Origin of the sequence: Pseudomonas sp. HY2-MNA-CIBAN-0224 (assembly GCF_040310285.1) — a bacterium.
Taxonomy (GTDB): domain Bacteria; phylum Pseudomonadota; class Gammaproteobacteria; order Pseudomonadales; family Pseudomonadaceae; genus Aquipseudomonas; species Aquipseudomonas helleri.
Genome location: NZ_JBEOPQ010000009.1, coordinates 1 through 57,671, shown reverse-complemented (window position 1 = coordinate 57,671; position 57,671 = coordinate 1). Strand labels below are relative to the sequence as shown.

The window sequence follows — 57,671 nt, the reverse complement described above, 5'->3', positions numbered from 1 at the left end:
TTCACGCTGGTCATGGGTGACGTACACCACGGTCATGCCCAGGCGCTCGTGCAGACGGCGCAACTCCAGTTGCATGGTTTCGCGCAGGCGTTTGTCCAGGGCCGACAGTGGCTCGTCCATCAGCAGGATTTTTGGCTCGAAGACAATCGCCCGGGCCAGCGCGATGCGTTGGCGCTGGCCGCCCGACATTTCGGTAATGCCGCGCTCGATCAAGTGATCCAGCTCCACAGTGGCCAACGCCTGCTCGACCCGCTGACGGATGTCGGCACGTTTGTAACCGCGCAACTTCAGCGGGTAGGCGACGTTTTGGAACACGTTCATGTGCGGGAACAACGCGTAGCTCTGGAACATCATGCCCACATCACGCTTGTGCGGTGGCTCGAAGATCATCTCGCGCCCGCCAAAACGGATACTGCCTGCATCCGGGCGAACGAACCCGGCCAAGGCCATCAGCAGCGTGGTCTTGCCAGAGCCGGAGGAGCCCAGCAACGACAGAAACTCCCCGCTTTTGATCGATAGCGAAACATCATCCAGCGCGGCAAAACTGTCATAGGTCTTGGTCAGCTTTTCGATATCGATCGACATCGAAAGTTTGTGTTCTTCGGACATATTCACACTCGGCACATACGGACGTCAGGCGCCCTTGTTTCGTAGACGGAGCGCCTGCGGCGCCCCACCCCACTGCTTAGTTGGCGAGGAACAGGGCGAACCGCTGGCGAACCGCCGCCTGGTTCTTGACCCACCATTCGGGCGACACGGTGACCACTTTGTCGATGTTCTGAGGCGAGGTCGGCAACCGCGCGGCCAGTTCGTCAGTAATGATCGGCAAGTCATACGCCTTGCTGTTGACCGGGGAGTACGGAATCAATGTGGCCAGCGTGGCCTGGCTTTCGGGCTGCATGATGTGGGCGATGAGTTTCATGGCCTGCGCCTTGTTCGCCGCTCCTTTGGGGATGATCAGGCAGTCATGGCTCAACAGCGCGCCATCGAAGCTGTAGTTGACCTTCTCACCGCTGGCCTTGACCTCGTTGACCCGGCCATTCCAGATCGCCAGAAAATCGACTTCACGGCTGCGCAATAACTGCGCCGAGTCCGCGCCCGCGCTCCACCAGTTGACCACTTGCGGCTTGATCCGATTGAGCACCTTGATCGCCCGTTCTACGTCCAGCGGGTACAAGTCTTTAGGCGCAACCCCGTCGCCCAACAAGGCCGCTTCCATGGTCAGCCACGGCTGGCGGTACAAGGCGCGGGCACCTTTGAACTGCGGGTCGAAGAACTGTTGCCAGTTTTTCGCCACCGGCGCGCCGGTGTCTTCGGCCCAGGCCACCACGGTGGCGTAGGCATGGCTGGCAATCCAGTGACTGCTGACCACGGACTTATCGACATGGGTGGCATCAATCACGCTGTAATCCAGCGGCTCGGCCAGCCCCTCCAACTGCGCCTGGGCGCACTCGGTGCTGCCCAGTTCCACCACGTCCCATTTGGGTTTGCCTGACATCACCTGGGCACGCACCGCCGCGAGGCCGTCCATGTTGTCTTCGCGGATAGTCACGCCCAGGGCCTTGGCGGCGGGTTCGAGGTAGGCTTTGCGCTCGGCGTCCTGCAAGGCTCCGCCCCAACCGGCAAAGGTCAGGGTGTCAGCCAGGGCGGCAAAGCTGGCGCCCCAGCCCAAAGAAGCGATGACCGCCCCGCACAACAGGCTTTTCTTGAAACTGATCATGGTCACGGCCTTCTCAATTCTGGATGAACAGGTCGTAGCGACGTTGAACCTCAGCTTGGTGGGCTTGCCACCAGACCGGATCGAAGAACACCACCTTGTCGATATTGGCCGGAGCCGTCGGCAACGTGGCCGCCATGTCCGCAGGAATGATGCCGGTGTCGTAGGCCTTGACGTTGATCGGCGGGTTGGGGATCACGGTCACCAGGGTTGCCTGGCTTTCGGGCTTCATGATTTCGGCGATCAGTTTCATCGCCAAGGCTTTATTCGGTGCACCTTTTGGCACCACGACGCAGTCGTAATCCAGCAACGCATGGTCATAGGTGTAGTCCACGTTCTCGCCGGACTTTTTCAACTCATCAACCCGCGACGCCCAGATGGACAGCGCGTCCACTTCGCGGCTGCGCAACAGTTGTGCAGAGTCGGTGCCGCTGCGCCACCAATTGACCACTTGTGGCTTGATGCGCTCCAGCACCTTGAACGCCCGGTCGATATCCAGCGGGTAGAGTTGCTTGGGTGAAACCCCATCGGCGATCAACGCCAGTTCCAGCGTGGTGTAAGGCTGGCGGTACAAGGAACGCGAAGCTTTGATTGACGGGTCAAAGAACTCTTGCCAGTTTTTCGGGGTCGGGCCGGCCGCATCTTTTGCCCAGGCCAGTACGGTGGAATAGGCGTTGCTGGCGATCCAGTTTTTGCCGTAGAAATTCGAGGCCAAGCCGTCGGTACTGATCACCGAGTAGTCCAGTGGTTCGGTCAGCCCCTGCTCTTGGGCCAGCACGCAATCATTGGACGCCAGTTCGACAACATCCCATTTGGGCTTGCCCGACATCACCTGGGCGCGCACCGCTGCAAGGCCGTCCATGTTGTCTTCTTTGATGGTGATACCCAGTGCTTTTTCCGCGGGCTTCAGATACGCCGTTCGCTCGGCATCCTGTAGCGCCCCTCCCCAACCCGCAAAGGTGACGGTATCTGCCGCCTGTGCGTGCACGCTTGCACCGAAGGTAATGGCCAGCGCAAGACTGGCCATGGGTGTGTTGATTAATCGCATTTTCAACTCCTGAGTTTGTTGTAATTAGACAGTTGAATAAAACGCCGGCCGTGTTGGCCCGAATCACTCTTTTTATAATGAGCACAGGCAATGTCACACCTGCACGGGTTGCTTCTTTTTCGCTGAAACCGTGGTCGTTATGAAGCGTCTTTGAATCGATACCAGGCATAGGCCATACGCTGGCCCATGCGCAAAAACGGTTGGAACGGGAAGCGCTTGGGGCATTGATGAAGAAAGTCCACCTCGGTGGGATGAGGATCGCCGGTGACCATCTGTGCAAGACGCTTGCCCACCTGCAGTGAAAATGAAACACCGCTGCCGGCATAGCCGCCGCCGGCGAACACGTTTTCCAGGTCTGGCACTTTGCAGACAAATGGTAGCGAGCTTTCACTGACGGCGACCCAACCGCCCCAGTTGTAATCGACCTGGATACCTTCGAGCATCGGGAACTTGCGGGACAAGGCGTCCTGCAGGTTTTGCCGGTGCTTCGGGCTTTCGGCTTCGCGCCCGGTAATGGCGCTGCGCCCGCCAAACAAAATGCGGTCGTCAGGCAAACGCCGATAGTAAGACAGCAGATGGCGGGTATCGAACATGCACTCGCTGCCGGGTAGCGTCTGGCGCTTTTCTTCTGCGCTGAGGGGGCGCGTCACGATAATTTGCGAGTGAACCGGTAACACACGCCCCGCGGTTGCACGATTAAGCGCCGTGGAGGTGTAGCCATTGGTGGCGACCACCACCTTGCGCGCCGTCACCACCCCGCCCGGCGTTACCAGCCGGTGGCTGCCATTGGCGCTGGTCCAGTCGACCACCGGCGAACCCACGTGCACGGTGGCCCCTGCCTCACGGGCCAGGCGATGAACGCCCCAGGCCAGTTTCAACGGGTGCATGGAAAAGCCATCAGGCATGTAGAGCGCGCCAAATGACTCAACACCGCGATGCACCGCTTGCACCTGGTCGCCGCTGACCAGTTGCGCGCCATAACCCAGTACATCGTGATACAGCCCCACTTCGCGCTTGAGCGACTCAACATGCTTGGCGTTGCTGGCGACCTTGTACACGCCGTCTGGCTGCGCGTCGCAATCAATCTGGCCTTCACGGATCAGCCCACGCACGGTGTTCAGCCCGGCAGTCATCTCGGCAAAATACTGTTTCGCGGTGTTCTCGCCGTAGCGACTGATCAACTGCGCCAGCGGCACTCGCCCGCCGGAGATACGGGCAAAGCTGCCATTACGCCCACTGCACCCCCAGGCCACCTGATTGGCTTCCAGGACCACGGCGCGAATGCCGTGCTCGCGGGCCAGGTGCAACGCACAACTCAGGCCTGTGTAACCGGCGCCAATAATCGCAACGTCGACCTCAATGTCTCCCTTGAGCGGGCCGTCATCTGGCGGCGCTGTACCTGCCGTATCCACCCAGTAAGAAGACGAATGAGGCACTCCGACACCTGGGTGAGCATTGACCAGCGGATCGTACAATTTAATCTCCGTATCGCTATGCGATATCTATAAATCATTTAATAGCAATGCTCGATCAAATAAATACAACTGTCAATTGCATTAATTGATTTTAAAACCATTAAATAATCGTGAAGACAGCAAAATGGAGCGCTAAAAACCGCTAACTATTTGAAAGATATTCATTATTTAAATTTACAGACGCATAACCCCGCCGATGAGCGGAACGCTACGCAGAGGGAGGAAGGACGGGAAAAACCGATGGTTGAAGTGGTGGCGGGTTGCCCCGCCACCGCGTATCAGAACTCGTAGCTCAAGCGGGTGTAGTAAAACGTGCCTTCGGGTGCCGCCGGTGACAGGTAGCTGTACTTCTGGCTTGGGGTTTGACGCAGGTGGCTGTCAAAGTCATCCGGTTTGCTGTTGAACAGGTTGTTGGCGCCAACCGACACGCGCAGTTGCTTGGTGAAGGCGTAGTTGACGTCCAGGTCTGTGGTCCATTGAGCGCCGAAGGTTTGATCGTATTGCGAGTCGCTGGCCTGTGCGGCGAACTTGCGGTATTCGCCATAACGGGTTTCGTTCAAGGCCACGGTCCATGGGCCGTAGCGGTGAGTCGCGCCCAGCACGAACTTGTCTTTGGGGTAGCCATATTCCAGGTAGCCCCGGCTTTCACGGGTCACGGTTTCAAAACCGTTGGCGTTCTCGTGGACCTTCTCAATGGTGGTTTTAGCACGGGTATAACCCGCGCTCAGAGCCAGCGAACCGTACTGTTGCAGGTCAAAGTTGTACTTGCCGACGATGTCGACGCCGCGGGTACGGGTATCGACCGCGTTGGTCATGAACTGCGCCCAGGTGTACTGGCCGTAGCCTGCCTCCGTCAGAATGCGCTCGGCGTCTGGCCCGGAAATACCGCCGCTGAACAACAGTCGATCACGGATAGAGATCTGATACGCATCGATGGTCACAGAGGCCTGGTCAACAGGACGCAGCACTAGGCCCAGCGAGTAGTTGGTCGACTTCTCAGGCTTCAATTGTTCGGCACCCAAGGCGCGTGCCGCCGGGTTATCGGACGGCAAGATACGTGTCAGTACCGGGTTGCCATTGGCATCGACGTTGGTGGTGGTAGTCCAGGAGGTGCCGATCTGGCCCAGTGTCGGTGCGCGATAAGCGTTGTTGACGGTGGCACGTAACCCGACCTTGGGCGTGAAGTCATACCGCGCCGACAGTTTGCCCGTGGTGGCTGAACCGAAGTCCGAGTAATGCTCGGTCCGCGCCGCCAGGCCCAGTTGCAGCTTCTCAGTGAGCTGGTTTTCCAGGCCGAAATACACCCCGGCAACATCCCGCGAGTAGGTACCGGCATCGTCCGGGGTCAAACCTGAGGCCTGTACGCCCCCCACTTGCACACCGTCGATTCCGCCAAACGAATAGGAGTCGGAATCACCCGACTCCAGGCGATAACGCTCGTTGCGGTAGGCGATCCCGGCCGAGATGTTCAGCGGGTTGGTCAGCCAGTTCACGGGCAAGTCTTTGACGTAGTCGAGGCCCACGTTGGTTTGTTCGTTGATCAGCGTCGCAATCTGGAATTTTGTCGGGCTGGCGATGCCAAAACTGGGGTTGAGGGTGTTGTAGGCCAGTTCGTCATGTTCGTCGCGACCATAGGTGGCGCTCAGATCAAAGCGGCCCAGGGTATCGTCTTCATACCGGGTGCCGACCGTCAGCGCGCCATCTTCATAGCGGTAGCGGTATTTCGGAATGGTCCCGTTGGGGTAGATCTCGGTGACGTTGTTCGGGTTGTTGGCCAACAGCTTTGGCGTGTTGTTGACCGATTTGTCCTGACCGAACGTGGCGAAGCTGTAGAGGCGCCATTGATCGTTGAGGCCGATTTCGGCATTCGCCGCCAGGTTGTATTTGTCACGCCCGGCACCGCCCCAGCGCGGGTCTTGCACTTGACCATCGGCGAAGTACTTATCGCCAATATCGTCTGGTTTGTTGTTCAGCGCGTTAAAGCTGACGGTCAGAAAACCGTCCCCCGGCAGCCCCAGGCCGTACCAGCCATCAGCAGTTTTGCTGAAGCCGTCACCCTGAGAAAACTTGCCCAATTGCGTGTTGATTTGCCCGCCGCTGTCGCGCTCTTTGAGCACGATGTTGATCACCCCGGCAATCGCATCCGAACCGTATTGTGCAGAAGCGCCGTCTCGCAACACTTCGACGTGGTCGATGGCGCTGATCGGGATCATGTCCAGGTCGACAGACTGTGCACCAATAAATGGCACACCGCCCGACAAGTTCACCACTGCCGAGGCATGCCGACGCTTGCCGTTGATCAACACCAGGGTTTCGTCCGGGGACAGGCCGCGCAAAGAAGCGCCTTTAGGGTCCTGGCCACGGGTTGCGCTCTGGTTTTGCGGAAAGTTGAACGAGGGCAGCAACTGGAACAGCGCCTGGTTGAGGGTCACGGCGCCAGTCTGCACCAACTCTTCGCTGTTGATCACATCCACGGGGGCGCTGCTGCTCAAGGCCGTGGCGTTGGCGCGCCGAGTGCCGATGGCGACCACCCGGTCCAGGGCTGTCGTGGGCGCAGCGTCCTGGGCCTGGGTACCGGCCTTGTTAGCGCTGGCCGCGCCCTCTTTGATGATAAACGCCCCGTCCGGGCTGACTTGCAGCTGCAAACCGGTGCCGCGCAGGGCCTCGCCAACGGCCTGCTCCGCCGACAACGAGCCATGGATCGCCGCCGACGAATAGCGGCTCAGTTGCGGGGTGAACGAAATGACTTGTCCGCTCTGGCGGCTGATGTTCAGCAGCACTTCATCCAGCGGGCCGGAAGCAATGTGGTAGACCTGGCGGGCTTCTTCGGCCGCATAGGCGCAGGTCAGGAACAGGCTCGCCAGAGGCCCTATGGCAAAAGCCCGTAGCTGGCGACGTGAAAAGGTGTTGGACGCGCTCAAGGTGACTCTCCCTAAATCTCTGAACAACGCTGCTCCCCGCAGCGCTTACGGGAGAGGTGTGGATTGGCGCAGAGAAAACTTGCAGATCGTTTGGTTATGTCCTTAGAACCGCGATTAAGCGGAGGTGACCGTGACCCAATAATCGCTGCGACGCAGCACCTGGATCGGCAAGGTCCGCGCCAACGTGTCGAGCACCTGTTCGGTTTTATCCAGCCGAAACATGCCGCTGACGCGCAATTCGGCAACCGCAGGGTCGATGCGCAGCACACCGCCGCGATAAGGCCGCAAGGCCTCGATAATCTGCGCCAGCGGAACATCCCGAACTTCGAGCAAGCCATCGACCCACGCAGCGGCACCCAGGCTCATCAGGCGTACAGGACTAAAACCGTAGCGGTCATAAGAGACCTCATGCCCGGTTTGCAGTTGCAGGGTTTCCAGCCCCTGGCGAGCGATCTGCAGGGCACCTTTGAGCGCCACCACCAGCCCCTGCCCTTCGCGTTCACGTACGGTCAGATCGCTGCCCAGCACGTGGATCAACGCCTGCGGCGTCACCAGTTGAAAAGGCGTTGTCGGATTGACGGCGACCTTGACCCGCAGTTCCCCATCGAGCAATCGGACGATCCGGTGAGAGCCGCTGAAATCCAGATCGACCGCGCTTTTGGCGTTCAAAAACAGCTCGCTGCCATCGGGCAAGCTCACCGTACGCCGTTCAGCGGTTCCGGTTGAAACATCTGCGGTCAGCTCCCCCAGCGCGGTGCGCTGGCTGACCAACAAGCTGGCGCCCAATGCCACACCGGTAAAGGCCAGTGCGCCTTGCAATAGTTTACGACGGCTGGTGCCAGGGGTAGTCAGGGCCTGTTGCAGCACCTTGCCGCTGACCCCTTGGGCAATCGGCACCTTTAAAACCCCCAGGCGGGTTTCCAGTTGCGCGCAGAGTTGTTCATGCCGCGGGTCTTGCGCGCGCCACTGCCGGTAAGCCTGCCAATCAGCCTCGCTGGCATGGCCTGAACGCAGCAATACAATCCAGCGAGTCGCGTTGTCGATCACGTCGTCGTGTTGGTTTTCGATGTTCATGTCATTCCAGGCAAGCCCGCAGGCAACGATTGACTGCCTTGGTCATGTAGTCACTGACCGAGCGTTGGGAAATACCCAATTCAGCGGCAATTTCAGGGTACGTCAGGCCATTGACCTGAGACAGCAAAAAGGTGGCCTTGACCTTGGCCGGCAAGCCATCGAGCAACTGGTCAATGCATTGCAGCGCCTCAATCATCTGCGCCAGGTCTTCGGGCGAAGGCGCTTCGTACACGTCATCCAGTTGCAGGGCATCGAGATAAGCCCGCTCCAGATCGCGACGGCGCCACAGCTGGTACATCAAACGCTGGGCAATGGTGGTCAGCAGCGCCCGTGGTTGACGAATGGGTACTACGCCGGGCGAAGTCAGCAACTGGACAAACGTATCGGCGGCAATGTCTTCGGCGTGGGCGCTGGAGTCGAGGTGGCGGCGCAGGCGTGTGCACAGCCATTGGTAATGACTGCGGAATAATCCGCCCACGTATTCACTGTGAGAAGTGTCGGCGCCGGACATGGAGACTCCAATCAGGGTGAGATGCGCTGTGTGTCCGGTGTACCGGCGGGGCAATGCTATCAAAAGCCGTTATTCGCTAATAATACTTAAAACATATTTTTATATGACATTTAGGAATATTAAGTTCAGGCCTTTTGAGACTGTGAGACACGTCACATCCCACCTGAACGACAGATGGGTGTTTCGGCCTCAGTGCTATGTGTGATGAGCGCGCAAATTCTTGCAAATTATTTGATCACCGGCTCAAATTGCCGAGATTTGGCAACTGCACGCACCTTGGACGAGGCTGCCAGCAACACCTGGCGCTCCAGCGTTCCTTCAGCCACTGCGCTGACGATTGCCTCAGCAATGGCATCGAGCCCTGACTCGCTGGACACCAGCAACAGATGCGCGCCCGCCGCCAGCGAAGCCACGGCCGTATCGGTCAAGGTATTGCCCCGCAGGATGGACACTGCGTCCAGGTCATCAGAAATGATCAGCCCGTCGAACCCCAACGTGTCACGCAACAAGGCAATAACCTTGGCCGATGTCGAGGCCGACTGGTCCGGGTAAATGGCCGGGAACACCGCCGGGCCTGGCATCACCGCTTGCACACCGGCCCCAATCACTTGCCGGAACACCTGGAGGTTGTCGTCAAGCAACTCCAGCGGGCCGTGTACGGTGGCCAGGGCAATGGCCGGGTCATGCTCAGTAGCGTAGTGACCCGGAAAATGTTTAGCCGTGGCAATCACTCCGGCTCGCTGAACCCCACGAATAAAGGCACAGGAAATTCGACTGACCTGTGCCGGGTCGTCCCCCAAATGCCGGTTAAGCAACCAAGGATTGATGCCAGTCACCACATCGACAATCGGCGCGAGGAACAGATTGACACCCAGGCAGCGCGCGACTGAGGCCATTTCATAGCAGCGCTGTTCAATCGCCTCGGCACTCAGGTCATTGAGTTGCGCCCTTGAAGGAATGGCCGGAACCAATTCGTGCAAGCGCTCGATACCACCGAGTTCTTGATCCACCGCGATCAACACCGGCCCACCGGCCAATGCCGCGACGTGTTGAGTCAGGCTGGCCAATTTGGCGTGCGTTTCGACGTCGCGACGCGCCTGGGTCATGGCCCTGCCGATGTACTCATCCCGTGTTTCGCCCAGCAACACCGAGACACCACCACGGCTTAAATGGCGACGGACAGGCTCATCCAGATTCAAATCGCCGATGGCGGGCAACAATACCGAATACGCAGCCCGTAGCAGTTCACCTGACATTACGACTCCTTAACCGCTGTTTGACGCGTGACGAGCGGCCACGCATGATACCGATCAACTTCGAGCACAAAACCAATCATCAATGCTCGTTTATGCTCAATTTAAACAGGATTCAAGGGATGTCAATGCTCACTCATGAGAGTTTCCCCGGAGAGCGACAAACCCTGATCGCCCAACGGCTGGCGACTCACGGCCGGGTGGTGGCTGGGGAGCTGGCTCAGCAATTTAATGTTTCCGAGCACTCAATCCGTCGAGATCTTGCGGCGTTGGCGCAAGCAGGGCTGTGTAAACGGGTGTACGGAGGGGCCATTTCATTGGCGCCTGAGCGATCTGTGAAGGACAGGCAAACGCAACACATAGAGCGCAAAAGCTCGCTGGGCCAGGCGGCAGCGACGCTGATCAAAGCGGGCCAGCACGTGTTTATCGATGGCGGCACCACCAATGCCTGCATAACGAGCGCAATCGATCACAATATTGCAGTTTGCGTCACCACCAATTCGCCCGCCATTGCCCTGCAACTGGACACACTGCCGTTGGCCGAAGTCATCTTGCTGGGTGGTCGCCTGGACAAAACCTCAGGCAACATCCACGGCCTGAGCGCGATTCAACAATTGACCCATTTCAATTTTGATCTGTGCTTTTTAGGCGCCTGCGCGATAGATGCCAGCAAGGGCGTGACCGCGTTCAACATGGACGAAGCAGAATTCAAGCGTGCGGTGGTGTCGCGAAGCGGGCAGATTGTGGTGGCCGTAACCAATGAAAAACTGTCCAGCATTGCCCACTACCACGTGGCCGCCTGTGACGAATTGAGTGTGCTGGTGGTGGAACATGACGCCCCGGCAGAACGGCTGGAGCCTATTCAAGCCAAGGTCTCGACAGTGGTGGTCGCGAGTTGAGGTCAAGAGATCGCGCGAGCTGCCACCCCGTCTTCGACGCCGCGCAGCAAACAGGCGACTGTAGTCGCTGACGAGGCACGAAGGCTGCGATCGGTGGGCCCGCCGCGTTCGGCCAGCGTGGTTTAACGGGGCCTCTTAGATCAAGATCACAAGCCAGATCAAGATCAAAAGATCGCGAGACAAGCTCGCTCCTACAAGGTCTTTAGAATCGATAACTTATTCTTTTTTGATAAGAGGGGCCGCAGGCTGCGATCTTTATCAAGCTATCCGCGTACAGAGAAAATCCACCAGCGCCCGCACTTTGGGCGACGGGTGTTTGCTCGCGGGCCAGAGCACATAAAACACCCCGCGGTGCTCCACATAATCTTCCAGAATCAGTTGCAGGCGGCCATCGGCCAAGGGCTCGCGGATGGCGAACTCCGGCAGATAAGTGACGCCCAATCCTTGCAGTGCAAAACACACGCGGGTTTCGACGTTGTTGCAGATCATCGAGGTGGGCAGTTGCAGTTCGGGCTCGCCAGGGGCTTGGCGCAACGCCCATGTTTCGAGCTTGCCGCTGTTGGGCCAGCGATAGTGCATGCAGGTGTGCTGCAACAGATCAGCCGGGACCTGCGGCGTGCCCCGCAGTGCCAAATAATCCGGTGAAGCCACCACCTGCATGGCGAACGACCCCAAACGACGGGCCGACAATCTTGAATCGACGGGGTTGCCAATGCGCACCACGGCATCAAAACCTTCTTCGATGACGTCAACCCTACGGTCAGTAAAATCCAGGTCCAGCTCAATCTCGGGAAAGGCGCGCATAAATTCGCCGAGCACCGGCAGCACCAGCGAGCTGACCATCGGCAGGCTCACCCGCAGGCGCCCGCGCGGTGCAGCAGAGGCTTGCGACAGTTCCTGCTGGGCGGCCTCGATCTCAGCGAGGATGCGCCGGCTGCGCTCCAGAAACAACGCACCTTCCGCGGTCAACGTCACGCTGCGGGTGCTGCGATGAAAAAGCCGCACACCGAGCTTTTCTTCGAGCCGCGCCACGCTTTTACCGACCGCCGAGGCGGACACCCCCAACAGTCGCCCCGCCGCCACGAAGCTGCGGGTTTCAGCGACCTGAACAAAGACAACGAAGCCATTCAGGCTGTCCATTGCATCCCTCGTCGTTTGATTGCGGACATTCAAGTCCGTACATCAAGGAACTGTATCCCGCTTTTTCTTTAATCTCGACCTTTCTATTGTCAGGCCACGACTTATTTAACCAGGAGTGACCATGACCGCCTTCACCTATCCCCTGCCCCAAGGCGTTATCTCGGCGCAGCTATCTGAACGTATCCAGACCGTTGTCCAGCAGGCGCTGGATGACCAACGGCTGTATGCCCGGGCGGGCGTCTCCTGCGGCATGGACGCTTCGAGCATTAGCCTGGAAGAAAACTTGCGCCGCATTGCCAGCGTGCCATTGCTGTTTGAGCCCGGTACTCAGTGGCGCTATTCACTGGCCACCGATGACCTCGGTGCCTTGGTTGCGCGCATTCAAGGGGTGCCGTTGGGCGACGCTATCCAGCAATTGGAGACAGGGCCATTGGCCATGCTCGATACCGGTTTTACCGCACATGATCCACAGCGAGCAGCCTCCGCCTACGTTAGTGGCCTGCCACCGCATCGACTTGGCGAGGGTGAATGTGTGCCAGTGGTTGAAGACACCGCAGGCATTGATTACAGCCCTGAGCTCATCTTCGATGCGGGCGCTTTCCCTTTAGTAGGCGCTGGCATGTCCGGGCGCTTCGTCAGTGATCTGCGCGATGCGGTCTACGGTGGTCTGGCGGTGCGTCCATGAGCCCAAGCGCAGCCCTGACTAAGACCGAACGTCTGCCATTGGCCCCGCTGCTGGCGCTGGCCATGACCGCTTTTATCATCATCCTCACCGAAGCCTTGCCCGCCGGGCTGCTGCCACAAATGGCCGAAGGCTTGGCTGTTTCCGAGGCGTGGGTGGGCCAGACCGTGACGATCTACGCCATCGGTTCACTGCTGGCGGCCATTCCGTTGACGGCCGCCACGCAGGGCATGCGCAGGCGCCCATTGCTGCTGATCGCGATTGCTGGCTTTGTGGTGGCCAACACTGTGACGACGCTGTCTACCAGTTATGCGCTGACGATGCTGGCGCGCTTTCTTGCAGGCATGTCGGCTGGGTTATTGTGGGCACTGCTGGCGGGTTATGCCGCACGCATGGTGCCGCCCCATCAACAAGGTCGGGCGATTGCCGTAGCGATGGTCGGTACACCGCTGGCCCTGTCGCTGGGTGTTCCGGCGGGCACGTTCCTGGGGGTGTTGGTGGGTTGGCGCATCTGCTTTGCGATCATGAGCGTGCTGGCCGTACTGCTGATGTTCTGGGTGCGCTTACAAGTCCCTGATTTTGCCGGGAAAGCTCAGGAAAAACGACTGCCGTTGCGTCTGGTTTTCCAGTTACCCGGTGTCCGCTCGGTGTTGTTTGTGGTGCTGGCTTTTGTCCTGGCGCACAACATTCTCTATACCTATATCGCGCCGTTCCTGGGCGCGGCAGGCATGGCCGAGCGTACGGGCCTGGTGCTGTTGGTGTTTGGCTTGACGTCTCTGCTGGGCATTTGGATTATCGGCATTTTGATCGGCCGTCATCTGCGCATGCTGACGTTAACCAGCATTGCTGTTTTTGCCCTTGCCGCCCTGGCATTGGCCCTTGCGGACAAGGTACCGAGCATTGTTTATCTGGCGGTAGGCGCTTGGGGTTTGGCATTCGGTGGCGCCGCCACCCTGTTTCAAACATCCATGGCCAAGGTCGCTGCCTGCGCGACAGACGTCGCCCAATCCATGCTGGTAACCGCCTGGAATACCGCCATTGCAGGCGGCGGGATTCTCGGCGGCGTATTGCTGGAGCAACTGGGTGTCAGCGCCTTCGCCCCGGTGGTGCTGGTGCTGTTGGTGGCGAGCTTTTGGGTAGTGTTGAGGAGCAGATAACCACCCTGATAACGGTAGGAGCGAGCTTGCCTCGCGATCTTTTGATTTTTTAAAAGATCGCGAGACAAGCTCGCTCCTACAGGGCCTTTAAAATCAATAAGTTACTTATTAGGCAGGGCAATCCACCAGCACTTGCAGGGTCTGTTGCGAGCAGCGCTCGACCCGCGCCTTGACACCGTACACATCGGCAAACAGTTGCGGGGTCAGTACCTCTTCTGCGGCACCAAAGCCCATGATTTGCCCGTCTTGCAACACGGCGATAGTGTCGGCATAACGCGCCGCCAGGCTGATGTCATGCATTACGATTACCGCGATCAATTGGTGCTGGCGAACCATGTCACGCACGCATTCCATCACCCGCAATTGGTAGCTCAGGTCCAGCGCGCTGGTGGGCTCATCCAGCAGCATGACGCTCGGACGACGCGCAATCAGTTGCCCCAGGCTGACCAGTTGCCGCTGCCCCCCCGAGAGCGCATTGAGCATGCGATCAGCCAGGTGTTCGATGCCAATGCGCTGCAAGGCGGCATAGGCCTGTTCCAGGTAATCACCACCGCTACCACCGACACGCAAGGCCGCCATGACGCTTTCGATCACGCTGAGCCCCAGCCCCGGCGGCAGGTGTTGCGGCATGTAGGTGATGAGTCGCGCTCGCTCCGACACCGACATCGTCGTCAGTTGCCGGGCTTGCAAGCTGACCGTGCCCTGCAAGCGTTCAAGCCCCACCAGGCCGCGTAGCAACGTGGATTTTCCGGCACCATTGGGCCCGATCAACGCGGTGAGAGTGCCGGGTTGCAGCTCGGGCAATGACGCATCTGCAATCACTACACGACGGCCATAAGTCACCTGGGCATGGCTGATCACTAAGCCTTGAGCACTCATAGCTGCCGACCCCGCTTGAACACCAGCGCCACAAAAATCGGCACGCCCACCAAAGCGGTGACAATGCCGACCGGCACGATCACCCCCGGCATGATGATTTTGCTGACCACCGAGGACAGTGACAGCAACAGCGCCCCCACCAGCGCGCTGGCCGGGAACAGAAAGCGCTGGTCTTCACCAATCAAAATGCGCGCAATGTGCGGGCCCACCAGACCGATAAAGCCAATGGTGCCGACAAAGGCCACCGCCGTCGCCGACAGCAAGCTGATGCGCAGCAGCGAGAAAAACCGCAGCCGGCGCACGTCAACGCCAAAACTTTGCGCGCGATCCTCACCCATGCGCAACAAAGTCATGCGCGAAGACGCCTGCAGCGAAAACGGCATGATCAGCGCCAGCACCACGGCGAGAATGCTCAACTTGTCCCAATTGGCCCGCGCGACGCTGCCCAAGCTCCAGAACACCAGCTGTTGCAGCACATCTTCGGTGGCCAGCAACTGCAACAGCGCCACCAAAGCGTTACAACTGAACACCAGGGCAATGCCGAACAGCACCAGGGTTTCTACCCCGGCGCCTCTTAATCGCGACATGCCATGCAGTAAAAACATCGAGCCGCAGGCAAACACGAACGCGGACAGCGCCACGATCGAATCGCGGCTCAATAAAGCGCTGCTGACCGGAAAAACAATGATCAGCGAAGCGCCTAACGCAGCCGCCGACGACACCCCGAGGGTAAAGGGGCTGGCCAGCGGGTTATTGAGGATGGCCTGCATTTCTGCACCGGCCAGTGACAGGGCTGCGCCCACCAGCACCGCCATCAGCGCGTAGGGCAAGCGCACATTCCAGATGATCACCCGGTCAGTCACGGCCAGGTTTTGCGGGTGCAACAGGCCGTCAACCAAAGCCCCAAGGGTCATCCCCGAAGAGCCGGTCGACAGATCAAGCAACACCGCCGCGACCAAGGCAATGCCGATGCCCACCAACAAGCCGACCCGTCGCGCCAGCAGACGGCGGTAGCCGTGGCTGGCAGCGGCCACGGCGGGGTTCAAGTGCGCGGTCATTTCTGCTCACTGATCCAGTATTGGCCTGCCAGCGGCATGCCGAGGAACTGCTGGTTGATTTGCTCCAGCGTGTGCTGCGGGTCAAGTGAGGCAAATTTTTCGGGGTGAATCCACTTGGCCATGGCCTCTATCGCCAGGAGGTTGTACGGCGAGTTGTAAAAGTCATGCCACAAGCCATGCACATTGCCTTCGCGAATCGCTCGCAGTTGGGCAAACTCAGGGCGGCTCAGCACCTGTTTGAGCGATGCCTGGGCCGTGGCCTGGTCAATGCCTGCGCCCATCATCACGCCCGGCTTTTGATTGCCGGTGAGGATGTAAATGTCCGGATCAGCCTTGAGCGCGTATTCAACACTGATATCGCCCAGTGCGCCGGGCACTACGCCAGCGGCAATATTGCGTCCGCCCACCAGGTTGATCAGTTCGCCCATACCGCCTTTACCCGTGGTATGCCCAGGGTTGGCCCAGACACCGGCCAGCAGTTCAAGAAACACGCTAGGGCGTTTGCTGTCGTCGATTGCGCCCAAGGTTTCGGTGATGTGGTCAATGTGCTGCTGGTAGAAATCCAGGAAAGCTTGAGCTTGTGCTTCACAGCCAAGAGCCTTGCCCAGTGCAGTCATGCTGTCATGGGTGCCCTGCACCGGGTTGACCCGAAAGTCGACAAACAGCACCGGGATGCCGGCTTTTTCGAGGATATCGGCTACCGGGCTGTGCTCGGTCGGGCCATGGCCGGAGATGCTGAACACCGCCAGGTCCGGCTTCAGCGAGAGGATTTCCTCGGCGCTGACGCTCTGCTCCGAGGCCTGGCCAATCAGCGGAATGTCTTTGACCTCTGGAAACTTCGCCACGTAAGCGGCGTAGGTATTGGGGTCAAGTTTGCGCAGGTCGTTCTGCCAGCCCACGACACGCTTAAAAGGCTGATCGCGGTCAAGAATGGCCAGCGTCGAAATCAATCGACCCTCGCCCAGCACCACCCGCTGCACATGCTCAGGCACGTCGACCACCCGCCCCAGCACGTCGGTGACGTCTTTGGCCCAGGCCGACGACACCATGCCGAACCCGCTAACAATTAACACCACCAGCAATGACCACATGCGTGAAAACGATTTGGACACGATTAATCTCCCACTAAATGAAGGGCTCACACGTCGCTCCAGCGACGCAAGAGGTTGTGGTACACGCCGCTGAGTTGCAGCAACGACTCGTCGTCGGCCTGTTGTGCGTTCAGGCGCTGAATGGCTACATCCATGTCGAGTAACAGGCTGCGCTGGCTGTCTTCGCGGACCAGGCTTTCGATCCAGAAAAATGCCGCCACCCGCTCGCCACGAGTGACGGGATTAACCTTGTGCACGCTGGTGCCGGGGTACAGCACCAGATGCCCGGCCGGTAACTTGACGCTGCGCTCGCCAAAGGTGTCGCGGATCACCAGTTCGCCGCCGTCGTAGGTCTGCGGGTCGGTCAAAAACAAGGTGGCGGACAGGTCGGTGCGCACCCGTTCGCGCACACCTTTGATGCCGCGAATGGCGTTGTCGATATGAAAGCCGAACGCCTCGCCACCGCTGTAACGATTGAACAAGGGCGGATAAATCCGCTTGGGCAGCGCCGCCGACATAAACAACGCGTTCTCGGACAACCGCGCGAGGATGCGCTGGCCAAACAACACACCCAGCGCAGAATCCTCGTTCAATTGGCGGTTGAACTTGTCACGGGCCGAGCGCTGCCCGGCCGTGACTTTGCCGTCCACCCATGGTTCAGCCAGCAGCCGCGTGCGCATATCGTCCACTTCGTCGGCGGTGAAGACGTCGGTAATCTCGATCAGCATGCGCGGCTCCCGCGCCCGGCAGGCTTAAAAGTCATAGTCGATGCTGGCGGTCAGCGTGCGCCCGGCACCCGGTACGCCATACAGCTGGAAACCATCCAGGGAGGCGCCAATACGGCTGAAATAAAAGGTGTTGAACAGGTTGTCGACATTGAGGTTGACCGTGGTCTGACGGTTGACCTTGTACTGCGCTGCTACGTAGTGCACCCAGTAGCCCGGCGCCTTTTCTTTGTCACGGGTATAGATCGGCAGCACCCCGGACGGGCCATCGGCATTGCTGCTGTTGTTGTTCAGACCGCCCACGTATTTGTTGTCGGTGTAGCGCCGACGCCCGACGTAGTTGGCGCCGTAGCTGAAGCTCAGATCGTCGGTGAAGGCATAGGTGGTCCAGAGATTGGCGGTCAGGTCGGGAACGTTCTTGGCCTCTTCACCTTTGTTGACGCCCTTGGTCTGATCGCTTTTAAGCGCCGAGAAACCGCTGTAGGCCGTCCAGCGCTCGGTAATGTTGCCTTGCAGGCCCAACTCGACGCCGTCGACCCGCTTGGCAGGCAGTGCGCGCACCGGCGAAGCATCGCCCTCGGTGTATTCCCAGGAGTTTTCCAGCTCGGTACGGAAAATCGCCGCCGTCACGCTGATGCCTTTATCCAGCAAATCCCACTTGGTGCCGAGTTCATAGGTTTTCGATTGGGCAGGCTTGTAGCTGCTGGTGCTCGCCGCGCCATAGATCTGGTTGTTGGTCGAAGCGCCCACCGCCGAAGGCTGAGCCGATTGGCTGTAAGACGCGTAAATAGTGCCGTTTAGTCGGGGTTTGAAGACCACACCGGCACGGCCGCTCCAGGCGCCCGAGGTGTCTTTGATATTCGCCTGGCCGCTCTGGGTGGTTTCAGCGGTCCAATTGTCGTAGCGCAGCGAGCCCATCACTTGCCACCACTGATTGAGGGTCAGGGTGTCGGCCGCGTACAACCCGGCGTTGTCGATACTGGAGCGCGGTTCGTTAAAGCCTTTAGTGGTGTAGACCGTATCAAAGCTGTGTTGCGGGTCGCCCATGTCGAACGTCATGTTCGCCGCCGGGACCTTGGCATTGCGGTGCAGGCCGCCGTAGGTTTCGTGGTAGAGATCCAGGCCGGTCACAGCCTTATGGCTGATGGAGCCGGTGTCGAAGGCAAAGCTGAGGTCGGTCTGGTTGTCGAGTATGGTGTAGCGCCTGGACAGGCCGAAATCGCTGCCGCGCAACACACCGTTGGCGGTGCTGCCGTTGTTGGTGTAATCGGTATACACCTTGACCCCGTTGACCGTCGACACAGGGCCCACGCCGACATAACCCAGGGTGGCGCAACGGGTGCCGGTGCAGGTCTTGGAACCATCCGGGTTGGCGGAGAAAAACCGTGCCGGGGACAAGACCGCAAAGTTGTCAGTTTGCTGCCAGCGCACCTGGTTGGTCAGCAAGGCGCCGTTGTCAAAGTCATGTTCCAGCTTCCCGGTCAGCGAGGTGGTCTCGGTCTGCTGGGTGTATAAACTGGAGTCGCCGTACCAATTGTTGCGTTTGACACCGGGCATGCGTTTGCCATCGGTGCCGCGCAAAATCGGCAAGCCGCCGTCTGGGGTGTTGTCGTCCTTTTGATAGAAGAAATCGAGGTAAGCACGGGTCGGTGTCGACAAGCCCAAGGCCAGTGAGGTGGCGATGCCCCAGCGGTCGTAATCGACGTCATCACGGTCGGCCACCTGGCTTTCATGCTTCATCAAGTTGATGCGCACGGCGCTGGTGTCGGTCAGTTCCTGGTTGATGTCGGCGGTCACCCGGCGGTAACCGTCGGTGCCGACACCGGCAGAGATGCGGTTGGCATCGCCCAAATGGGCTTCCTTGCTCACGAGGTTGACGCTGCCGCCCACCGCTGAAATGCCCGACTCAATCGCACCGGTGCCTTTGAAGACTTCAGCCTGTTGCAGGTTAAAGGTGTCATTGCGACTCGACATGCCCGCATCGCGCACGCCATCGACTGTCAGGCTTTGCTCGGACGAAAACCCGCGTATAGAAAACAGGTCGCCCCAGCCTAGGTTGCCCTCCCCTGACATAAAGGTGATGCCCGGCACGTTGCGCAGAATGTCTTGCAGGCTCTGCGCGTTTTGTTCCTTGAGCACTTGTTGGGGCACGATGGTGATACTTTGCGGGGCGTCCAGCAGCGGTGTCATGACTTTGCGCGAGGACACTTCGTCCACCTTGAACGGTGAATCGTAGCTACCCTGAACGCTCAAGGCAGGCAAGGTCAGGGCAGCGTCAGCTTGCTCGGCAGCACGGGTTGGCACGCTGAAGACTCCGAGCGCCATCACTCCGATAAAGGGCGCCAGCGTGCCGTTCAAGGCATAAGGGGTATTGCGAACAACAGCCGCATCGGGTGACGATGGCATCGGACCTTCCTTAATTACAATGACTCGCATTTAGATTCGCCATTCTAAAGAGGGTCATTGCCGGCAATTGTTCGACTTTGTATTGGCGGCGCATGAAAATCGCCGCCACAACATTTCATTACATTTCGCTGGCCTCGCCATCGCAAAATCCGCTATTGCACATCTTTCCCAAGGCCCAGACGAGTTCACATGTCCAAGCTAGATCACGTATTAATCGTCGATGACGACCCCGAAATCCGCCAACTGCTGGCCGAGTACCTGCGCGATGCCGGCTATCAGACGTCAACGGCTTGTGACGGCAAGGAGATGCATCGCCGTCTGGAGATGAACGTCATTGACCTGATCGTTCTGGACCTGATGCTGCCCGGCGAAGACGGCCTCAGCCTGTGCCGCACGTTACGGGTGACCTCCAATATTCCGGTGATCATGCTCACCGCACGCGGCAGCCTGATTGACCGCATCGTCGGGCTGGAAATTGGCGCGGATGATTACCTGCCCAAACCGTTCGATCCGCGAGAATTACTGGTGCGAATCAAGGTGGTCTTGCGCCGCGCGCAGAGTTTTCCGGAGCGGGCACGGGTCGACGAAGCGCCGTATGTGAACTTCGACGGCTGGCGCCTCGACACCCGCGCGCGTCAGGTGCTGTCCCCCGAAGGACTGGTGATCAGCCTCGGCAATTCCGACTACCGAGTGCTGCGCTTATTGTTGCAGCACCCTAACCGCCCGCTGAGCCGGGATTTTTTGCTCAATCATGTGTTCGAGAAAGACAGTACGCCCTTCGACCGCTCGATTGATGTGTGCGTCAGCCGCCTGCGCCAGCAACTGACACCCGAGCTGATCAAAACCGTGCGCAACGAAGGCTACATGCTGACCTCAAGCAAGGTGACCCACGAATCATGAAGCTGATACCGCGCACGCTTTATGGGCGGCTGGTGATCATTCTGGTGGCCGGTATGCTCGGCGCCCAGGTGGCTACCAGCAGCATCTGGTATGACGTGCGTCACAGCCAGGTGCTGGAGATCCCGACCCGATTGATTGCCAGCCGCCTGGCCGATATCGTGCGGGTGTCAGCGTCCAGCCCCGAGAACACCACCCAGTTGCTCAGCAACTTGAACACGCCTGACTTTCAGTTGACCGAGCGCGATGCGCCCCTCCCCGCCAGCGCGCGGCTGTCGACTCAGGATCAAGCGACTGAAGACCTGCTGAAAAACCTGATCAATGAAAAAACCGCCACTCGCACACCTCTGCGCTTGCTCAACTTGACCCTGCTTGATCAACAGGGCCAAAAAGCCGGGATCAACAGCTTGTTCGGCTCCAGCCCGGTCGCTGGCCAATACGCCCTTGAGTTGCAACTGCCCGACGGGCGCTGGCTGCAGGTGCAGGCCAAGGAAGACCAAGGCTGGACCAGCCTGTCCCCGGCCGACGTGATGCTTGACTACTTTTGGCGTATCTACCTGGTGCGCATCATCGTGCTGGTGATCATCGCCCTGTTTGCCGTGCGCCTGGCCATTCGGCCATTAAACCAACTGGCTCAGGCCGCCCAGGCGCTGGGCAACGATATCCGCCGCAAGCCACTGGAAGTCGAAGGGCCGGTGGAAGTCCGCCGCGCCGCCGAGGCCTTCAACCTGATGCAACAGCGTCTGCTGCACAGCCTGGCCGAGCGCACACGTTTTTTGGCGGCGGTGTCCCATGACCTGCGCTCGCCGATCACCCGCCTGCGCCTGCGCACCGAAATGCTTGATGACGAGCAACAAAAGCAGCGTTTTCGCAAAGACCTGACCGATATGGAGGGGTTGGTGTCGACCACGCTGGAGTTTGTCAGCAGTGGTGAAATCAACGAAGCCCGGCAGAACATCGACATCAACGCCTTGCTGCAAAGCTTGCAGGCTGACCTGCAGGACATTGGCGAGCACATCACCCTGATAGGCCGTGCCAAACACCCGGTGTCGGGTTATGCCCGGAGCCTCAAGCGGTGTGTACAAAACCTGCTGGAAAATGCCGTGCGCTATGCCCGTGACGTACAGGTGATCGTCGATGAGCAACCTGAGCAATTAGTCATTACCGTGCGCGACAGCGGCCCCGGCATTGCGCCTGAGCAACTGACTCAAGTGCTGGAGCCCTTTTACCGACTCGATACTTCGCGCAACAGCAGCTCCGGCGGCTACGGCCTGGGCTTGAGTATTGCCCAGACCGTAGCGACTGCCCATGGCGGCACGTTGGTGCTGCGTAACCGGCCCGAAGGCGGGTTGGATGCCGTATTGACGTTAAAGATCTGTAGTCGCTGACGAGCGGAGCGAGGCTGCGATCGAGGACGCAGTCGTCGTAAATCCGGGCAATGCGGTGTCTCAGGCATACCGTGTCATGGGATTTTACGGCTGCTGCGCAACCGATCGCAGCCTCGCTTCGCTCCTCAGCGACTACAAGCCACAGACGGCAGGCAGTTGTTCGTGTAACCGAGCAAACTGCTTGCTAATGGATTTCACCAACGCAGCATCAGCCACCGGGTCCAGCCCCGGATAGGCTTTGCCGTTGTAGGGGCCGCTGTAGGTCAGTACGTTTTCAATGTTCCCCGACGCGTGATACACGCTGCGGATCAACTGGCTTTCCGGGTCTTTGCTGTCGGCGCAATACACTGCGTAATGCAAGGCCAGGGCGCTGCCAAACTCCAGGGCGCTGCTGTCAATGCCGTGCTTACGGGCCAGATCAATGCTGCGAAAAATCCGTTCGTTACGTTGCAGTTTGCGTAACGGATCACGTCCAACGCGGGCACACGGGTCTTTGAACGAGGTGTTGCAGCGTTCCAGAAAGGTTTTCGAAAAATCTGCCACCGCCTCGGCCATCTGCGGGTATTCGGCCACCAGCGCCGGGCCAACCTCTTGGTGAATCAAGCGTTCAGCCAGGGCGCTGACCCGCGCATCACCCATGCCCTGCCCCAATACGTTGTAACCCAGCACACTGGCGTACCAGGCAATGATCGCGTGCGGGCCGTTCCACAGCAGGTTTTTCATGACCTGGGTCTGGCTGATGTCGTCCACGGTTTTGATCTGACGCAAACGCTCCAGCAAATTACTGCTGCGCTCTGCGTACAGCGGCATGTCCGACTCGCTGTTAAACAAAATCAGGTGCAACTGGCTAAGGGCGTTGCTCGACTGGGCAAAGGGCCGAAAACGTGCGATCAAACGCTCGTACTCAGGCGCAGGCACTTTGGGTAAAGCTTTACGGGGCAATGGCTGCTCATCCAGGCTGTTCTGGAAAATCTTCGATTTGATACGCAATTGCCGCACCAGTGCATCGTTGGAGATTTTCGAGACAATGCGACTGACCACCGTTTCTGCAAAATGGGTGTTATCAAGAATTTTTTGCGCAATCTCCGGCGACACTAGCTGAGCCAACTGGGTTTTCACGTGACGCCTTACAAAATCGGCCCCGCCCACTTTATTCAATACCGTCAAAATCGTCAGTTCACGCCCGCGTCGCTCATAGCGGCGGATCAACCCCTTGGCAATCACGTGCGCCTGATTGCGAATGGCCGTTTCGGGCAAGCTCAGCCCGATGATTTCCGCCACGTCGTACATGCGGATCACTGCTTCGGCGTCGTCCAGGTCGATCATGGTCAGGTTATCGATGGTCTGGTCGAATGACGTCGCGCCATAGCGCACGCTGTAGCGGCCAAATGCCTGGATGGTGTCGCGCAACATCCGCGAGCGGGTCGCGGCAATGATTTCACACGGCCGGGTATAGCCATCCCAATGAGAGAAAATCTGCGTCAGATAGCCGCCGCCCATGGCGCCAAAACCATGAATCCCGACGCTGAACTGGTTGAACGCCTGCGGGAAGCTCTCGGTCAGCTCCGGCGTGCCCAGGTCGGGCATGCAGTCGTTCAAGTCAGCCAAGAACTCATGCATGTTCTGGTAGGCCTTGAGAGCCCCGGCCTTGACCTCGGGCGCGGGGGCTTTGATGTCTTCGATCAGAATCGGCTGGCCTTCGGCGCGAATGGCCGAGAGCAAACCATTTTCGGAGTCTTCGAGCATCAGGCAATGCGGCGCCAGGCAATTCAGCGCACTGGCTGCGGTCAGGAAAATCTCTGGATGTGGCTTGCCCTGGGTCACTTCGTCACCGCACACCGTGACATCGAAATACTTCAAGACATTGGCGTTGATCAGGTATTCCTCGGCAATCGCACGCCGACTGGAGGTGGCAACGGCCATGGTCAGGCCGTACTTGCGCAGGCGTTCCAGCACTTCGAGCAAGCCATCCTTGATCGGTACGCCATGGTCACGCACATAGGCCAGTTCCAGCTCATCCGCGCGCTTGCGCACTTGGGCATAGGGGAAGTCTTCGCCATGATTGGCCTTGGCCAGCGCTTCGGCCTTTTTCGCGCTCAAGCCTAATGAACCAATAAGCGTTTCTTCGCTCAGCGGCGTGCCGTGAAGCTCAACGGCAGCTTGTTTGAGGGTTTTGAAACGCAGGCGTTCGGTGTCAAACATGGTGCCATCCATATCAAAGATGGCGCTCAAGATTCTCTTGCCCTGGAAATAGATCATGGGGGTGTCGTTCCTTGTACTGCGAGCGCTTGGCCGCCTGTTTCTGGATGGCCAGCAAAGCGCTGATGGAGACCTGAAACCACTGTCCAGTAGACGCAGCAGGTCAACAATGAAAGGTTCAGATAAAAAGCCGGGCAGCCCTACACGCCTTTAAAAACGTGCGGTAAAAGCGCCGGTCGGGCGAACGATCAGAAAAAATCAGGCGGAGGGATGTAACAGTGGCGCCAGTTGGCACTGCTCCCTGAAAAACAGGGTTTGAGGTGGGGTAATGCGAGGTTTGCCAGGAGGCGAGAGAGACACCCTGTGGTTGCGCGAACACAGCCTTTTAGATGAGGCCCACATTGCGCAATCAGGGTGGCGAAATGTGAGCCGAGCTGGCGATGGATACGTGTGCTTCCGTCCATAAGTGGTTGTCATTTCCTGTAAAACTATTGAATACCTTTTTAGCTATAACGCAGGTAAGCGCTCTAAATCAAGGTTTGATACGCAGATGAACCCGCCGTAGTCGCTGCCGCAGGCTGCGATCTTTTGATTTTTGCCCGCAATATCGCAGCCAGCAGCAACACCTACAGACTATTCAAACGCTCTATCAGCACCCGATTAAACCCTGCCGGATCTTCCATTTGTGGCGCATGGCCCATACCAGGGAACTCGACCAGTTGCGCGCCCGGAATCAGCTTGGCCGCTTGCTTGCCCAAGACCTTGTAATGCCCGATTCTGGCCTTGACCTCGGGCGGTGCAATATCACTGCCGATGGCTGTGGTGTCGGCATCACCGATCAGCAATAACGTCGGCACTTTCAGGTTGGGCAATTCATAGAACACCGGCTGGGTAAAGATCATGTCGTAGATCAACGCCGAGTTCCAAGCCACCCGCTTGTGCCCGGGCCCTTTGTTCAAGCCGGCCAGCATATCGACCCAGCGGTCGTACTCAGGCTTCCACTGCCCTGCATAGTAGGTGTTCTGTTCGTAGGTACGAATCCCTTTGGCGTCCAGCTTCAATTCGCGCTCGTACCATTGATCAACGCTGCGCCATGGCACGCCCAGGGCCTTCCAGTCTTCCAGACCGATGGGGTTGACCAGCACCAGCTTCTCGGTCTGCGGCGCGTACATCAGCGCGTAACGCGTGGCGAGCATACCGCCGGTGGAGTGGCCGATCACATCGGCTTTGTCGATGCCAAGGCTGGCCAGTAAAGCATGGGTGTTGGCTGACAACTGTTGAAAACTGTACTGGTAGTCTGCCGGTTTAGTTGAGCTGCAAAAACCAATCTGGTCCGGCGCCACCACCCGATAACCCGCATCGCTCAAGGCTTTGATGCTGTCACCCCAGGTCGCCGCGCAGAAGTTTTTGCCATGCAGCAACACGGCCGTGTGGCCATTGGCGGTGCCGGTCGGCGCTACATCCATATAGCCCATCTGTAGCACTTGGCCCTGAGAGTGGAAGGCAAAGTGATGCAACGGGTACGGGTATTGAAAACCTTGCAGCTCCTCACCGTAGCTTGGCGTCGAGGGTTCGGACGCCGCATTGGCCATTAACGGTAAAGCGCAGGCGACCAACAGACAGGCGGATGAGCGCTTGATAAATGACATAGCAGTTCCTTAATGGGGCTGGGGCCAGACGCAATGCGCAAAGAAGCAACGCGCACTCTTCAACGGCTCAGGAGCGTCACACCGGGCGATTAAACCAGGGTTAATGTGTCACTCGACTTTTGATTCGCACCCCAAGTCAGGCAAGCAAAACGCCTTTATCTGTAACAAGAAGCGATATCTCCTAGCCTGCAAAGGGCCCGGTCTGGCTGTCGACACCCGAGTGCCTTGATAGCTTCGAAGCGACCAAAGGATTGTCCATTTGGCCCTAAGGAGTAGCCTCGCTATGCCCGATTCCCTCCCTCTGCTGCATTCGTTAATCGATTCTTCAGCGCCACCCGCCGATGGCAGGCTTGACTTCAAACAGACCATGACAGTGCTCAATCTGCACTCCGTCTTCGACATCATTCGCTTATCCAGAACCGAATTTATCGAGCAGGTGGCCCGACACTGCGATGACGATGCCAGACAGGCCTACGACAATGCCTGCGGGTATGCCGCACAGTTGGAGTTCCTGCACCGGGAGCAAGCGTCGCTCAGTGCTGGCCAGACCCGGCACAAACGCAGCCCTGACAGTGAAGCCCAAGTCGGGGCGACCTATGCAGCCTTGTTTCAAGAAAACTGGAGTGCATTTTGCGAGGCATCATCAATCGCTGCACTCGACTCGCCTGTGGCTTACTTGCGGGCCTTGTACCTGTTTGCTGAGCAGGTTGAAAAAACCGGTAAAGATACCGACAAGCGCAATACCCTCGCGACACGACGCCCCAAACTAAAAGACATGGAGATAGACCACTCAAGCGTCTTCAGGCAGCTACCGATGTTGACCATCGTCAATGAAACCTTGAACGAGAATTTGCGAACCCACCTGAAACAAAACTCCGATGTGTACAAAAGCAAATCGGTGAATGAGGTGCTGGCAATCACACGCTACCCCTTTGATCTGCCCTTTGACCTTGCGCACCAACAATGCTTGCTGGGCTTGAGCGATAACAAACCCAGGCTGGGAGAACTCAATTACCGTTTGAGCCTGAGTTTGCCGCTCGGCCAACTGCCATCAAATGCTTATGGCAAGGTCCATCACGAGGCCTACGAGGCCCAGCGACTGCTTTCAGAGTTAAGTCCGGAACAACAAACCCTGTTAACCGAGCCTTTTTGGACAGAAAGTAAATCCGCTTTCGGTGCCCACTATGGCAGCGATGAAACAGCTCTGAAAAAACTTGCTCATTTTATGCAGCAAACCGGGCTGACATCGGCACAGATGGATGAGCTGCTAGCGCGAGGCAAGTACCTACCTCGGCCCTCTAAAAATATGCTGTCTGAACCGATGGCCAGTCTTTATGGCGCTTACTTCGTCAATGGCACAACAAAAGACGACTCAAGCAAACGGTTAGATCTTCAAACCAATGTTGACGGTCAGATTGAACTGCTGAACACCACGGCCGAAAAATTTGATCGTCTGCAGCGCATGATCCGCTTGCAGCGCTGGTTAAAAGTATCTTTTACACAACTGGATACCCTGATTCTCAGCGCCAGGCGTTGTGAAGACAGCCCGATAGAAACTTTTGCTATTAATGACAACACCCTGCGTGTATTAGGCGTCTTCCGCTACTTTAACCGTCGATACGGCCTGCAGGCTGAAGAGTTTTCAGCATTGCTGTACCGCCTGCCTGTCCATGCAGTGGGGAACAGTGATTCGTTGTTCGAACGAGTTTTTAACAGAGGGGCATTAAACGAACAGTCCCTGAAACTCGGTGACAGTTCTCTGAACCTGAACGCAACAGACGCAGCCACACAAACCACCCTGTATCAGATTTGTGCAGCACTTGGCCTTAGCAATACGGATGAGTCGCTGGGTTTTGTGGCTAAACGTACCCAACAGATCAGTGGCGATCTCAAAAATGACTTAACAACGCTTTCTGCTTTTTACCGACAAACGCGGATTGCCAGCCTGTTCGGGCTTACCGTTATGGAATGCGCTTATCTCGCCGATATGCTGGGTGCTGCAAACTCTTCTGAACACTGGGTCAAACCCGTTTTGCGCGCGTCAGGTTCAAATACGCCGGCAGACTTTCTTGATGTGCTTATGCAAATGGACTGGGCCGTCAAGTGGTTGAAGAGTAACGGCAGCACTGTGCAGCAATTGCGCCATCAACTGCTTCTGAGTCATACACCGCTAAACTCGCTCATCAGCGAGCAGTTGAAAAAACTCAATGAATTACGTGATGACATTGAGACACGACTGATTCCACAAACAGATATCGATAAGCTCAACCTTCCCGTGGCCAAGGCAAGAACCAAAGCCGAGACCGATACCGATACCGATACCGATACCAAGACGAAACCCAATCCTGAGTCCGAAGTTTCGCTTGCGCCGCACTCGTGGCGCAAGTTGATTGCCTTAGGGTTAGTGAGAGGCCAGCCACAGTTAGAGCCAATACCCAGACTTCATGATCTTAAGCGAGGTCTCTTAAAAGTAATTTCTGATCACGTTGAGTTCGATACTGATATCAAAATCAATCAGCATCAGAGAGACAAAGTCTTACAAGATCTTGAACCCCTTCTACTGTCGGCCTACCAGCGTCTACAAGCAGTGGCGGAGCACATTATTCAGTTGTTCAAGGATTCTTCGCATGTCTCGGACACTAGCTTATTGCTAAAGCTGCGGTTCAAATTCGCTACACGACATCTCGTTAACGCAATTGGACGGCCACATAGTCATGGTCTGAAGCACTTGTTACTGCTACTCCCCGATGCTGACAGTACCCTGCAGCTACCGCTAACACGGGAGGCCTTGCAGGTGTTTTTGCAGAAACCGCACTGGCTTGACAACCATCACGACCATAAATCAATGCTTAAGCTAACGCTGAGTACTTTGTATCTGTTTCAACAGTTCAATCACTGCATTACCACCTACGCAGTAACGCAAGACGTCCTGCTGAATTACTTCGAGGTCGCTAACCCCGAACCCGTGAAAAATGATACGGCCGAACTGGCTCAAAGCTGCAACAAATTACTGGGAGCGATCCTCAATTGGGACCCCAAAGAAATTGAAGGGTTAGTCAATCGTTTGCCGGGCAAGCGAGTGCGTTCAGTGCAGGAACTGGACTGGCTGATGCGTGGTCATGACATCGCCACAATCACCGGACTTTCCAGCAAATTGCTGCTGACAGCCACCCATTTAAACGCGCATATCTCCGGTCCTGAATGGCAATTGGTGGGCAAAGCCGTCATCGCGGCGCATAAGCCATAACGTTTTTCTTTTCGAATAACTCAAGGAATGACCATGCCTCAAACTCTCGATCAGCAACTCAATGAAAAATTGCGAGATGCACAACTTGCGTTTTATTTAGCCCATGCACTCCCTGAAGACGCAGCACTCAAAAAACTTGGATTGACACAAATACTCAAGACAGCCGAAGACCTTTACACCCACTGGTTGCTGGATGTGCTTGTCAGTCAGGCCGTACCCACCAGTCGGGTGGCTTGCGCCATTGCCAGCCTGCAGCAATACATCAATGGCATTTCACTGGGTCTGGAGCCCGGTTATGAAACAGAGGGCATGTCGCCAGCTCAATTAGCAACTTGGCAAGACACACTGCACACCTACTCAATTTGGCATGCCAACCAGCAATTGCGGTATTACCCTTCTACTTTTTTAAACCCGGAGTTACAAAGTAACAAAACCGATAACTTTCAGCAGCTTGAAAACGATATCAATCAAAGTCGAATTCAATCAAGCGCTGTTTTGACTGCAGTACAAAGTTATCTGGGTCGATTCGAAGATATTGCCAACCTAACTACCCTTAATGGCTACATTGATGGCGGCATCGACAATATGGCCAATAGCACTTATTACTTTGTAGGCAAGTCCAGAGCAGAAAACACCTATTATTGGCGGTCATTGGACATGGCCAAACGTGCTATGCATTCATCCGAAGACGGTTCAAGCACGGAAAAAAAAGATAAACCTGAAGCCTCTGCCTGGTCGGACTGGCAAAAAATTCCGCTACCCGCATCAGACAATATCCCGGACCGAAGTGTACGCCCGGTTTTTTTTCAACAATCGGCTATTTATTATTTGGGCTCAGGTGATAAAGCCCACACCCTCATTCAGTGAACCTGCTCATCTTTCCGATTTTAAATTCGACGAAGATTATCAACAGTACAAAGCGCGCTCCGAACCCTTCCTCAAAACTCGCTTTTCAAAGATCAGCCTGAATTTTATATATCAGAAATACGATGGCAGCTGGAGCCTGCCACAAGTTTGTATTGATGAGTACAACACCCTCAAGGTAAGTGCAGAGGGCATTAATGCTGCCACCACCACTATCGCTACGCTGGATTCAAAAACCTCCCCACCTTCCCTGTTTCTGGGCCTGCACATTAAAGGCGTGAAGAACGGCACCTTTCAAACAACTACAGAGCTGGCTCAGGGTTTTTACCAAGCCGTCAGACTCGACCTGCAGTTCGGCATCAAGCCACTTTACTCTTCCGGGACACTGCTAGACTTTTTTGCCTATCCGGAACACCGTGAAGTGGCCAAACAATACGGAGCAATTTTCGCTGACCACAACGAACTCAACTTCAACTTTCACGCCCCCACCAGTCAAATCGTTGAAGTCGAACACTATAAAAATGAACGCCCCAACACGAACTCAGCCCATTGGAATTTCGAAAAAAAACAAGAATATATAAAAGACATTTCAAATAAAAGCGAATTACAGTTCAACGCCACCACAGGGGCACTTGTAGTCAAGTCCGGTCTCGCGAAAGATTTCCCAAAATATCAAAAATTGTCCTTTAGCTCTAATTACAACCCAAGTGAGGTATGGCTTGAACTGGTCGTTGACTTCAGCAACATTGAGCAACCCAGTGTAAAACTGCAACCCGGCTCCTCGATCACCTTTAAACAACAGGAGTTCGCCGCTCAGCATTTACAAAATATTGACATCATCAATACAAGAAACCGCCAAAAAACCTCCATACTTTCTGCTTCTCCCGATGAAAAAAACCTCGCCAGGTTTCTCACCACAGACAACCAAGCAACACTGGACTTGAAAGGCTTTCAAATAGATAAAGATATATTTACTCAATTGCACAGCGCTAACGCTGAGTCGTATTCAATCAGCGTTGACATCGTGTCCGACGACATAGAAACCCCTAATAAAACTGTTTCCTTTGATAATTTAACAACCTCTGCTTTTAATCGCACCTACAAACAGATCATTATTATCCCGCTAAACAAAGATACACCCACGCCGCAAAAAATAAATCGCTTGAACACGCTAATTATTGGCGAGGAATATGATGAGCCTCGCCATTACCTGAAAGCCACCTCGATTGAACTCAAGTCAGAACAATCCACGACCTCTCAAGTACAACTCGACGTCGATTCTCTGCGTCCCTATGCTGAAAAAAATGCGCAATCCCCGATCCCCTCCGAGCAAGCTGAAATCACCCTCCTTCATGGTGTCGCTATTCTTGAGGTGAATGCCAGGGACTCTCAACCCTATCTTTTAGGGTATGCACTCAAGGCACTAAAAGTAACCCTGGGCAAAACAGCTACAGCTATTATTCCCCGGGCTCCAAAACTTAAACGCATAACGTCAAACACCAATAGCACAACCGAATGTATCGACTTCAGCGGCTCAATTATTGAGTTCAATGATTCTTCACAAAATAAACAACCCCGCGAACCTATTCGCATGAATACCGGTTTTGCCGAAACGCTGACAAAAGCGGCTAATGTCAGCCTCGAAGCACTCTTCTCATTACCTCCAGATTCATGGCTAGAAGCTCCATTAACAGAAAATGGAAACTCTCAGCCGCTGGACTTTCATGGCGCCCATGGCAAGTACTACTGGGAGTTTTTTTTATATCTGCCTTGGCTGGTTGCTTATCGCTTGAATATGGAACAGCGCTATGCCGAGGCTCAAAAATGGCTGCATTATTTATTCAACCCGGGGTGCAAAACTGATGTTAACGATGAAATGTCCGGTTTCTGGCGGCTTAAAGTCCTGACAACCCCCATCACAGAACCCAGTTATGCTCGAGACAACCCTTACGATCCAAATCAAATTGCTTTAAGTGCACCTGTTCATTTTCGTCAGGCCTTGTATCAGCTGTACCTGGATATTCTGATCAATCGAGGCGATGCCGCTTACCGACAAATGACTGCCGACAGCATGGCAGAAGCCAAACTTTGGTATGTACGCGCTAAACGTTTGCTCGGGCCACGTCCAGATCTCACATCCGTTGACTCATGGACAAACATCACTCTTAAAGACTTGAGCGCGGCAACGTCCAGTAAAATGCGAAAAACGGAAGCGAATGTCAACCTCAAAGACGTCGCATTAGTGACTCCAATTCATAAGCCCGCTCGCGACAATCAGTCCTCACTCACTGCAGACACACCCCATTTTCTACGACCTTTGAACCCGGCCTTGACCGCACGATGGGACAAAATAGACAGTCGGTTGCATAACTTGCGCCATCATCTCGACCTCGCGGGCAGACCGTTGCAACTCTCCTTGTATGCCACCCCGCTATCACCGCATGCGCTACTGTCAAGAGCGGCTCAAGGAGGCAACAGTCACATCACTGCCTTGCACACACAGCAGATCCAGGCTGGCCATTATCGCTTCCAGGTGATGCATGCGCAGGCCATGCTGGCTGTCGATAACCTGATTCAATTTGGAAACACCTTGCTGTCGCTACTTGAGCGAAAAGAGCAGACAGAACAGATCGCGCAGCAATATGCACAGGCATGGGACCTGAGCGCAGTGGCTGTAGAACAGCAGGCTCAAGCACTGCTCGCTGATGAAAAAAATCAATTGGCTTTGCGCGCCGGTCGCAGGGTCGTCGAAGCCCGCACCAAGTACTTCGAGAAACAATTGCTGGAAGGTGTCAACCCGGGTGAAACCCGGGCCACTCAGGAGTATCAGGAAAGTGCAATGGTGGAGATCGGCGCCTATACCGCACAGGCGGCTGCCGGTTTTGCCATGTTACTGCCAAATATTTTCGGCACTTCAAATGGTGGTGTGCGATATGAAGGCGCTGCGCACGCACTACAAGCAACACTCCAGGGTGCAGCCCACATAAAACGCTCCAGTGCTCTGCACCTTGAACGCACCGAGCAATTCAACCGCCGCAACCAAGAGTGGAGTTACGCACTGGAGCAAGCCCAGCTTGAGCTCAGTCAAATTGATGCCCAGCTTGAAACTTATGCAGAACAAACCCGGGTCTCGCGCTTACAACTTCGACACACTGAAACGGCGCTGATACAGGCCAAAGCGACTTACGCGACACTCAGCAAACGCTTTTGCAGCGTTCAACTTTATCAGTGGCTCAACAACCAGCTGTCGACGTTTTACTTCCAGGCCTATGACATGGCTCATTCACTGTGCCTGGCCGCTCAAGCATGCTGGCAATTTGAGCAGGCTGACTATACCCGAACCTTTATTCAGAACACCCTGTGGAACAACCAATACCGGGGCCTGGCAGCGGGCGAGTCGCTAAAGCTCAATCTGCTGCAAATGAGCACTGCCTACCTGCAGCATAACCAGCGGGCGCTGGAAATCAGTAAAACCATTTCACTGCGCCAACTGCACCGCAAAGACAGTGATGCGACGCTGAATCAAGAGTGGAGCGCACTTAAGACTGATCTGCTGGTCAACGGCACCGTAGACTTTGAACTCACTCAAGCACTGTTTGATGCTGACTATCCGGGGCACTATCTGCGCCGAATCAAAAGCATCAGTGTGTCGCTTCCTGCAACGTTGGGGCCTTATGAGAACATCAAGGCCACCCTGACCCAGACTTACAACAAAATCCAGTTTTCCGAAGCGCCAGACAGCATCAAGGAAAACCTGCACGTACATGAAGAAATAGCCCTCTCTACCGGCCTGAATGACAACGGCCTGTTTACTCTGAATTTCGATCACGATGAGCGCTACTTACCCTTCGAATACACTGGCGCGGTGTCTCGCTGGCAACTGGCATTTCCCAACCCTAAAGATCAGGCCATCCTGCTGGACTCGTTGACTGACATCATTGTGCACGTGCGCTACACAGCCAAAAATCCGGGAGGCAGAGCATGACCGGCCAACCTGGCAATAATGAGGTGCTTACGCCGGCTTTGCCCAAGGGCGGGGGTGCCATCCAGAGCATCGGTACTGGCTGGGGCGCAGTGGGCATGACGGGGCAGGCATCGTTTGAGATACCGCTGCCGCTGTCACCCGGTCGCGCATTCGCCCCGTCACTTAGCCTCAGTTACCGCAGCACGCTAGGTAATGGCCCTTTCGGTATGGGCTGGGGATTATCGGTCGGGGCCATTGTTCGTAATACCCTCAAGGGCGTACCGTCCTACACCGGACAGGATGGTTTTGTCAGCGCTGGCGGTGAGGAAATGTTCGCCCAACGCACCGCACAAGGGGCGCTCATTTCAAGCACCGTCAGTGATTACAACGGTGTAAAACTTAGCGCGCCACACACTGTGGTGCGTTATTTTCCGCGTATCGAAAGCACTTTTGATCGTATCGAACATTGGTCAACCAGCGCAGATACGTCGGGTTTCTGGTTGGTACAGAGTGGCGATGGAAACATCCATTTTTTTGGCAAAACCCAAGCGGCGCGCTGTGCAGATCCCGATGCGCCCGAGCATGTCGCGCAATGGCTGCTTGAAGAAAGTTTGAGCCCCCACGGCGAACATATTTACTACGACTACAAAAGCGACACGGCCGCCCAAGATGCCAGCCAACCCCATGACTATCGGGCGCAGCGTTATCTGGTACGTGTTTGCTATGCCAATCTCAAGGCACTGAAGAATCTCGTGCTGTGGAATAGCCATGTTCCGGCAGACATACAGTGGCACTTTGAGCTGGTACTGGACTATGGAGAACGAGCAATCGGGCTGACCGAAAAACCCAATTACACAGAACATCAACCCTGGTTACAGCGTCAGGATCCGTTCTTCAATTACACCTACGGCTTTGAGCTCGGCACGCAAAGGTTGTGTCAGCAAATCTTGATGTTCCATTACTTTCCTGACGAGCCGGAAATGGGGCCGGCTCCAGTGCTGGTCCGGCGCCTGGTGTTGCAATACCAGCTCACTGAAACGGGCTGCAACTTGCTGCATTTGGTGCAAAACCAGGCCTATGACGCATCCGACAGCACGGGTGAATGGCCGCCGCTGAGGTTGAGGTACAGCGCCTTTGTGTTGAAAACTGAACCTGAAAACTACCGGCCTTTCGACGCTTTGCAGGTTCCCCTCAGTCAGACAGGCTATCAGTTGGTGGATTTATACAACGATGGCTTGCCGGGGGTGCTCACTCGCTCAGACCATAACTGGTCCTACCGGGAACCGCTCAGAGCATCGCCGTCTGAGGGCAAGGACGCGGTGATCTATGGCCCGGCGCAAGTTTTGCCTCGTGTGCCTGTTGCGGACTCGAGCCAACCCACCTTGCAAGCACTGAGCGATCTGAACGGTGATGGCCAGCTGGACTGGATTCTCGCACAGCCGGGCATGAGCGGCTTTTTCACCCTTAATGGAGACAGAAGCTGGTCAGGCTTTACCCCGTTTGCAGCACTGCCCCAAGAGTTTTTTCACCCCGCGGGCCAACTGGCCGATTTGATGGGTAATGGTATCCAGGACCTTGCCCTGATCGGTAGCCAAAGTGTTCGCCTTTATATCAATCAGGGAACCTCGGGGTTTACCGCACCCCAGCAGATAGACCATGAGGCCGACACCGACGCACTGCCACAACCCGGTAACTCAGCCAGGGAGCTGGTCGCGTTCAGTGATGTGCTGGGCAGTGGTCAGCAGCATCTTATCCGTATTCGCCATGACCAGATTACCTGCTGGCCAAACCTGGGACGCGGGCGCTTCGGTAAAAGTTTTGTGTTCGCCAACCTGCCTTTCAGTTACGCGGCGTTCGATCCTTCGCGGGTTCTGCTGGCTGACCTGGATGGTTCCGGGGCGGTCGATCTGTTGTATGTAGAAGCCGATCACGTGCAAATTTTCATGAACCGTTTTGGTAATGGTCTGCAATCGTCACCCACCCTTTTAAAGTGGCCTGAAGGCGTGTGTCATGACCGCTTCTGCCAAGTCACTACTGCCGATTTACAGGGCATTGGTTGCTCCAGTCTGGTGTTGACGACGACGCATCCCACCCCCCGTCATTGGCGCTATGACTTTGTCAATCGTAAGCCCTACCTGCTGACCGGCGCCACCAACAATATGGGCGCGACGGCAACCCTGAGCTATCGCAGTAGTGCTCAGGAATGGCTGGATGAAAAACAAGAGCGTCAGGCAGCCAACAAACCCCTGGTCAGCGGTTTGCCATTCCCGTTGCATCTGGTCAGCCAGCAGCAGCAACAAGACGTGATCAGCGGCAACCGGATGATCCAGCAGTTCCAGTACCGAGAAGGGTTTTATGACAGTCGGGAACGCTCGTTCCAGGGATACGGTTTACTGCTTGAAACTGACACGCCCACCCTGCTCGGCGAACCTTCAGGTACCGAACACAGCGATGCACTGCTGCGCAAATCGTGGTTTCACACCGGCAAACACATCGATATGCCACTCACTGATTACTACGACAAGGACAAAAACGTCGAGGCTCCAGGCTTAACGTTGCTCAGTCGTCTGGAGACCGACAGCCTTCAAGATACATTGGTCACCACTCGCTCGGAGTCGATGGTCCGGGAGATGAAAAAGGCCCTCAGCGGCTCGGCGCTGCGCGAGGAGATCTACGCCGCCAACGATCCAGCGGAATCCGCTGTGCCCTACTCCGTCAATCAGCAACGCTACATGGTCCGCATGCTGGAGCCCTCAGGCTGCCTGTTGCTGGCGATTGAGTCGATTGCCTGGCGCTATGAGCGCGAGCCGCTTGACCCGGCCTGCAGTCATACCCTTAACCTGCGTGTAGACGAGTACGGTAGCCTGGAACACGGTGTGGCAATCAATTACGCGCGGCGTAAACTCCCGACCGACACGCCGCCGTTCACCGACACGCATCAGCAAACATGGTGGCGCGATACCCACGATTCAGCGCAACAGGCCTACTACCTGACAGAAGCCCGCGCCCAGGCCATTCACTTGGTCGAGCCTCAATGCTGGCGTCTGGGCTTGCCCTATCGTCAGCGCAGCAATGCATTAGTGTTGCCTAAAGGCAAAGGCGCAAACACCCTGGACGACGGACGCATCAGCTACGAGCACTTCATCTCGGACACCGCTGACAGCCCTCTAGGCGTCAATGCTGAGCGCGTGCTGGCGGGGATGTCCGAGCACTATTACTGTCTTGCTCAAAGTTCTACCCCCCTGCCTGCAGGCCAGGCCTCCATTCAGGCGCTGGGGCATCACAGCGAACACGCGGAACTGGATGAACAGGCACTGGCCGTGTATGACGACGTACCACGCATGCCCGGAGCCGAACCCTTCGACCTGGAAAAGGCGCTGACCGAGGCCCACTACACGCCGATGACTGCGTTTCTGCCAGATCCAGAGCCAGACCTACCAGAAAAAACCGCCAAAACCACGTTATGGGCAATCAAACAAGGCTTTGCGATTTATAGCGGCCTTGCCGATTTTTACCGGGCCAATCATTTTCGCGCCACAGAAGACCATGGGATCACGGTGGTTGAACATGATCGCTACCACTGTCTGGTCACCTCGGTTAAAACCCCGGATGGCTGCACAACCCAGGCTAAACATGACTATCGCTGCCTGCTGCCAATAAAGATCACAGACCCGCAAAACAACGTGCAAGAGGCCCGCTATAACGCATTTGGTCAGTTGCTGGTCACCAGCTTCTACGGCGAAGAAGACGGCAAGCCCGTGGGGTTTGACCCCTTGGATGACTATGCCCGCCCCAAAGATGACAGCCCGAAAGCCGCCATTGCCGATCCGGGCAGCGCTTTGCAAAAAGCTGCCAGTGCCTGTTTCTACCAACCCTTCAGTTGGATGAACAACCGTGAGCCCGTGCATGTTGCGGTGCTGCAGGCCGACCGATACCCCACCAGTGCGGACAGTGCTGATCTGATCATCCGTATCAGCCTGGCGTGCAGCGACGGATTCGGGCGGGTTCTGCAAAACAAACAACTGACCGTGCCTGGGCCTGCTTATCAAATCGACAAGAACGGTGCACTGACACTGGACAGCAGCGACAAACCAGTAAGCAGTCACAGCGACAAACGTTGGCGAGTCAGCGGCCGGGCCGAATACAACAACAAAGGTCAGGCAATCCGTCAGTACCAACCGTACTTTGCTGATCAATACCGTTACTTGAATGACGCGTCACTGCGCGCAAACGGCTACTGTGACCAACTCTTCTACGACCCACTGGGGCGCGTGATCAAGACACTGCGTGCCAACGGTGATTTCAGCCGCCAGACCTATTGCACCTGGTACACCATCAGCGAAGACGAAAACGATACGCACGAGCCAGATTCAAACACTTAGGTGAGCTCCCGTCGTACTGGGTGCCCCCAGTACGACGTGGCATGCGGCCCGCGTAACAGCGAACTATACCGCTCGGGTCATTAGCGCCGATGTGGATCGCGAAGACCGACTGCCCGGTAAGTACGGCCGCCTGTGTGCTCAAGCATCAACCGTACAGCGCCTCGCCTGGTTGATCCCGGATGACCATGTAAGTCTGCAGACCAGAGTCTGTCAGCATGACGATGCCAGTTAACCGCTGCAAAACGCCCCTCTTGCAAATGACCCAGGGTAATACCAATGCTTCGTCCTGCAGCGCCCTCCATTAAATGCGTTATCTGCGACTCGTCAATAATGAAGCGGGGCTCAGACGCTGCGCCCGCTTGCGAAGTGCTTTCACCGGAGGGCTCTGCCTGCGGTCTATTACCCAGTTTTTTTCTGGCCAGTGGAGTAGCCGCTTGAGTTTCAAACTGGCTGACACTGCCCTGAGCGGATGAGGGGCGAGATGCTGGTGGCGCTGAAGTGTTTGCACGCTCCGAATCTCGAAGCTGAATAGTCTTGAAACCTAATTGTCTGATTTCCCTTGGCGTGGGCTCACGTGTGCTTTCCATCACGTTTAGCTGTAGACCTGCCCGAGCAGGCCCAATGTAGGCATAGATATTTTCGTTGGTCGCAGGGCTGAAAGCGATGGCAAGCCCTTCTCCTTGATATCCCTGACGATGGGTATAGATAAAATTAACCAGCCTGTTTGTCTCTTCTCTGCTCAGCCCCCTGCGCTTTGAAGTTTCCAGAATGACATTGGCGACCAACTGGGCATATCCCTCCTCCCCTGACCCCATGGATTGTAATTGTTCTGCTGCGACACTCGTGCGCCAACTCATTAAACCCAAACCAACACCCGCCGCCGCGCCGGTCATCGCGCCCTCTCGTGGATAGCCTGCTGCCCAGCCCAAGGCATACCCGAGAAGGGTCAGTGCGCATGTAATTATTATTCTTGCTATAGAACGAACAAGCGTTTGGTTGGGTGCCAGGCCCATAGCGTCAGTGAGTGTGACGGGGTTATTGCCAACCATTGCATACAGGTTAAGGCTGTCTACATCGCCTGCGGGGTCGGGGCTGATCCAGCGCATCAGCCAAGGCGCGTAATACCGGTAGCCGTAATAGTAAAGCCCGGTGGCGTCACGTTCTTTGCCGGAGTATCGCACCGTCTTAAACCTGGCCTCGACCTGACTTTTCGCAGCCCACCAGGCTGTACCGCCAAACGGGTAATACCCTTCCTGGCTCAACAAGGCCGCCTGTTCGTCAAGTTCAAGGGTACTGCTGGTCGTAGCGTCCACAAGGCTGAAACGCAGTTGCTCGTCTGCAACACCCGCAGGACGCTTGTGCTCCCATACAAGGGCCCTGATGCGGGTGAGCCCGGCCTCAATCGACAGCACATTCAACGACTCGCCTGTGGCGTCATTACTGTGCAACTCAAGGCCTGGCAAATAGCGCACTTGCTCAATGTGCTGGCGGTTTTTAGCCAAACTTGAGCGCCTCTTGAATACCCGCAGGCCTGCACCATCATAGCCATAGGTTTCGTCGTCACTACCGCCCTGCTCACGAACCACTTGCGTGACCCGCTGCAGTTGGTTGCGTGCATTCCAGCTCATGGCCTGGCCGCGCATGAGCAATTGCTGGTTGCCATTTTGATCAAAACCCTTGAGCGGGTCGGCGTCCGATTCAAGGCCGTTGAGCACGCTGTGATTACTGTGCGCGGCCGTGTTGAGGCGCTGCGTATACCCCTGTCCGCTGGACGGCACGTGCCGCATCTGCACAAGATTGCCGCTCTCGTTGTACTGATAGTGGCGGGTGTAGTTACGCATCAGGCTGTTATCGGTAGAGCCAAACTGCGCCAGGGCCGGTAATGCCGGGCCGATCGCATGTAACGCATTTTCGCGGCCGGTCGCCTTGATCAACTGGGATAACGTGTCGTATTCAAAGCTGGCGGTCGCGTCGATTTTCGTATTGCTGGCCCACGTCGTGGGTTGTGCCGCGTCGCTGATACTGAGCACATTGCCAACGCGGTCATAGGTGTAGGTCAGATCTTGCAAAATGACCGGGGTAGTCCCCGGCTTGCGCGCTATCAGCTTTAACAAACGCCCATCGTGGGGCCTGTAGGTGGCTAGGGTCTGCACATTGTTGCCCGCACACTCTGACTCAACCTGGCCCTGTGCGTTGTAGGTGCGCAAGTCGAACAACCTTTTGCGCGTCCCGCTGCTGAACACCAGCAAGGCTTCTGTAGGCTCGCCCTCAGGGCCGTATAACGTTTGCTGGCGATTCTCCTTGGCATCCGTTTGCTCCACTAGACCATCCAACGCATCGTAGCGCCACGTACTGGTATGACACTCAGTCTCCAGTTGCGCCTTGCGCACATCGAGCTGCGCAGACCAGTCAAGCGCTTCCTCTGCCCGTAAAAACAGGCGGCCTTGCTGGGCAATGGCTCCCGATAACGCGTATTGCTCGTACAACACGCTACCGGCAGGATCATCGTGACGAATCAGTCGGCCACACTGGTTGCGCGCTGCATGCCGGGTGTTCATGGCGCCGTATTCCAACCGCTCGGTGCAACGCTCGCGCGTGTCATCGTCGGCCTGTTCAAACACGGCAACCGGCCTGAGAACAGCGTCAAATTCATAACGCTGCTGTGAGCCACGGGCATCCCAGACCGATAACAACTGACCCGCAATACCGCTCAATGCAATACGCCAACCGGCATCGATACTGTGGCTGCGCAAGACGCGCCCGCTCAAACTGTGCCGAAGGTGCTGATTGGGTTGCACCGCAGGGTCAGATTCTTGCAGGCGATGCAAACGCGCATCCCACTGTTCTTGCAACTGGCCGCCGGCGCTAAACGTTTGCCTATGCACGCGTGCCTGAGGCTCATCCTGGGCTCGGGCGCGATGATAAGCCACCGTGCGCAGGGTCAGGCCTCTGGGGTCAAAGGCTGTTAATGACGGTGTGTGCTGATGTAACGAAGACATAAGAAATGACCTGTTTTACACAATGATTCAAAAAGCGTAGTGATCAGGTCATGTGCCAAGGTGGTCTTACAGGCAGCTTTATGTGTCCAAATGATTACCGTCAAATTGGCTACTGAGCCACGGCCAAATGCACCGTGTTAAAGCCCTGCTGGCCTACAGCGAGCAATCCTCATTCCGGTAATGCAGCGGACTTTCACCCTGTTTAAATACGAATTTAATTGATAGCTCACTCATAAAACGCGCAGGCTAGAGGGCTTGGACAAGCTTTGTATCATTCTGAATGATATTAACCTTCGCTGGGTTCGATTCGTGCCCCGGCGCGCGCGACAGCATTATCCCGCCCATCTCAATAGATTGGCGGACTCCCCCTCATGGAACAGTCACTGAAACATTTGCGCTTCCCACTCGCGGCCCTGGCGATCGTGGTGATGAGTGCATGCGGTAAAACTCCACAAGCGACTGCTCCTGCACCTGCTGCAAAAGTCAGTGTGGCCAAAGTGCTTGAGCAACCCGTGAACGAGTGGGACGAGTTCACCGGTCGCCTGGAAGCACCCGAAACCGTTGAAATCCGCCCGCGAGTGTCGGGCCAAATTGATCAGGTCGCCTTTACTGAAGGTGCTCTGGTCAAAAAAGGCGATCTGTTGTTCCAGATCGACCCGCGCCCGTTCCAGGCGGCTGTCCGTCAACTTGAAGCCGAACTCCAGCAAGCTCGCGCCAATGCCACCCGCAGTGAAAACGAAGCCCAGCGCGGCGAGCGTCTGCGTCAGAGCAACGCGATTTCCGCTGAACTGGCTGACTCGCGCAGCACCGCCTCCCAAGCCGCGCGCGCTGCCGTCGCTGCTATCCAGGCGCAACTGGATCTGGCCAAACTCAACCTGAGCTTTACCCGCGTCACCTCGCCGATCACTGGCCGTGTCAGCCGTGCCGACATCACCGCCGGCAACATCGTCACGGCGGATGTCACGCCGCTGACCAGCGTGGTGTCGACCGACAAGGTGTATGCCTACTTCGATGCCGACGAACGTGTGTTCCTCAAGTACAACCAGTTGGCACGCGATGGCAAACGTGGCCAGACCACGCCGGTTTATCTTGGGCTGTCCAATGAAGAGGGCAACCCGCACCTGGGTCAGATGAACTTCGTCGACAACCAGGTTAACCCTAAAACCGGCACCATTCGGGGTCGCGCGGTGTTCGACAACACGGATGGCAGCTTCACCCCGGGCCTGTATGCGCGCCTCAAACTGGTCGGTAGCGGCACCTACGAAGCCGTGCTGATCAATGACGAAGCGGTCGGTACCGACCTGGGCAAGAAGTTCGTATTGGTGATGGACGGCAATAACAACACCGCCTACCGGGCCATTGACCTGGGGCCAAAAATCGAAGGCCTGCGCATTGTCCGCAGCGGTCTGAACAAAGACGACACCATCATCGTCAAGGGCCTGCAACGGGTGCGTCCTGGCTCGCCGGTGACCCCTGAAGTGATCCCGATGGCCAATGAACAAACCCTCGCCGCACTGGCGCAACAACGACACGCCCTGGAAGCCAGCAACCTGTTACCTGCAACGCCCGCAACCCCTGCGGCGAAGCTGGCCAGCGTTGCGACTCCTCGCGGTTAAGGGACGACAACTTCGATGAATTTTTCCCAGTTCTTCATTCAACGGCCGATTTTCGCTGCCGTACTTTCGCTGTTGATTTTGATTGCGGGCGGCATTTCGCTGTTCCAGTTACCGATCAGCGAATACCCGGAGGTCGTACCGCCAACGGTGGTGGTGCGCGCCAACTTCCCCGGTGCCAACCCTAAAGTGATCGGTGAAACCGTGGCGGCGCCCTTGGAGCAGGCCATCACCGGTGTTGAACACATGTTGTACATGTCTTCGCAATCCACCGCTGACGGCAAACTCACGCTGACCATTACCTTCGCCCTGGGCACTGACCTGGACAACGCTCAGGTGCAGGTGCAAAACCGTGTAACCCGCACCGAGCCCAAGTTGCCCGAGGAAGTGACGCGCATCGGTATCACGGTAGACAAGGCATCGCCCGACCTGACCATGGTGGTGCACTTGACCTCACCGGATCAGCGCTACGACATGCTCTACCTGTCCAACTACGCGATCCTCAACATCAAGGATGAACTGGCCCGTCTCGGCGGCGTGGGTGACGTGCAGCTGTTCGGCATGGGCGATTACTCGTTGCGTGTATGGCTTGATCCGAACAAAACCGCTTCGCGCAATTTGACCGCCACTGACGTGGTCAACGCCATTCGCGAACAGAACCGCCAGGTAGCGGCCGGTGCGCTGGGTGCGCCCCCTGCCCCGAACGCCACCAGCTTCCAGCTGTCGGTGAACACCCAAGGCCGTCTGGTGACCGAGGAAGAGTTTGAGAACATCATCATTCGCGCAGGCGATGACGGTGAAATCACTCGGCTCAAGGACATTGCCCGGGTTGAATTAGGCTCAAGCCAGTACGCCTTGCGTTCCTTGCTCAATAACCAGCCCGCAGTCGCGATCCCGATTTTCCAGCGTCCTGGCTCAAACGCCATCGATATCTCGAACGAAGTTCGCGCGAAGATGGACGAGCTGAAGAAGAGCTTCCCGCAGGGCATGGACTACAGCATCGTGTATGACCCGACGATCTTCGTTCGCGGTTCTATCGAGGCGGTGATTCATACCCTGTTCGAAGCACTGATTCTCGTGGTGCTGGTGGTGATCCTGTTCCTGCAGACCTGGCGCGCCTCGATCATTCCGTTGGCGGCGGTGCCGGTGTCGTTGATCGGTACCTTTGCGGTCATGCACATGTTCGGCTTCTCGCTGAACGCCCTGTCGCTCTTCGGTTTGGTACTGGCCATCGGTATCGTGGTCGACGATGCGATTGTGGTGGTGGAAAACGTCGAGCGAAACATCGAGCTTGGGCTCGAACCGGTAGAAGCCACCAAGCGCGCCATGCGCGAAGTAACCGGCCCGATCATCGCCACAGCGCTGGTACTGTGCGCGGTGTTTATTCCCGCTGCGTTTATCTCCGGGCTGACCGGGCAGTTCTATAAACAGTTCGCGCTGACGATTGCGATCTCGACGGTCATCTCGGCCTTCAACTCGCTGACCCTGTCGCCAGCACTGGCAGCAGTGTTGCTTAAAGGCCATCACGCGCCCAAAGACCGTTTCACGCGGGTTCTGGACAAGCTATTCGGTGGCTGGTTGTTCCGCCCGTTCAACCGATTCTTTGAACGTGCAAGCCACGGCTATGTCGGCACTGTTGCCCGGGTTATCCGCAGCAGCGGTATCGCCTTGCTGGTGTACGCAGGCCTGATGGTGCTGACCTTTTTTGGCTTCGCCCACACGCCGACCGGTTTCGTGCCGGGGCAAGACAAGCAATACCTGGTGGCCTTCGCTCAACTGCCGGATGCGGCGAGCCTTGACCGTACCGAAGATGTGATCAAGCGCATGTCCGACTTTGCCCTCAAGGAACCAGGCGTTGCCAACTCCATCGCCTTCCCGGGTCTGTCGATCAACGGTTTCACCAACAGCCCCAACAGCGGCATCGTGTTCGTGGCGCTCAAGGACTTTGACCAACGCAAAGACCCAAGCCAGTCGGCTGCTGCCATTGCAGCAACCCTGAACGCCAAGTTCGCAGGTATTGAAGAAGCCTACATTGCGATCTTCCCGCCGCCGCCTGTGCAAGGTCTGGGGACCATTGGCGGTTTCCGTCTGCAAGTCGAAGACCGTGGTGGTCTGGGCTATGAGGCGCTCTATAAAGAAGTACAGAACGTCATCGCCAAAAGCCACAACGTGCCAGAACTGGCCGGCCTGTTCACCAGCTACACCGTGAACGTGCCGCAAGTAGACGCAGCGATCGACCGTGATAAAGCCAAGACCCATGGCGTGGCCGTCAGCGACATCTTCGACACCCTGCAGGTGTATCTGGGTTCGTTGTATGCCAACGACTTCAACCGCTTCGGTCGTACCTATCAGGTCAACGTTCAGGCCGAGCAACAGTTCCGCCTCGAACCTGACCAGATCGGCCAGTTGAAAGTGCGTAACAACAAAGGCGAGATGATCCCGCTGGCGACCTTCATCAAGGTCAGCGACACCTCGGGGCCGGACCGCGTGATGCACTACAACGGCTTTATCACTGCCGAAATCAACGGTGCTGCGGCCCCGGGCTACAGCTCGGGCCAAGCTGAAGCAGCCATCGACAAACTGCTCAAGGAAGAACTTCCGAACGGCATGACGTACGAATGGACCGACTTGACCTACCAGCAGATCCTGTCTGGCAACACCGCGCTGTTCGTCTTCCCGCTCTGCGTATTGCTGGCCTTCCTGGTACTGGCGGCTCAATACGAAAGCTGGAGCCTGCCGCTGGCGGTGATCCTGATCGTACCGATGACCTTGCTGTCGGCCATCACCGGGGTGATTGCCTCGGGGGGTGACAACAACATCTTTACCCAGATCGGCTTGATCGTACTGGTGGGACTGGCGTGTAAAAACGCGATTCTGATCGTCGAATTTGCCAAGGACAAACAAGCCGAAGGCCTTAGCCCGTTGGCTGCGGTGCTGGAAGCCTGCCGCCTGCGTCTGCGTCCGATCCTGATGACCTCCATCGCCTTCATCATGGGTGTGGTGCCGCTGGTGCTGTCCACGGGTGCAGGTGCTGAAATGCGCCATGCGATGGGTGTTGCAGTGTTCTCCGGGATGCTCGGTGTGACCTTCTTCGGCCTGCTGTTGACGCCTGTGTTCTATGTGTTGATCCGCAACTATGTTGAGCGCAGTGAAGCGCGCAAAGCGGCGCGGCACCTCAAGTTGGAGTCGCAACAATGAGCCTCAAAGTTTTCCTTCCCAGCCTTCTGGTGCTGGCCCTGAGTGCTTGCGCCGTTGGCCCGGACTACAAAACCCCGGCCACCGAGCCTGCACAGATCAGCGCCGATAACCTCAAGGGCTTCGACCGGGCGCATTTTCAAGGGATCTGGTGGCAGCAGTTTGACGACCCGACCCTGAACAAACTGGTCGCTCAGTCGCTGGCAGGCAACCGTGAGTTACGCGTGGCCTTTGCCCGTCTGCGAGCAGCCCGCGCCATTCGTGATGACGTCAGCACAGACACCATGCCGACCATTACCAGCCGTGCCAGCAGCGATGTGGGCAAAGGGCAGGTGCCGGGCACCACTGAAAAGCGCGTCAACAGTGAGCGCTACGATTTGGGCCTGGACATGGCCTGGGAAGTCGACCTGTTTGGCCGTATCCAGCGTGAGCTGGAGGCCAGCGATGCCGACGAACAGGCCGCAGCGGCAGACCTGTATCAGCTGCAAGTGACCATGATTGCCGATCTGGTGGACGCTTACGGTGAACTGCGCGGCGCACAATTGCGTGAACATATCGCCCTGGAGAATCTGAAAAACCAGCAGGACTCCAAGGCCATCACTGTCAGCCTGCGTGATGCCGGCGTCGGTGATGAACTTGACGTGGTCCGCGCCGATGCCCGGCTTGCGGCGGTTGAGGCCAGCGTGCCGCAACTGCAAGCCGAGCAAGTACGTGAGCGCAACCGTATCGCCACGCTGTTGGGTGAGCGCCCAGAAAACCTCAGCGTTGATCTGAGCCCGGCGCAGTTGCCTGCCATCGCCAAGGCCTTGAACATCGGTAACCCCGGCGACTTGCTGCAACGTCGCCCGGACATCATGAGCGCCGAACGCAAGCTGGCAGCCGCTACGGCCCGGATTGGCGTAGCCAAGGCGGATTTGTTCCCGCGAGTCAGCCTCAGCGGCTTTCTGGGCTTTACCGCCGGGCGTGGCTCGCAGATCGGTTCGGCGGCTGCCAATGCCTGGGCTCTAGGCCCGAGCATTACTTGGCCTGCGTTCAACCTGGGCAGCGTGCGGGCACGTTTGCGCGGCGCCAACGCAGAGGCCGATGGCGCGCTGGCCAACTACGAGCAGCAAGTCTTGCTGGCTCTGGAAGAGTCTGAGAACGCGTTCAGTGACTACAGCAAACGCCAGCAGCGCTTGGTTTCGTTGATTCGCCAAAGCGAAGCGAGCCGCACCGCCGCTGACTTGGCAGCGATTCGCTACCGCGAAGGCACGGTGGATTTTCTGGTCTTGCTGGACGCCCAGCGTGAGCGCCTGGCGGCAGAAGACAGCCAAGCCCAGGCAGAAGTGGATCAGTTTCGCGGTGTAGTGGCGATCTACAAAGCCTTGGGCGGTGGCTGGCAAGCCGAGACTGTCGCTAGCGTGCAGTGAAGTAAAGAGCTCCTTTGGTTGGCCGCAACCAACCAATTTTTAGCCCTGCGCTCTTTCGGTCGCGGGGCTTTTTTTTGTTTGTGCATGTGCGCCTGACTGTAGTCGCTGACAAGGAACGAAGGCTGCGATGGGTTGCGCAGCGACCCTGCTGTTGAGTCTAAAGCGAAGCTCCTGCGGACCTTATCGCAGCCTGCGGCAGCGACTACAGTTTTCAGGTCAATTGCTCTTCTGGTTTGACTCAAGCCCTCTACTGTCCCAATCTTGCACTTCATACGCACGACTGTTACTGGATTTTGCATGTCTCAGCCTCGCCGTTACCTGGTTGTAAGCCTTCTGTCTGCTCTGATCGCAGTGGGCCTTTGGTATTGGATGCGCCCTGCTCCGGGCACCGCGCCGTCAAACACGGTCAATCACAGCTATTCGTCCGCCCTGGAACAAGCCCATAACGGGCAGCCGGGGGCCGCCAGGGTGCTGTATCAGCAACTGGCACGCACTGATCTTTCCGATATTCGCCGCGCCAGCCTGCATGCCGAGCTGCCTAACTACCCGAGCCCGCAAGCCCTGAAGCTGGCCGATGCAGACTTGCAAAACTCGTCACCGCTAGTGCGTAAGGCGGCGATACAAAGTATTGCAGGGTTGGTGCCCAATGCTCAGCGCACACTGCTGCTCGGCCCGCTGCTGGATGCCCCCGAGCAAAGCGTTCGCTTTGCCGCCGCCAGCGCCCTGCTGGGCTTGTCTCCTGATGAGCAAGGACTGTATTTCGGCCCGCTGCAGCAAGTCATCGACGAGTACGAGCGCACGCTCAAGACACAACCCGACGACCCGCAAGCCCAAGGTCAGCTCGCGCGTTTGTATCTGCATGAAGGGCAACTGGACGAGGCGCAGGCGGCACTGGAAAAATTCCGGGCGCTGGACCCGGAGAATCTCAAGGCTGTGGTGGCGCAGATTGATCTGCTGGATAAACGCGGCAAAACCGATCAGGCGCGTGAACTGCTGGCCAATCAGCTTAAAGCCCACCCCGACTCAGCGTACCTGCAACACGCACTGGGGATTTGGTTACTCAATCACGGGCAAACCGAATACGCGTTGTTGGGTCTGGCCAAAGCGGTTGAGCTGGAGCCAGACAACAGCGAGTACCGCTACAAGCTCGCTATTGCCTTGCATGAGCTGGAGCAACTGGAACCGGCGCAGCGTCAGCTGGAAGAGTTGCTGCAACGCCAGCCCGCCAATCGCAAGGCACGTCTGTTGTTGATTCGCTACTGGAAAGAGGCCGGTCAACTACAGAATGTACAGGTGCTGCTGGCGCAACTGGAGCAGCTAAACCCTGATGATCCAGCGCTGCAACAAGGGTTGTAGGCGCGCAGCGCGCAAGCTGCAAGCGATTAGGCGAGCAGCTTCTGGATCTGTGTTTGTAAGGTGTCGAGGTCGAAGGGTTTGGCCAAAATCGGGGCTGTGAGGGTGATCGGGCTGCCGGTGTCACGGATTTCTGCCGGATAACCGCTGATAAAAATCACCTTCAGGTCCGGTCGCAGCTTCACTGCAGGCTCGGCAATCTGCACGCCTGATATCCCGCCCGGCAAACGGAAGTCCGTAACCATAAGGTCCAGGTGCGGTTTGGTGGCTAAAATCGCAAACGCCTGCTCGCCGTTTTCGGCCTGCAATACCCGGTAGCCTTCGCCTGACAGGTAAGCACTGAGGATCATCAGGATCGATGGATCGTCCTCGACAATCAAAACAACATCTTGCGCATCTTCACTCATGGGAAACCTTAATCCGAACTTTGCTGCCATTACGACCGCAGCCACGGCCATAGGTTGCGGCCAATTTATGTCTTTTGTACCAGCGGCAGGCAGACTTTGAACAAAGCTCCCTGACCTAACTCACTGCGCACTTCTATTTTGCCACTATGGGCCGCAACAATCTGTTCCGAAATAAATAAGCCCAACCCCAGGCCCGAGACAACATGGCTGCCAGCTACCCGTTCAAATTGCTGGAAAATCCGCTGCTGATTCTCCTGGCTAATGCCAATACCCTGGTCACGTACTTGCACCACGGCATACCCCTCTTCGCTATACACCGCCACATCAATTGGCTTCTGTGCACCATAACGCAGGGCGTTGGTCAGCAAGTTGGAAATCACCTGCTCAATTCTGAATTCATCCCACTGCCCAACCACCGGCTGCGCCGCACTGAAGCTGATGCTCGCTTGCGCTGCACTGATCTGGGGCGAAAACACGTCAAGCAAATTGGCAACCAACTGTGACAAATCGAATTCCGACGGCCTGATTGACAGCTTGCCCGTGCGAATCCGTGATACGTCCAGCATGTCTTCAATCAGCCGGATCAGGCTTTGGATCTGCCGCTCGTCGCGGTCAACCATGGCCTCCAGTTTGTCCTTGGTGAACGCTGCCGTGTTGTCCCGCGCCAGGTGCATCTTGCGCAGCTGGGTTTCGAGGATCAGCCCGTTCAGCGGCGTGCGGACCTCATGGGAGACAATCGACATAAAGTCGTCACGCATGCGCACCGCATGCTCCAGTTCAACCTGTGTCTGTTGCAATTGCGCGAGCAGCACTTCTTGCTCGCGGCGGCTTCGCTCCAGCGCTTCGACCTGTCGTTGCACCGCTTTGCTTTGCCGGTACAGGTCGACAAATACGTTAACCTTGCTTTTAACCGCGTGAATGTCCAAAGGCTTATGCAAGAAGTCGACCGCACCGCTCTCATACCCTTTGAACGCGTAGTTCATCTCCCGACCGGCGGCACTGACAAACACTATCGGAATATTTTTGGTGCGATCGGTCCCGCGCATCATCTCGGCCAATTCGAAGCCGTTCATGCCCGGCATCTGTACGTCGAGAATCGCCATTGCAAACTCATGTTGCAGCAACAACGAAAGCGCCTCGTCCGCGGACAAGGCTTTATAGACGATTCGATCATCGCGTTTGATCAAGGCTTCCAGCGCCAACAGATTCTCTGGCAAATCGTCGACGATCAGCAGCTTGGCTTGAATATCACTTAGTGGCATTCGATTCGTTCCAGCTCAACAAGCAAACGGGCAATACCCTTCAAACTCAGGATGCGGTCCGGTTGGCAACGCTCCAGCGCCGCAAGCGGCATGGTGGGTACCCAGGCTTCTTCAGGGTCCTGGACGACCGTCAGGCCGCCCCGCTGTTTGACCGTGGCCAATCCCTGCGCACCATCCTGATTGGCGCCCGTGAGTAATATCGCAGCCAGGGTGTCTTGGTACACATCGGCTGCGGATTCAAAAAGGTAATCAATCGAGGGGCGTGAATAATGCACCCGCTCCTCTCGACTCAATGAAAAACTGTGATCGTGCTCCACCGACACGTGGTAACCCGGCGCCGCGAAATACAACGTGCCCGGCGCAATCGGCTCTTTGTCCTCTACTTCCTTGACCGGTATCTCCAAACGTCGGTCAAACACAGCAGCCAACTGGCTGCGTCGTTCGTCAGGCATGTGCAAGACGACGATGATCGGTAGCCTGAAACCAGGCTTCAAATCAGCAAAGATCGCCAGCAACGCCTCGACGCCCCCTGCAGAAGCCCCAACAACAATGGCCTGAACAGGGCGCAGTCCGGTGATTGCGATGTCTTGGACTGTCATAGCTTGCGATAGATCCGTTCTTGCTTGAGCAAAGGCGAAAATTGTTTGCTGTAATCGGAAAAATCCAGGGTTTCTTTGCTACCCAGCATCAAAAAGCCCCGATGACAGAGCGACTCGGCGAACAAACCAAACGCTCTATTTTGGAGATTTTTATTGAAATAAATCAGTACGTTACGGCACGAAATTAAATTAGTTTCTGAGAATACGCTGTCCGTCGCCAGACTGTGATCGGCAAAGGTCACGTTTTCACGCAGGCTCTTGTCAAAAATCGCGTAGTCGTAGGCGGCCGTGTAGTAATCGGCAAATGAGCGCTGCCCCCCGGCCTTTTGGTAGTTGTGGGTGTAGGCACGAACGTTTTCCAGCGAAAAGATCCCTTGCTTGGCTTTTTCAAGCGAGCGCGGATTGATGTCCGTGGCATAAATGATGGTGCGATCGAGCAGCCCTTCCTCACGCAGCAAGATCGCCATCGAGTACACCTCTTCGCCGGTACTGCACCCCGCGATCCAGATTTTCAGCGACGGATAGGTCTTGAGAATCGGCACCACTTCCTGGCGAATGGCCAGGAAGTGCTCAGGATCACGAAACATCTCACTCACCGGAATCGTCAGCAGTTGCAGCAACTGCATGAACACGGCCGGGTCATGCAGCACCCGCTCCTGCAAGGCCGAGATGGTCTTGCAGTCGAACTGGCGCACTGCATGCAGCACCCGGCGTTTGATCGATGCGCCGGAGTAGTCTCGAAAGTCATAGCTGTACTTGAGGTAGATCGCCTCAATCAGCAGCCGTATCTCGATGTCGGTGTTTCGTAGCACTTAGAGTCGTTCCATTTTCGGTAGCCAGACCCGGATTAACGAAAACAGTCGATCCAGATCAATCGGTTTAGCCAGGTAATCGTTAGAGCCCGCTTGCAGACAGCGCTCCTGATCGTCCTTCATCGCCTTGGCCGTGACTGCAATGATCGGCAGCTTGCGCCAGCGCGGGTTCTTGCGAATTTCAATGGTGGCCTCATAGCCATCCATCTCCGGCATCATCACGTCCATCAGCACCAGGTCGATGTCGTCGACCTCATTCAAACGCTCGATCGCCTCGCGGCCATTACGCCCGATGACGACGATTGCGCCCTTGTGCTCCAGCGCGCTGGTGAGGGCGAAAATGTTCCGCACGTCGTCATCAACCAACAGAATCTTGCGCCCTTCGAACACTTTGTCGCGGCTGCGTGCCGTCTTGAGCATCGTTTGACGCTCATGGGACAACTGAGATTCAACTTTGTGCAGAAATAATGTCACTTCGTCCAGCAAACGCTCAGGCGAACGGGCGCCCTTGATGATGATCGAACGTGAGTATTTGCGCAGTTCGGCCTCTTCGTCGCGGGTCAGGTTGCGCCCGGTATAGACAATGACGGGCGGGAACGAGCAGATGTCTTCGGTAGACATACGCTTGAGCAGGTCGTTGCCCAGCATGTCCGGGAGCTTGAGGTCGATGATCATGCAGTCGTAGATGTTACTGCGCAGCAGATCAAGTGCCTCTTGAGCAAAACCCACGGCGGTGATTTCAATGTCATCGTCGACGATCAGACGGGAAATACTGTCGCGTTGCAGGTCATCGTCTTCGACCAGCAATATCCGTTTGACCTTCTGCGTGAGCTTGGCTTCAAGGCGGGCGAAGACATCCTTGAGCTCCTCGCGGGTGGTCGGTTTGACCGCGTAGCCCACGGCGCCCATGTGCATGGCGGCTTCGACCCGGTCTTCGACAGAAATCACGTGTACCGGTATGTGCCGGGTGGCGGCCAGGGCTTTCAAGCGCTGCAGTACGGTCAACCCGGAGTGATCGGGCAAGCGCATGTCGAGCAGAATGGCGTCCGGAATAAACTGCGCCGCCAGGCTGAAGCCTTCGTCAGCACCGTGGGCGACCAGGCAGCGATAGCCCAGTTCGTGGGCCAGGTCGTAGAGGATGTGCGCAAAATTAGGTTCATCTTCAATCACCAGAATGCAGCGCGTACTGAATGGTGCTTGTTCGCGATCGTCCATGAAGCGCGGGATATTCAGCGGCACATCCGGCGCCTGTACCGGCAACGCCTTGGCAGGCAATATCTGTGACACGCGCGGGGCATTGACGGGAGCCTCTACGGGCAGTTCGGCGTCTTCGACGAACTGTACGGGCATGATCAAGGTGAAGACGCTACCTTGCCCCGGCTCGCTGCTGACACTGATAGAGCCGCCAAGCAAGGTCGCCAGATCCCGCGAGATCGACAAGCCGAGGCCGGTGCCACCATATCGGCGGTTGGTAGTGCCATCTGCCTGACGGAACGCTTCGAAAATGCTCTCTTGCTGCTCGGCCGCAATGCCGATGCCGGAGTCTTCAACGGCAAATGCAATGGCATTGCCCGAATGACGCGACACCGTCAGGCTGACCCGGCCTTTTTCGGTGAACTTGACCGCGTTGGACAGCAGGTTCTTGAGAATTTGCTCCAGGCGCTGGCTGTCGGTGTAGATCAACGCGGGGGTGCCAAGCTGCAAGTCGACACTTAACTCCAGCGACTTGTCGCTGGCCAGCGGCTGGAACACGCCGCGTATGCCATCGAGCATCCGCGCCACGCTGGTGTTTTCGGGGCGCACCTCGAGCTTGCCGGCTTCGACCTTGGATATATCCAGAATATCGTTGATCAGATTGAGCAAATCGTTGCCTGCCGAATAGATCGACTCGGCAAATTTGACTTGCTCACCCGTGAGGTTCTGCTGCGGGTTCTCCGACAACAGTTTGGCCAGAATCAGCGAGCTGTTAAGCGGTGTGCGCAGCTCATGGGACATGTTGGCGAGGAATTCCGACTTGTACTTGCTTGAACGCATCAGCTCATCGGCACGCTCTTCGAGCTGCTCCTGAGCCTGGTTCAGCTCGGTATTCTTGCGGTCCATGGCATCACGCTGCTCTGCCAGGGCCTCGTTGGTCTGTTCGAGCTCTGCTTGCTGCGCCTCAAGGCTGGTCTGCGACTCTTTAAGAATGCGCGACTGCTCTTCCAGCTCTTCGTTGGCGGTCTTGAGTTCTTCTTGCTGCACTTGCAGTTCTTCATTGAGCTGCTGGGTCTCTGCCAGCACTTCTTGCAGGCGCTGACGGTAACGCGCGGCCTCAATCGAGGTGCCGATGTTGTCTGCGATCAAGTCGAACAGCTCGATGTCACGGTCTTCCAGCGGGCGAAGAAAGCCCAGCTCAATCACCCCGTTAACCCGGTCATCGTCGCTGGTCGGCACCACCAGCACACTGCGAGGCGCGCCCTCACCCAGCCCGGAGCTGACTTTGAAGCAGTAGTCCGACGGCACATCGTCCAGACGGATCAACTGATCCTGGAACGCGGCTTGCCCGACAATCCCTTCGTCATTGTGAATCACCTCGTTGCGCGCTTCTTGCTCACGAGAGAATCCATAGCTGGCGATGCGGCGCAAGCCGCCGTGATCTTCACGCACATACACTGCGGCAACGACCGTGCCCAAGTACTGCGCGCAGAACTGCAGGATATTGCGGCCCAGCATGTTCAGCGTGAGGCGGCCAAGCACCTGCTCGGCCAGTTCGGTCTGCCCGTTACGCAGCCAGGCTTGTCGTTCAAGACGCTCAGCAGCCTTAACCTGCAACTCGAAGTTATTTTGGTAACTCTTTGAAAGATTGAGTAAATCTCTTCGGCCGACATATGCCAAAAAGCCGCTCAGGCCCAACACGAACAGCAAATAAAGCCCGACGCAGACGAAGGTAGTCGTACTGGCTTCGTTATTGCGAGCCACCCTCAACTGTTGCTCCAGCTGGATGAAATCGTCATATTCCTGACGGATCTGGTCAGTCAGGCTTTTGCCCCTGCCAGACTGCACCGCTGCACGATAATCGCCACTCTGACGGCGCAAATCGACCATGGACTGGGCATAAGAGGCCCATTCGTTCTGCAGCGCCGCGATGCGCTTGAGACGATCAACTTGCTGGGGGTTATCACTGACCAGTTCTTGTAACCCCTGGATCTGCGCAAGTACTTGCGGCTTGGCCACCGCGTAAGGGTCAAGAAAATGCTCATCGCCGGTAATCAGAAACCCGCGCATGCCGGTTTCCAGATCAACTGTCAGCCTGATCGCTTCATTGGTGTTGCTGATGACACGATCGCTGTGCTCGACCCATTTAAGGACTGACAGCAAATAGCTGATCATCACCACGAACAGCACTGCACTCATCACACCGACTGCCAAAGGCAAACCAACGTTACGACTCAGCAGTTTGCGAAAACTTCGCTCGTCAATGGATGCAGGTGAGTTCATTTGTCTGGCCTGTGGACGTAAAAATTAGTGAGAGTTTGAAGGAATACCGCGAAATAGTTCAGCTTTCTTGCACCTTAGTAGGATTTTTCTTACAAAAAACCGTACTTTGCTGGTGCTCAAGGCTATTCTTACCGGCCAGATGCCAGTGTGAAGGGTCCTGGATTTAAATTTTTATCGAGATCATGAATATGTCCGCAACGCCCTCCACCATTCTTGTAGTCGAAGACGACGCCATTGTTCGTATGCTGATCGTTGACGTGCTTGAAGAGTTGGAGTTCAACGTGCTTGAAGCCGATGGCAGCGAGTGCGCAATGGCGTTTCTTGAAGACAAAGGCCAGCGCATTGACTTGATGATGACCGATGTCGGGCTACCCGGCATGGACGGCCATGCACTGGCTTGCAAAGCCCGTGAACTGTACCAGCAACTGCCGATTCTGTTTGCCAGCGGCTACGCCGAGACCCTCACTGTGCCTGAGGGTATGGCCGTCATTGGCAAGCCCTTCTCTATTGATCAGTTACGCGTCAAGGTAAAGAGCATGTTGGTCCAGACGCAAAGTTGACAGGCTAAACGCACCTCAACAACACTGCGCACCTCGTTTTGGCTCTGGAACAGTGATGCCGCCTGCCACACACACCGCTTGCGCGATTATTGGCCTGGGATGCCGCCAGGGGTGCACTTGCGAGGATTTATTGGCATTGGTTGAGCAATCTCTCGACAAGACCGGGCTCACATTAAGCGCTGTTCAGGGCATTGCCAGCATCGACCTCAAGCGAGAAGAACCGGGTCTTATCGAACTCTGCAGGCGGCTGAACCTGCCTTTTAATGTGTTCAGCGCCGATCAGCTTGCCCCCTATGCCTCACAGCTCAGTCAGCGCTCCAAGGTTGCTTTCGAGCAAACCGGGTGCTGGGGTGTGGCCGAAAGTGCCGCATTGGCTCTGGCCGAACAGCTGAGTGGCGCAGGGGCAACACTGCTTGTGACACGCCAGGCGTCCTCAGTGGCAACCTTTGCATTGGCCTGCACAGGGCAAATAACGCGATAATCCCCCGTCTCACTATGAGCGTTCTTCACGAGCGGCTCTAATTCGACCTTTTCAGAGACTGCCATGACTGTTTACTTCATCGGTGCCGGGCCCGGCGACCCAGAGCTGATTACCGTCAAAGGCCAGCGTTTGATCCGTACCTGCCCGGTGATTATTTATGCCGGCTCACTGGTGCCCACGGCCGTACTGGACGGTAATCGCGCCGAGCAGATTATCAACAGTGCTGAACTGCACCTTGAGCAAATCATCGAGCTGATTAAAGGCGCCGACGCTAAAGGTCAGGACGTGGCCCGTGTGCACTCGGGAGATCCGAGCCTGTATGGTGCCATTGGCGAGCAAATTCGCTGCCTGCGTGAGCTGGGCATTGCCTTTGAAATCATTCCGGGCGTGACCGCCACGGCAGCATGCGCCGCCATTCTGGGCGCTGAGCTGACGCTGCCGGACATCTCGCAAACAGTGATCCTGACCCGCTACGCGGAAAAAACCGTAATGCCGCCCGGCGAGGAACTGGCCAGCCTGGCGCAACACGGCGCGACCATGGCGATTCACTTGGGGGTTAAAAACCTTGAAAGCATCGTTCGCGAACTCCAGCCGCATTACGGCAGCGACTGCCCGATTGCAGTGATTCACCGCGCCAGCTGGCCGGACCAGGATTGGGTACAAGGCACTCTTGAAGACATTCAGGCCAAGGTAGAAACCAAGGGATTCAGGCGCACTGCATTGATTTTGGTCGGCCGGGTACTGGCCAGTGACAGTTTTGCCGAATCCTCGCTGTACCGGGCCGGGCATGCGCATTTGTATCGACCCTAAGAACCCAAATCGGTAGGAGCGAGCTTGCCTCGCGATCTTTTAAGATCAGAAGATCGCGAGGCAAGCTC

General features: G+C 56.7%; 37 protein-coding genes and 1 pseudogene (1 of these 38 running past the window's edge). 16 read left to right on the top strand and 22 right to left on the bottom strand.

What is annotated here, in order from left to right; all coding sequences use genetic code 11:
- The 8 genes and pseudogenes from AAEZ03_RS07370 to AAEZ03_RS07335 all read right to left on the bottom strand — a co-directional run.
- Positions 1–609 carry the 5' portion of an ABC transporter ATP-binding protein gene (locus AAEZ03_RS07370; RefSeq protein ID WP_502947912.1) on the bottom strand. The gene continues 474 nt to the left of window position 1, outside the view, so 609 of the gene's 1,083 nt are visible here — the first part of the coding sequence; its start codon is at positions 607–609; the stop codon falls past the left edge of the window.
- A gap of 76 nt (positions 610–685) precedes the next feature.
- The gene (locus AAEZ03_RS07365; protein ID WP_185059533.1) at positions 686–1,720 is read right to left on the bottom strand and encodes a polyamine ABC transporter substrate-binding protein; all 1,035 of its coding nucleotides are present in this window, start codon (positions 1,718–1,720) and stop codon (positions 686–688) included.
- A gap of 190 nt (positions 1,721–1,910) precedes the next feature.
- Positions 1,911–2,744 (bottom strand): annotated as a pseudogene (locus tag AAEZ03_RS07360) (ABC transporter substrate-binding protein); the annotation flags it as partial.
- A gap of 158 nt (positions 2,745–2,902) precedes the next feature.
- Positions 2,903–4,201, bottom strand: a complete 1,299-nt coding sequence (locus AAEZ03_RS07355; RefSeq protein ID WP_350577304.1) for an NAD(P)/FAD-dependent oxidoreductase — start codon at positions 4,199–4,201, stop codon at positions 2,903–2,905.
- 317 nt (positions 4,202–4,518) lie between these two features.
- Complete coding sequence (locus tag AAEZ03_RS07350; protein ID WP_350577301.1) at positions 4,519–7,161, bottom strand: TonB-dependent receptor domain-containing protein; 2,643 nt, start codon at positions 7,159–7,161, stop codon at positions 4,519–4,521.
- Positions 7,162–7,275: 114 nt separating this feature from the next.
- Positions 7,276–8,235: a FecR domain-containing protein gene (locus tag AAEZ03_RS07345; RefSeq protein ID WP_350577298.1), complete on the bottom strand. Its 960-nt coding sequence runs from the start codon at positions 8,233–8,235 to the stop codon at positions 7,276–7,278.
- A gap of 1 nt (position 8,236) precedes the next feature.
- Positions 8,237–8,746 carry a sigma-70 family RNA polymerase sigma factor gene (locus AAEZ03_RS07340; protein WP_123749284.1) on the bottom strand — a complete coding sequence of 170 codons (510 nt, stop codon included), beginning with the start codon at positions 8,744–8,746 and terminating at the stop codon, positions 8,237–8,239.
- A gap of 227 nt (positions 8,747–8,973) precedes the next feature.
- Positions 8,974–10,002, bottom strand: a complete 1,029-nt coding sequence (locus AAEZ03_RS07335) for a glycoside hydrolase family 3 N-terminal domain-containing protein (protein ID WP_350577295.1) — start codon at positions 10,000–10,002, stop codon at positions 8,974–8,976.
- A 119-nt stretch (positions 10,003–10,121) separates the two neighbouring features.
- Here AAEZ03_RS07335 and AAEZ03_RS07330 point away from each other — a divergent pair, with 119 nt between their 5' ends.
- Positions 10,122–10,898 carry a DeoR/GlpR family DNA-binding transcription regulator gene (locus AAEZ03_RS07330; RefSeq protein WP_350577293.1) on the top strand — a complete coding sequence of 259 codons (777 nt, stop codon included), beginning with the start codon at positions 10,122–10,124 and terminating at the stop codon, positions 10,896–10,898.
- 258 nt (positions 10,899–11,156) lie between these two features.
- Here AAEZ03_RS07330 and AAEZ03_RS07325 read toward each other — a convergent pair whose 3' ends face one another.
- Complete coding sequence (locus tag AAEZ03_RS07325; protein WP_350577290.1) at positions 11,157–12,038, bottom strand: LysR family transcriptional regulator; 882 nt, start codon at positions 12,036–12,038, stop codon at positions 11,157–11,159.
- Between the two features lie 121 nt (positions 12,039–12,159).
- Between AAEZ03_RS07325 and AAEZ03_RS07320 the strand changes: the two genes are divergently transcribed.
- Positions 12,160–12,723: a serine hydrolase domain-containing protein gene (locus AAEZ03_RS07320; protein ID WP_350577287.1), complete on the top strand. Its 564-nt coding sequence runs from the start codon at positions 12,160–12,162 to the stop codon at positions 12,721–12,723.
- Positions 12,720–13,877 carry an MFS transporter gene (locus tag AAEZ03_RS07315; protein ID WP_350577285.1) on the top strand — a complete coding sequence of 386 codons (1,158 nt, stop codon included), beginning with the start codon at positions 12,720–12,722 and terminating at the stop codon, positions 13,875–13,877. Before AAEZ03_RS07320 ends, AAEZ03_RS07315 begins: the two co-directional genes overlap by 4 nt.
- A 108-nt stretch (positions 13,878–13,985) precedes the next feature.
- Here AAEZ03_RS07315 and AAEZ03_RS07310 read toward each other — a convergent pair whose 3' ends face one another.
- The 5 genes from AAEZ03_RS07310 to AAEZ03_RS07290 are packed head-to-tail and all read right to left on the bottom strand — an operon-like array spanning position 13,986 to position 20,036.
- Positions 13,986–14,756, bottom strand: a complete 771-nt coding sequence (locus tag AAEZ03_RS07310; protein WP_350577282.1) for an ABC transporter ATP-binding protein — start codon at positions 14,754–14,756, stop codon at positions 13,986–13,988.
- Positions 14,753–15,814, bottom strand: a complete 1,062-nt coding sequence (locus tag AAEZ03_RS07305; RefSeq protein WP_048371955.1) for a FecCD family ABC transporter permease — start codon at positions 15,812–15,814, stop codon at positions 14,753–14,755. Before AAEZ03_RS07305 ends, AAEZ03_RS07310 begins: the two co-directional genes overlap by 4 nt.
- Positions 15,811–16,905: an ABC transporter substrate-binding protein gene (locus tag AAEZ03_RS07300; RefSeq protein ID WP_350577402.1), complete on the bottom strand. Its 1,095-nt coding sequence runs from the start codon at positions 16,903–16,905 to the stop codon at positions 15,811–15,813. Before AAEZ03_RS07300 ends, AAEZ03_RS07305 begins: the two co-directional genes overlap by 4 nt.
- A 47-nt stretch (positions 16,906–16,952) precedes the next feature.
- On the bottom strand, positions 16,953–17,633 hold the full coding sequence (locus AAEZ03_RS07295; protein ID WP_350577279.1) for a Fe2+-dependent dioxygenase: 681 nt from the start codon (positions 17,631–17,633) through the stop codon (positions 16,953–16,955).
- A 24-nt stretch (positions 17,634–17,657) separates the two neighbouring features.
- Positions 17,658–20,036 carry a TonB-dependent receptor gene (locus AAEZ03_RS07290; RefSeq protein ID WP_350577277.1) on the bottom strand — a complete coding sequence of 793 codons (2,379 nt, stop codon included), beginning with the start codon at positions 20,034–20,036 and terminating at the stop codon, positions 17,658–17,660.
- 189 nt (positions 20,037–20,225) lie between these two features.
- Between AAEZ03_RS07290 and AAEZ03_RS07285 the strand changes: the two genes are divergently transcribed.
- Together AAEZ03_RS07285 and AAEZ03_RS07280 are read left to right on the top strand one after the other, a co-directional pair.
- Entirely contained in the window at positions 20,226–20,936 is a 711-nt protein-coding gene (locus AAEZ03_RS07285) for a response regulator (protein ID WP_123749294.1), read from the top strand.
- Positions 20,933–22,321 (top strand): ATP-binding protein, encoded by a 1,389-nt coding sequence (locus AAEZ03_RS07280; protein ID WP_350577273.1) that lies wholly within the window; start codon positions 20,933–20,935, stop codon positions 22,319–22,321. Before AAEZ03_RS07285 ends, AAEZ03_RS07280 begins: the two co-directional genes overlap by 4 nt.
- A gap of 132 nt (positions 22,322–22,453) precedes the next feature.
- On the opposite strand, the gene mtlD is transcribed toward AAEZ03_RS07280, so the two are convergent.
- Positions 22,454–24,580, bottom strand: a complete 2,127-nt coding sequence (gene mtlD, locus AAEZ03_RS07275) for a bifunctional mannitol-1-phosphate dehydrogenase/phosphatase (protein WP_350577270.1) — start codon at positions 24,578–24,580, stop codon at positions 22,454–22,456.
- Positions 24,581–25,146: 566 nt separating this feature from the next.
- Entirely contained in the window at positions 25,147–26,112 is a 966-nt protein-coding gene (locus tag AAEZ03_RS07270) for an alpha/beta fold hydrolase (protein ID WP_350577399.1), read from the bottom strand.
- 340 nt (positions 26,113–26,452) lie between these two features.
- Between AAEZ03_RS07270 and AAEZ03_RS07265 the strand changes: the two genes are divergently transcribed.
- Genes AAEZ03_RS07265 through AAEZ03_RS07250 form a run of 4 tightly spaced genes read left to right on the top strand, consistent with a single transcriptional unit; the run spans position 26,453 to position 38,626 of the window.
- Positions 26,453–29,416 carry a Tc toxin subunit A gene (locus AAEZ03_RS07265; RefSeq protein ID WP_350577268.1) on the top strand — a complete coding sequence of 988 codons (2,964 nt, stop codon included), beginning with the start codon at positions 26,453–26,455 and terminating at the stop codon, positions 29,414–29,416.
- A 33-nt stretch (positions 29,417–29,449) separates the two neighbouring features.
- Complete coding sequence (locus AAEZ03_RS07260) at positions 29,450–30,283, top strand: neuraminidase-like domain-containing protein (RefSeq protein WP_350577266.1); 834 nt, start codon at positions 29,450–29,452, stop codon at positions 30,281–30,283.
- Positions 30,204–34,265, top strand: coding sequence for a Tc toxin subunit A-related protein (locus tag AAEZ03_RS07255; protein ID WP_350577264.1), 4,062 nt, complete (start codon positions 30,204–30,206; stop codon positions 34,263–34,265). The genes AAEZ03_RS07260 and AAEZ03_RS07255 overlap by 80 nt, the downstream gene beginning before the upstream one ends.
- Positions 34,262–38,626, top strand: a complete 4,365-nt coding sequence (locus tag AAEZ03_RS07250) for a SpvB/TcaC N-terminal domain-containing protein (RefSeq protein ID WP_350577262.1) — start codon at positions 34,262–34,264, stop codon at positions 38,624–38,626. The genes AAEZ03_RS07255 and AAEZ03_RS07250 overlap by 4 nt, the downstream gene beginning before the upstream one ends.
- An 80-nt stretch (positions 38,627–38,706) precedes the next feature.
- On the opposite strand, the gene AAEZ03_RS07245 is transcribed toward AAEZ03_RS07250, so the two are convergent.
- The gene (locus AAEZ03_RS07245) at positions 38,707–41,247 is read right to left on the bottom strand and encodes an RHS repeat-associated core domain-containing protein (protein ID WP_350577259.1); all 2,541 of its coding nucleotides are present in this window, start codon (positions 41,245–41,247) and stop codon (positions 38,707–38,709) included.
- Positions 41,248–41,996: 749 nt separating this feature from the next.
- Between AAEZ03_RS07245 and mexE the strand changes: the two genes are divergently transcribed.
- The 4 genes from mexE to AAEZ03_RS07225 all read left to right on the top strand — a co-directional run bounded on the left by mexE (position 41,997) and on the right by AAEZ03_RS07225 (position 49,198).
- Positions 41,997–43,241, top strand: a complete 1,245-nt coding sequence (gene mexE / locus AAEZ03_RS07240; protein ID WP_048389870.1) for a multidrug efflux RND transporter periplasmic adaptor subunit MexE — start codon at positions 41,997–41,999, stop codon at positions 43,239–43,241.
- Positions 43,242–43,256: 15 nt separating this feature from the next.
- Complete coding sequence (locus AAEZ03_RS07235; protein WP_262124678.1) at positions 43,257–46,436, top strand: efflux RND transporter permease subunit; 3,180 nt, start codon at positions 43,257–43,259, stop codon at positions 46,434–46,436.
- Positions 46,433–47,842: an efflux transporter outer membrane subunit gene (locus AAEZ03_RS07230; protein ID WP_350577255.1), complete on the top strand. Its 1,410-nt coding sequence runs from the start codon at positions 46,433–46,435 to the stop codon at positions 47,840–47,842. Before AAEZ03_RS07235 ends, AAEZ03_RS07230 begins: the two co-directional genes overlap by 4 nt.
- Positions 47,843–48,139: 297 nt before the next feature.
- Positions 48,140–49,198 (top strand): tetratricopeptide repeat protein, encoded by a 1,059-nt coding sequence (locus AAEZ03_RS07225; RefSeq protein WP_350577253.1) that lies wholly within the window; start codon positions 48,140–48,142, stop codon positions 49,196–49,198.
- A gap of 26 nt (positions 49,199–49,224) precedes the next feature.
- Here the strand turns inward: AAEZ03_RS07225 and AAEZ03_RS07220 are convergent, their stop codons facing one another.
- The 5 genes from AAEZ03_RS07220 to AAEZ03_RS07200 form a co-directional block, all read right to left on the bottom strand.
- Positions 49,225–49,602: a response regulator gene (locus AAEZ03_RS07220; protein ID WP_123749306.1), complete on the bottom strand. Its 378-nt coding sequence runs from the start codon at positions 49,600–49,602 to the stop codon at positions 49,225–49,227.
- A gap of 65 nt (positions 49,603–49,667) precedes the next feature.
- Positions 49,668–50,864 (bottom strand): hybrid sensor histidine kinase/response regulator, encoded by a 1,197-nt coding sequence (locus AAEZ03_RS07215; RefSeq protein WP_350577249.1) that lies wholly within the window; start codon positions 50,862–50,864, stop codon positions 49,668–49,670.
- On the bottom strand, positions 50,855–51,463 hold the full coding sequence (locus tag AAEZ03_RS07210) for a chemotaxis protein CheB (RefSeq protein ID WP_350577247.1): 609 nt from the start codon (positions 51,461–51,463) through the stop codon (positions 50,855–50,857). The genes AAEZ03_RS07215 and AAEZ03_RS07210 overlap by 10 nt, the downstream gene beginning before the upstream one ends.
- Positions 51,460–52,275 (bottom strand): CheR family methyltransferase, encoded by an 816-nt coding sequence (locus tag AAEZ03_RS07205; RefSeq protein WP_048389860.1) that lies wholly within the window; start codon positions 52,273–52,275, stop codon positions 51,460–51,462. Before AAEZ03_RS07205 ends, AAEZ03_RS07210 begins: the two co-directional genes overlap by 4 nt.
- Positions 52,276–55,752, bottom strand: a complete 3,477-nt coding sequence (locus AAEZ03_RS07200; protein WP_350577244.1) for a response regulator — start codon at positions 55,750–55,752, stop codon at positions 52,276–52,278. It lies immediately after the preceding gene.
- 188 nt (positions 55,753–55,940) lie between these two features.
- On the opposite strand from AAEZ03_RS07200, the gene AAEZ03_RS07195 reads away from it, so the two are divergent.
- The 3 genes from AAEZ03_RS07195 (at position 55,941) to cobM (ending at position 57,603) form a co-directional block, all read left to right on the top strand.
- Positions 55,941–56,312, top strand: a complete 372-nt coding sequence (locus AAEZ03_RS07195; protein WP_048389857.1) for a response regulator — start codon at positions 55,941–55,943, stop codon at positions 56,310–56,312.
- A gap of 55 nt (positions 56,313–56,367) precedes the next feature.
- On the top strand, positions 56,368–56,793 hold the full coding sequence (locus AAEZ03_RS07190) for a cobalamin biosynthesis protein (protein ID WP_278941386.1): 426 nt from the start codon (positions 56,368–56,370) through the stop codon (positions 56,791–56,793).
- Between the two features lie 63 nt (positions 56,794–56,856).
- Entirely contained in the window at positions 56,857–57,603 is a 747-nt protein-coding gene (gene cobM, locus AAEZ03_RS07185) for a precorrin-4 C(11)-methyltransferase (RefSeq protein WP_350577241.1), read from the top strand.
- Positions 57,604–57,671: the final 68 nt, after the last annotated feature.

What these genes read in the sequence shown, in the direction of transcription:
- AAEZ03_RS07190 (WP_278941386.1), top strand. Translation starts at nt 56,368, where the DNA reads ATGCCGCCTGCCACACACACCGCTTGCGCGATTATTGGCCTGGGATGC.
- mtlD (WP_350577270.1), bottom strand. Translation starts at nt 24,580, where the DNA reads ATGATCTATTTCCAGGGCAAGAGAATCTTGAGCGCCATCTTTGATATG.
- AAEZ03_RS07345 (WP_350577298.1), bottom strand. Translation starts at nt 8,235, where the DNA reads ATGAACATCGAAAACCAACACGACGACGTGATCGACAACGCGACTCGC.
- AAEZ03_RS07260 (WP_350577266.1), top strand. Translation starts at nt 29,450, where the DNA reads ATGCCTCAAACTCTCGATCAGCAACTCAATGAAAAATTGCGAGATGCA.
- AAEZ03_RS07285 (WP_123749294.1), top strand. Translation starts at nt 20,226, where the DNA reads ATGTCCAAGCTAGATCACGTATTAATCGTCGATGACGACCCCGAAATC.
- AAEZ03_RS07300 (WP_350577402.1), bottom strand. Translation starts at nt 16,905, where the DNA reads ATGTGGTCATTGCTGGTGGTGTTAATTGTTAGCGGGTTCGGCATGGTG.
- AAEZ03_RS07340 (WP_123749284.1), bottom strand. Translation starts at nt 8,746, where the DNA reads ATGTCCGGCGCCGACACTTCTCACAGTGAATACGTGGGCGGATTATTC.
- AAEZ03_RS07330 (WP_350577293.1), top strand. Translation starts at nt 10,122, where the DNA reads ATGTCAATGCTCACTCATGAGAGTTTCCCCGGAGAGCGACAAACCCTG.
- AAEZ03_RS07310 (WP_350577282.1), bottom strand. Translation starts at nt 14,756, where the DNA reads ATGAGTGCTCAAGGCTTAGTGATCAGCCATGCCCAGGTGACTTATGGC.
- AAEZ03_RS07270 (WP_350577399.1), bottom strand. Translation starts at nt 26,112, where the DNA reads ATGGCCAATGCGGCGTCCGAACCCTCGACGCCAAGCTACGGTGAGGAG.
- AAEZ03_RS07215 (WP_350577249.1), bottom strand. Translation starts at nt 50,864, where the DNA reads ATGCCACTAAGTGATATTCAAGCCAAGCTGCTGATCGTCGACGATTTG.
- cobM (WP_350577241.1), top strand. Translation starts at nt 56,857, where the DNA reads ATGACTGTTTACTTCATCGGTGCCGGGCCCGGCGACCCAGAGCTGATT.
- AAEZ03_RS07325 (WP_350577290.1), bottom strand. Translation starts at nt 12,038, where the DNA reads ATGGACAGCCTGAATGGCTTCGTTGTCTTTGTTCAGGTCGCTGAAACC.
- AAEZ03_RS07295 (WP_350577279.1), bottom strand. Translation starts at nt 17,633, where the DNA reads ATGCTGATCGAGATTACCGACGTCTTCACCGCCGACGAAGTGGACGAT.
- AAEZ03_RS07225 (WP_350577253.1), top strand. Translation starts at nt 48,140, where the DNA reads ATGTCTCAGCCTCGCCGTTACCTGGTTGTAAGCCTTCTGTCTGCTCTG.
- AAEZ03_RS07220 (WP_123749306.1), bottom strand. Translation starts at nt 49,602, where the DNA reads ATGAGTGAAGATGCGCAAGATGTTGTTTTGATTGTCGAGGACGATCCA.
- mexE (WP_048389870.1), top strand. Translation starts at nt 41,997, where the DNA reads ATGGAACAGTCACTGAAACATTTGCGCTTCCCACTCGCGGCCCTGGCG.
- AAEZ03_RS07315 (WP_350577285.1), top strand. Translation starts at nt 12,720, where the DNA reads ATGAGCCCAAGCGCAGCCCTGACTAAGACCGAACGTCTGCCATTGGCC.
- AAEZ03_RS07320 (WP_350577287.1), top strand. Translation starts at nt 12,160, where the DNA reads ATGACCGCCTTCACCTATCCCCTGCCCCAAGGCGTTATCTCGGCGCAG.
- AAEZ03_RS07235 (WP_262124678.1), top strand. Translation starts at nt 43,257, where the DNA reads ATGAATTTTTCCCAGTTCTTCATTCAACGGCCGATTTTCGCTGCCGTA.
- AAEZ03_RS07265 (WP_350577268.1), top strand. Translation starts at nt 26,453, where the DNA reads ATGCCCGATTCCCTCCCTCTGCTGCATTCGTTAATCGATTCTTCAGCG.
- AAEZ03_RS07335 (WP_350577295.1), bottom strand. Translation starts at nt 10,002, where the DNA reads ATGTCAGGTGAACTGCTACGGGCTGCGTATTCGGTATTGTTGCCCGCC.
- AAEZ03_RS07305 (WP_048371955.1), bottom strand. Translation starts at nt 15,814, where the DNA reads ATGACCGCGCACTTGAACCCCGCCGTGGCCGCTGCCAGCCACGGCTAC.
- AAEZ03_RS07230 (WP_350577255.1), top strand. Translation starts at nt 46,433, where the DNA reads ATGAGCCTCAAAGTTTTCCTTCCCAGCCTTCTGGTGCTGGCCCTGAGT.
- AAEZ03_RS07290 (WP_350577277.1), bottom strand. Translation starts at nt 20,036, where the DNA reads ATGCCATCGTCACCCGATGCGGCTGTTGTTCGCAATACCCCTTATGCC.
- AAEZ03_RS07365 (WP_185059533.1), bottom strand. Translation starts at nt 1,720, where the DNA reads ATGATCAGTTTCAAGAAAAGCCTGTTGTGCGGGGCGGTCATCGCTTCT.
- AAEZ03_RS07195 (WP_048389857.1), top strand. Translation starts at nt 55,941, where the DNA reads ATGTCCGCAACGCCCTCCACCATTCTTGTAGTCGAAGACGACGCCATT.
- AAEZ03_RS07210 (WP_350577247.1), bottom strand. Translation starts at nt 51,463, where the DNA reads ATGACAGTCCAAGACATCGCAATCACCGGACTGCGCCCTGTTCAGGCC.
- AAEZ03_RS07280 (WP_350577273.1), top strand. Translation starts at nt 20,933, where the DNA reads ATGAAGCTGATACCGCGCACGCTTTATGGGCGGCTGGTGATCATTCTG.
- AAEZ03_RS07250 (WP_350577262.1), top strand. Translation starts at nt 34,262, where the DNA reads ATGACCGGCCAACCTGGCAATAATGAGGTGCTTACGCCGGCTTTGCCC.
- AAEZ03_RS07200 (WP_350577244.1), bottom strand. Translation starts at nt 55,752, where the DNA reads ATGAACTCACCTGCATCCATTGACGAGCGAAGTTTTCGCAAACTGCTG.